46 protein-coding genes and 2 tRNA genes are annotated in these 54,332 nt (G+C 37.8%); 43 read left to right on the forward strand and 5 right to left on the reverse strand.

Translation table 11 applies throughout. The features are described 5' to 3' along the window. The 7 genes from NZ923_05825 to purL all read left to right on the forward strand — a co-directional run. Positions 1-684, forward strand: a 684-nt coding sequence (locus tag NZ923_05825) for a T9SS type A sorting domain-containing protein (protein MCS7229539.1), incomplete at its 5' end; no start/stop codon positions are given. 150 nt (positions 685-834) lie between these two features. Continuing rightward, the gene (locus tag NZ923_05830; protein ID MCS7229540.1) at positions 835-1,026 is read left to right on the forward strand and encodes a hypothetical protein; all 192 of its coding nucleotides are present in this window, start codon (positions 835-837) and stop codon (positions 1,024-1,026) included. 214 nt (positions 1,027-1,240) lie between these two features. Continuing rightward, positions 1,241-2,239: a lamin tail domain-containing protein gene (locus NZ923_05835; GenBank protein ID MCS7229541.1), complete on the forward strand. Its 999-nt coding sequence runs from the start codon at positions 1,241-1,243 to the stop codon at positions 2,237-2,239. 104 nt (positions 2,240-2,343) lie between these two features. Beyond that, a tRNA-Asn gene (locus NZ923_05840) sits at positions 2,344-2,416 on the forward strand. 394 nt (positions 2,417-2,810) lie between these two features. Beyond that, positions 2,811-3,812, forward strand: coding sequence for a galactose-1-phosphate uridylyltransferase (gene galT, locus NZ923_05845; protein ID MCS7229542.1), 1,002 nt, complete (start codon positions 2,811-2,813; stop codon positions 3,810-3,812). Next, positions 3,813-4,136, forward strand: coding sequence for a hypothetical protein (locus tag NZ923_05850; protein MCS7229543.1), 324 nt, complete (start codon positions 3,813-3,815; stop codon positions 4,134-4,136). 2 nt (positions 4,137-4,138) lie between these two features. Then, positions 4,139-6,355: a phosphoribosylformylglycinamidine synthase subunit PurL gene (purL, locus tag NZ923_05855; GenBank protein ID MCS7229544.1), complete on the forward strand. Its 2,217-nt coding sequence runs from the start codon at positions 4,139-4,141 to the stop codon at positions 6,353-6,355. An 11-nt stretch (positions 6,356-6,366) separates the two neighbouring features. On the opposite strand, the gene NZ923_05860 is transcribed toward purL, so the two are convergent. Further along, positions 6,367-6,440 (reverse strand) — tRNA-Ile (locus NZ923_05860). An 87-nt stretch (positions 6,441-6,527) separates the two neighbouring features. Here NZ923_05860 and mtnA point away from each other — a divergent pair. The 21 genes from mtnA to atpG all read left to right on the forward strand — a co-directional run bounded on the left by mtnA (position 6,528) and on the right by atpG (position 24,064). Continuing rightward, complete coding sequence (gene mtnA, locus NZ923_05865) at positions 6,528-7,589, forward strand: S-methyl-5-thioribose-1-phosphate isomerase (GenBank protein ID MCS7229545.1); 1,062 nt, start codon at positions 6,528-6,530, stop codon at positions 7,587-7,589. Continuing rightward, on the forward strand, positions 7,590-8,357 hold the full coding sequence (recO, locus tag NZ923_05870; protein MCS7229546.1) for a DNA repair protein RecO: 768 nt from the start codon (positions 7,590-7,592) through the stop codon (positions 8,355-8,357). It begins immediately after the preceding gene. A gap of 81 nt (positions 8,358-8,438) precedes the next feature. After that, positions 8,439-9,944: a DegQ family serine endoprotease gene (locus NZ923_05875; protein MCS7229547.1), complete on the forward strand. Its 1,506-nt coding sequence runs from the start codon at positions 8,439-8,441 to the stop codon at positions 9,942-9,944. Between the two features lie 110 nt (positions 9,945-10,054). Next, positions 10,055-10,813, forward strand: a complete 759-nt coding sequence (locus NZ923_05880; protein ID MCS7229548.1) for a YjbH domain-containing protein — start codon at positions 10,055-10,057, stop codon at positions 10,811-10,813. 74 nt (positions 10,814-10,887) lie between these two features. Further along, positions 10,888-11,862: a hypothetical protein gene (locus NZ923_05885; GenBank protein MCS7229549.1), complete on the forward strand. Its 975-nt coding sequence runs from the start codon at positions 10,888-10,890 to the stop codon at positions 11,860-11,862. After that, entirely contained in the window at positions 11,859-12,410 is a 552-nt protein-coding gene (locus NZ923_05890; GenBank protein ID MCS7229550.1) for a hypothetical protein, read from the forward strand. Before NZ923_05885 ends, NZ923_05890 begins: the two co-directional genes overlap by 4 nt. Next, a complete protein-coding gene (locus NZ923_05895) occupies positions 12,407-13,807 on the forward strand; it encodes an outer membrane protein transport protein (protein MCS7229551.1) in 1,401 nt (466 codons plus the stop codon). The genes NZ923_05890 and NZ923_05895 overlap by 4 nt, the downstream gene beginning before the upstream one ends. A 21-nt stretch (positions 13,808-13,828) precedes the next feature. Next, entirely contained in the window at positions 13,829-14,644 is an 816-nt protein-coding gene (locus NZ923_05900) for a hypothetical protein (GenBank protein MCS7229552.1), read from the forward strand. 1 nt (position 14,645) lies between these two features. Beyond that, positions 14,646-15,542: a hypothetical protein gene (locus tag NZ923_05905; GenBank protein ID MCS7229553.1), complete on the forward strand. Its 897-nt coding sequence runs from the start codon at positions 14,646-14,648 to the stop codon at positions 15,540-15,542. Beyond that, positions 15,499-16,647 carry a threonine synthase gene (locus NZ923_05910; protein MCS7229554.1) on the forward strand — a complete coding sequence of 383 codons (1,149 nt, stop codon included), beginning with the start codon at positions 15,499-15,501 and terminating at the stop codon, positions 16,645-16,647. The genes NZ923_05905 and NZ923_05910 overlap by 44 nt, the downstream gene beginning before the upstream one ends. A gap of 21 nt (positions 16,648-16,668) precedes the next feature. After that, a complete protein-coding gene (locus tag NZ923_05915) occupies positions 16,669-17,373 on the forward strand; it encodes an SDR family oxidoreductase (GenBank protein MCS7229555.1) in 705 nt (234 codons plus the stop codon). A 59-nt stretch (positions 17,374-17,432) separates the two neighbouring features. Beyond that, on the forward strand, positions 17,433-18,260 hold the full coding sequence (locus NZ923_05920) for a M23 family metallopeptidase (GenBank protein ID MCS7229556.1): 828 nt from the start codon (positions 17,433-17,435) through the stop codon (positions 18,258-18,260). A gap of 15 nt (positions 18,261-18,275) precedes the next feature. Next, positions 18,276-18,656, forward strand: a complete 381-nt coding sequence (locus tag NZ923_05925; GenBank protein MCS7229557.1) for a polymer-forming cytoskeletal protein — start codon at positions 18,276-18,278, stop codon at positions 18,654-18,656. 1 nt (position 18,657) lies between these two features. Continuing rightward, positions 18,658-18,924 carry an AtpZ/AtpI family protein gene (locus NZ923_05930; protein ID MCS7229558.1) on the forward strand — a complete coding sequence of 89 codons (267 nt, stop codon included), beginning with the start codon at positions 18,658-18,660 and terminating at the stop codon, positions 18,922-18,924. Beyond that, positions 18,914-19,303 (forward strand): ATP synthase subunit I, encoded by a 390-nt coding sequence (locus NZ923_05935; protein MCS7229559.1) that lies wholly within the window; start codon positions 18,914-18,916, stop codon positions 19,301-19,303. The genes NZ923_05930 and NZ923_05935 overlap by 11 nt, the downstream gene beginning before the upstream one ends. Positions 19,304-19,308: 5 nt before the next feature. Next, positions 19,309-20,166 (forward strand): F0F1 ATP synthase subunit A, encoded by an 858-nt coding sequence (gene atpB / locus NZ923_05940; GenBank protein ID MCS7229560.1) that lies wholly within the window; start codon positions 19,309-19,311, stop codon positions 20,164-20,166. Between the two features lie 31 nt (positions 20,167-20,197). Next, positions 20,198-20,419, forward strand: a complete 222-nt coding sequence (atpE, locus tag NZ923_05945; protein ID MCS7229561.1) for an ATP synthase F0 subunit C — start codon at positions 20,198-20,200, stop codon at positions 20,417-20,419. A 14-nt stretch (positions 20,420-20,433) separates the two neighbouring features. Next, complete coding sequence (gene atpF, locus NZ923_05950; protein MCS7229562.1) at positions 20,434-20,928, forward strand: F0F1 ATP synthase subunit B; 495 nt, start codon at positions 20,434-20,436, stop codon at positions 20,926-20,928. An 8-nt stretch (positions 20,929-20,936) separates the two neighbouring features. After that, complete coding sequence (locus NZ923_05955) at positions 20,937-21,485, forward strand: F0F1 ATP synthase subunit delta (protein MCS7229563.1); 549 nt, start codon at positions 20,937-20,939, stop codon at positions 21,483-21,485. 33 nt (positions 21,486-21,518) lie between these two features. Then, complete coding sequence (atpA, locus tag NZ923_05960; protein ID MCS7229564.1) at positions 21,519-23,069, forward strand: F0F1 ATP synthase subunit alpha; 1,551 nt, start codon at positions 21,519-21,521, stop codon at positions 23,067-23,069. Between the two features lie 77 nt (positions 23,070-23,146). Then, positions 23,147-24,064, forward strand: a complete 918-nt coding sequence (gene atpG, locus NZ923_05965) for an ATP synthase F1 subunit gamma (GenBank protein MCS7229565.1) — start codon at positions 23,147-23,149, stop codon at positions 24,062-24,064. Between the two features lies 1 nt (position 24,065). Here the strand turns inward: atpG and NZ923_05970 are convergent, their stop codons facing one another. The 3 genes from NZ923_05970 to NZ923_05980 are packed head-to-tail and all read right to left on the reverse strand — an operon-like array spanning position 24,066 to position 26,154. Beyond that, positions 24,066-24,467 (reverse strand): hypothetical protein, encoded by a 402-nt coding sequence (locus tag NZ923_05970; protein MCS7229566.1) that lies wholly within the window; start codon positions 24,465-24,467, stop codon positions 24,066-24,068. Next, positions 24,460-25,527 carry a hypothetical protein gene (locus NZ923_05975; protein ID MCS7229567.1) on the reverse strand — a complete coding sequence of 356 codons (1,068 nt, stop codon included), beginning with the start codon at positions 25,525-25,527 and terminating at the stop codon, positions 24,460-24,462. The genes NZ923_05970 and NZ923_05975 overlap by 8 nt, the downstream gene beginning before the upstream one ends. Positions 25,528-25,548: 21 nt before the next feature. Beyond that, on the reverse strand, positions 25,549-26,154 hold the full coding sequence (locus NZ923_05980) for a LemA family protein (GenBank protein ID MCS7229568.1): 606 nt from the start codon (positions 26,152-26,154) through the stop codon (positions 25,549-25,551). A gap of 234 nt (positions 26,155-26,388) precedes the next feature. Here NZ923_05980 and NZ923_05985 point away from each other — a divergent pair, with 234 nt between their 5' ends. The 12 genes from NZ923_05985 (at position 26,389) to NZ923_06040 (ending at position 49,917) form a co-directional block, all read left to right on the forward strand. Further along, positions 26,389-27,375, forward strand: a complete 987-nt coding sequence (locus tag NZ923_05985) for a LacI family transcriptional regulator (GenBank protein ID MCS7229569.1) — start codon at positions 26,389-26,391, stop codon at positions 27,373-27,375. 17 nt (positions 27,376-27,392) lie between these two features. Continuing rightward, a complete protein-coding gene (locus tag NZ923_05990) occupies positions 27,393-30,179 on the forward strand; it encodes a TonB-dependent receptor (protein ID MCS7229570.1) in 2,787 nt (928 codons plus the stop codon). Between the two features lie 37 nt (positions 30,180-30,216). Beyond that, the gene (locus NZ923_05995) at positions 30,217-33,765 is read left to right on the forward strand and encodes a hypothetical protein (protein ID MCS7229571.1); all 3,549 of its coding nucleotides are present in this window, start codon (positions 30,217-30,219) and stop codon (positions 33,763-33,765) included. Between the two features lie 19 nt (positions 33,766-33,784). Further along, complete coding sequence (locus tag NZ923_06000) at positions 33,785-34,843, forward strand: PorV/PorQ family protein (GenBank protein MCS7229572.1); 1,059 nt, start codon at positions 33,785-33,787, stop codon at positions 34,841-34,843. A gap of 172 nt (positions 34,844-35,015) precedes the next feature. Further along, complete coding sequence (locus tag NZ923_06005) at positions 35,016-37,772, forward strand: DUF4623 domain-containing protein (protein MCS7229573.1); 2,757 nt, start codon at positions 35,016-35,018, stop codon at positions 37,770-37,772. Positions 37,773-37,935: 163 nt separating this feature from the next. Continuing rightward, the gene (locus NZ923_06010; GenBank protein ID MCS7229574.1) at positions 37,936-39,318 is read left to right on the forward strand and encodes a T9SS type A sorting domain-containing protein; all 1,383 of its coding nucleotides are present in this window, start codon (positions 37,936-37,938) and stop codon (positions 39,316-39,318) included. Positions 39,319-39,462: 144 nt separating this feature from the next. After that, a complete protein-coding gene (locus NZ923_06015) occupies positions 39,463-43,710 on the forward strand; it encodes an alpha-amylase family glycosyl hydrolase (protein MCS7229575.1) in 4,248 nt (1,415 codons plus the stop codon). Between the two features lie 206 nt (positions 43,711-43,916). Beyond that, positions 43,917-46,124, forward strand: a complete 2,208-nt coding sequence (locus NZ923_06020) for a hypothetical protein (protein ID MCS7229576.1) — start codon at positions 43,917-43,919, stop codon at positions 46,122-46,124. Beyond that, positions 46,121-47,350: an extracellular solute-binding protein gene (locus NZ923_06025; protein ID MCS7229577.1), complete on the forward strand. Its 1,230-nt coding sequence runs from the start codon at positions 46,121-46,123 to the stop codon at positions 47,348-47,350. The genes NZ923_06020 and NZ923_06025 overlap by 4 nt, the downstream gene beginning before the upstream one ends. Next, a complete protein-coding gene (locus NZ923_06030; GenBank protein MCS7229578.1) occupies positions 47,343-48,224 on the forward strand; it encodes a sugar ABC transporter permease in 882 nt (293 codons plus the stop codon). Before NZ923_06025 ends, NZ923_06030 begins: the two co-directional genes overlap by 8 nt. A gap of 23 nt (positions 48,225-48,247) precedes the next feature. Further along, a complete protein-coding gene (locus NZ923_06035; GenBank protein ID MCS7229579.1) occupies positions 48,248-49,090 on the forward strand; it encodes a sugar ABC transporter permease in 843 nt (280 codons plus the stop codon). A gap of 23 nt (positions 49,091-49,113) precedes the next feature. Continuing rightward, positions 49,114-49,917, forward strand: coding sequence for an alpha/beta hydrolase (locus NZ923_06040; GenBank protein ID MCS7229580.1), 804 nt, complete (start codon positions 49,114-49,116; stop codon positions 49,915-49,917). Positions 49,918-49,962: 45 nt separating this feature from the next. Here the strand turns inward: NZ923_06040 and metE are convergent, their stop codons facing one another. Further along, positions 49,963-52,257, reverse strand: a complete 2,295-nt coding sequence (metE, locus tag NZ923_06045; protein ID MCS7229581.1) for a 5-methyltetrahydropteroyltriglutamate--homocysteine S-methyltransferase — start codon at positions 52,255-52,257, stop codon at positions 49,963-49,965. A gap of 130 nt (positions 52,258-52,387) precedes the next feature. Here metE and NZ923_06050 point away from each other — a divergent pair, with 130 nt between their 5' ends. The 3 genes from NZ923_06050 to ribE form a co-directional block, all read left to right on the forward strand. Next, positions 52,388-53,071, forward strand: coding sequence for a Crp/Fnr family transcriptional regulator (locus NZ923_06050; GenBank protein ID MCS7229582.1), 684 nt, complete (start codon positions 52,388-52,390; stop codon positions 53,069-53,071). After that, the gene (locus tag NZ923_06055; GenBank protein ID MCS7229583.1) at positions 53,068-53,889 is read left to right on the forward strand and encodes a PHP domain-containing protein; all 822 of its coding nucleotides are present in this window, start codon (positions 53,068-53,070) and stop codon (positions 53,887-53,889) included. The genes NZ923_06050 and NZ923_06055 overlap by 4 nt, the downstream gene beginning before the upstream one ends. A 15-nt stretch (positions 53,890-53,904) precedes the next feature. Further along, a partial coding sequence (gene ribE / locus NZ923_06060) for a 6,7-dimethyl-8-ribityllumazine synthase (GenBank protein ID MCS7229584.1) occupies positions 53,905-54,332 on the forward strand: 428 nt, incomplete at its 3' end.

The raw sequence follows: 54,332 nt of genomic DNA on the forward strand, positions 1-54,332 counted from the left end.
CATTGGGTAGCTTTACAAGTTGAATCTCCAGCGGATGTAAATATCACTTCCGTTGCGGATAAATCAAGTGTTAATTATCCTCTCCAAAACGCTCAAGACATACCTCTTCCAGTTCAAGTTACAAATATAACTGCAAAGGTCGTCGGAAGTGTGGTCAAGATAAAGATAAGAACACAAACTGAGCGAGATGATTTCCTTGGTTTCAATATATACCGAAGCAAGGAAAATACAAGTTATGTTCTTGTTGGTTCTTACTTGAATCATTCAGCGTTGAAAGCTAAAGGGCTTGGTCCTTATGGTGGTGAATATGAGTTTGTGGATAAGGTGGTTGAATCTGGCAAGTATTTCTACAAGATTGAGGCGGTTGGAAGGAATGGGAGTAAAGAGTTGGATGTTGTGCAAGTTTTGATTGATATACCGAAGAAGTATGTTTTGCATCAGAATTATCCGAATCCATTTAATCCGACGACGACGATAGAGTTTGAATTGCCTGTATCTGCAAATGTTGTTTTAGAACTTTATAACATTTCAGGTCAGAAGGTGAAAGAGTTGTTCAGTGGTAAATTGCCAGCTGGATATCACAAGGTGGTGGTTGATGGGCGAGATTTAGCAAGCGGAGTTTATTTCTATGTTTTGAGGGCTAATGATTTCGTTGGTGTTAAGAAGATGGTCTTGGTGAAGTAAGGATTAATCATCCTTGTTTTTGTAGCCCCTCTTTACCTTCGGGTAAAGAGGGGTTTTTTGTTTTTGAATGAGTTGAAGAATTTTTGATAATTTCTGGCGCGTTTTTATATTTGATTTTGAAAAAATAAAACTAACTTAAATTTTACGAACTTGGGAAAGTCAACTTCCAAGATAACTTCCGCGATAAAGAAAGAAATTGCTGAGTTAGTAGATAGTTGGATAAAAAAGTATTTTTCTACTGATGATTTTGCCGAAATAAAGGAGATATTGGCAAAGATTGTAAGTGAGCAAATTGCTCTTGCTGAAGCACGGAGAAAGACGGAAGAGAATTTGAAATTGTAAGTGCGAATTATTCAAAAATCGTTTGCGTTTTAGTTGCACATTTTGTTTCAAATAACTTGCTGAAAATAAGGAAATTATAGTCAAACAAACTATGAATGGTAAATTAAAATGTCAGTTTGTGAATTTAGGGGGAGAGAGCAATTATTTTTTGAAAATTTTGATCTAAATCCGAGAGGAGTCGTTTTAAAAATTAAAAAAAATTTATGGAACGGAAATGAAAAAAATTGTCCTGTTATTCCTCGTATTTTTAGCATTGCCTTACAAATCAAGTTCGCAGGGCTATTTAAGAAATGATAGCGTTGCTACGCATACCTCTGGTATAACGATTAACGAGGTATCAGCAAGATCAGCGATAGTTGATTTTAATGCGGATGGTTCTACTTCTACGACTACAGATAGAGATGAATATATAGAAATCGTTAATAGTTCAAGTGAGCCGATTGATATAAGTGGTTGGATTTTGGGAGATAACAATTACAATTACACGATACCTTCTGGAACAGTTTTAGGTCCAGGAAATGCTCTCGTTGTTTTTACAAATAATGCTGATGTTTCAAATTTTGATCCAGGTCCAGGAAATATAGTTTTATCAGTTCCGACTACTTCTTTTGCGTTAGCTAACACAAACGATGCTGTTGGTTTGAAGAACTCGTATGGTTTATATATAGAAGTTTATTGGGGGACTGGCACATTAAATAGTACATTTACTTCTGGTGCAACACTTGTTGGAAGTAGAGTCAGATTAGAATCTTGGAATGAGGGTCAATCGCAGACGCGAAATCCTGATTATACAGGTAGTTGGATACAGCATCCGACTATATCAGGTGTTGTGAATTGGTCAAGGAACAATCCAACAAGAACTTTAACTAATCCGAAGGGATCACCTGGTAGGTATAACTATGCTGACATTCCATTGCTTGTTGATTTTAAATTTTTAAACGAAGTTCCAAATTCATTTGCTTTATATCAAAATTATCCGAATCCATTTAATCCGATTACGACGATTGAGTTTGATATAGCGAAGGAGGCAGATGTTAAATTTGAGATTTTCAATCTTAGTGGGGAAAAAGTTGTTGAGTTAATAAACAAAAGATTAAGCGCTGGTCGTTATAGCGTGGTAGTTAATCTTGGTGATATGCCAAGTGGAGTTTATTTCTACAGGTTGAAAGCTGGTGAATTTATCGGGGTTAAAAAGATGATTCTTGTTAAGTGATTGATAATTTGGGGCTTGGTGCGGAAGGGTTTTGTGAATCTTGTTATTGAGATAAAAAAAATCTTGACTTTTTCTTTTTTTGATATTATATTTATAGTGGTTTTTCCGCGGTAGCTCAATTGGCAGAGCAGCTGGCTGTTAACCAGCGGGTTGCAGGTTCGAGTCCTGCCCGCGGAGCTATTGCGTTTGTTAGTTTTAAGATAACTTCCTTCTATCAAAGGGGTAAGTTTAATTGTGTTTTGAGACGAATTTATTTGCTTTTTCTTTTTTCAATGATTTTTGAAAGTCGTTGCTTAAACAAATCTTTCAAGGCTTTTTCAGGTATTGGATTGGGTTTTTAGCATTTGTTTTAATTTTTTCTCGCCATGTTCTTTAAGAAGCATTCCGAAAGTGGAAGGTTTTTTGTTTGATTTTTTTCTGATTCGTTGAGATAGTGTTCTATTCAGTATAATTTCGCTGTCATTTTTGTAAATTAATTAATGTTGTCTGCTGCCTGATCTTTTAGCTTAAAAAACTTTGCAGTGTAGGAAATTTATTTTTAAATTAAGGCAAATAAAATTATGCGAAGTAAATGCCTGAATTTAGACAAAACAGGGCAACAAAGAATTGGGTGATCGTCGCAACAGAGCGAGCTAAAAGACCGCATGATTTCCTTGTCAAGGAAGAATTGAAGCAATTACCTGAATTTGATCCGAATTGTCCGTTTTGTCCTGGCAATGAGCAAATGACTCCACCTGAAGTTTTAAGGGTTGATAAAAACAATCAATGGCAAATAAGGGTTGTCCCAAATAAGTATTCGGCGCTTGTATCAGATATTGAATTGAAAAGAGAAATGAAATTTCAATTCTTCAGGAAGATAACTGGCTATGGGTTTCATTATGTTATAATTGAAACGCCGAAGCATAATTTAACCATTGCAACGATGACACCAGAAGAGGTTTGCGAAATTTTTAAAACTTATTTGAAACTTTACAAAAAGTTCATGTCTGAATCAAATATCAACACCGTTATAATTTTCAGAAATAACGGAAAACGAGCAGGGACCTCACTTGAACATCCACATTCGCAGTTAATAGCAAGCCCAATTGTCCCAACTCACATTAGACATTTACTTGAAGAGGCAACAAGATATTATGATGATCATGGCAGTTGTGTCTTTTGTGATATGATAAAAATTGAAATATATTCCAATGAGAGAGTCGTATATGAAGATGAAAACTTTGTTGTAATTGAGCCGTTTGCTTCTATTTCTCCGTTTGAAACTTGGATTATGCCGAAAAAACATAATGCTTGTTTCGGAAACATCACGGAGGCTGAAGCTTGTGAAATTGCCTTTGTTGTTTATTTGGTCTTGAGGCAACTTTATGAAAAACTTAACAATCCTGATTATAATTATGTGATCCATTCATCTCCATTTAAAGACGCCAACGAAGAATTTTATCATTGGTATATTCAGATTTTACCTCGGCTTACTATTCCAGCTGGTTTTGAGCTCGGGTCGGGAATTTATATCACCACTGCTTTACCTGAGGAAACAGCAAAGTTTTTAAAAATAAATAAAGGTGCAAATTAAATGCGTCTTGAGGCTTGTCCACACTGTGGCAAATTCGGAACATTGCATAGGTCAAGGTCAAGAAATATGTATGAAAAATTGGTTAAATTTTTTCTGCCATACAAAATTTACAAATGCAGTGAATGTGGATGGCGTGGATTTAGATATATTGGATGGACGACGAAGATCTTTGGAAGTGGTGTCAAAGGGAGAAGAAGAATCGCTAGATGGAAATTATATCTGTTCATTTTCATAATCTTTGCTTTGGTGTTTTTTGCTTATAGAAATTTTGAAAAGATAGGCACAACGCTTGCACCAATTGTTAAAGAAATTTTGCAAAGGTGAAAATGAACAAGAGAGAACTTGCAATTGAACTTGGTTTGACTTCTGAGGAATACGACAGGATAATTCAACTTATAGGGCGTGAACCTACTGTTGAAGAGCTTGGGATGTTTAGTGTGATGTGGAGCGAACATTGTAGCTATAAAAATTCCATCGCTGTGCTTAAAACTTTGCCAAGAAGCGGGGGAAGATTGCTCGTTTCAGCGGGAGAAGAAAACGCTGGGCTTGTAGATATAGGTGATGGACTTGCGATCGCTTTTAAAATTGAATCTCATAACCATCCGTCGGCAATTGAACCATATCAAGGTGCAGCAACTGGAGTCGGTGGGATATTGAGAGATATTTTTACAATGGGAGCGAGACCGATTGCGATTGTGGATTCACTTAGATTTGGAGATTTGTCAAATCCCCGTGTTAAGTATCTCTTTAATGGCGTCGTAAAAGGTATAGCTGATTACGGAAATAGTTTCGGATGTCCAACTGTGGCAGGTGAAGTTTACTTTGATAAAAGTTATACTCAAAATCCACTTGTAAATGCGATGGCTGTTGGGATCGTGGAGCATGACAGAATTGTTCGCGCTGTTGCGAAAGGTGAAGGTAATCCTGTTTTAATAGTCGGATCAAGCACAGGACGAGATGGGATCCACGGAGCAACCTTCGCATCTGAAGAAATAAGCGAAAAATCAGAATCAAAGAGACCATCTGTTCAAGTTGGGGATCCGTTTGCGGAAAAACTTTTACTTGAGGCAACACTTGAAGCGATAGAAACTGGCTATGTCGTCGGAATTCAAGATATGGGCGCAGCAGGGATAACTTGTTCAACTAGTGAAATGAGCGCAAGAGGAAAAAGTGGTATGGAGATAGACCTTGACCTTGTTCCAGTTCGTGAGAAAGGGATGACAGCTTATGAAATTTTGCTTTCGGAATCACAAGAGAGAATGTTAATGGTGGTGCAAAAGGGATTTGAAGATAAAATAATTGAGATTTTCAAAAAATGGGATTTAAATGCTTCCATCATCGGTCATGTGACAAGCGATGGTATGTTGAAGATAAAAAAAGATGGAAAAATCGTTGTTAACATTCCTGCGGATTCCCTTGTCGTCGGAGGTGGTGCACCTGTTTATTATAGAGATTCAAAAGAGCCAGAATATCTTAAAAAAGTTAGAGATTTTAATCCATACGAGATTCCTCAACCAAGCGATTTGAACGAAGTATTTTTAAAATTGATCTCTTCTCCGAATATAGCAAGCAAGGAATGGGTTTATCAGCAATATGACACGATGGTGAGAACAAATACTGTTGTTTTGCCAGGCGGGGATGCATCTGTTATAAGAATTAAGGAAACGAATAAAGCAATTTCAATTAAAGCAGATTGCAACGCAAGATATGTTTATCTTAATCCATATCGTGGTGCGATGATAGCGGTTGCGGAATCAGCAAGAAATGTCGTTTGCACAGGAGCAGAACCAGTTGCAATTACAAATTGTCTGAACTTTGGAAATCCGTATAAGCCAGAGATATTTTGGCAATTTAAAGAAGCAGTCCGTGGAATGGGCGATGCTTGTAGATTTTTTAACACTCCAGTAACTGGTGGTAATGTAAGCTTTTACAATGAAAGTCCCGATGGAGCTGTTTATCCAACGCCAGTTATTGGGATGCTTGGAATTATTGATGATTTAAAGTTTGTGACAACTGCAAATTTCAAAGAACCAGGAGATATCATCGTTCTTCTTGGAAAAAATACTGACGAGATTGGTGGGAGCGAGTATCTTGCTTGGATTTATGATAAAGTTTTAGGTGATGCACCAGAAATTGATCTTGAACTTGAAAAAAAAGTTCAAAAGGCATGTCTTGAAGGTATACGGCTTGGGCTTGTGAAGTCCGCGCATGATGTTTCAGATGGTGGTATTGCTGTTGCACTTGCTGAATGTTGTATAATTGATAAGGAAAATATTTTAGGTTGTGAGGTTAAACTTAAAGATGAAATTCGCCCGGACTTCTTATTGTTTGGTGAGGGTCAGTCAAGAATAATAGTTACCGTCGTTCCCGAAAATTTGAGAAAGTTTGAAGATATATGTCTTGCCAATGAAGTTCCATATTCTGTAATTGGGGTAGTAACGGAAACGAAGAAGATAAAGATAAACGATTGGATTGAACTTGATATTGAGCAAGTTGCTGATTTATACTATAACTCAATCCGAAGGATTATGGAGGTTGTTTGAAAAAAAATTTGTGGGCCCTGGAGGACTCGAACCTCCGACCCGCTGATTATGAGTCAGCTGCTCTGACCAACTGAGCTAAGGGCCCGTTGAATGTTCGGTATTAATTTAAAAAATTTGAACGAAAAAGTCAAGATTTTGCTTTTTTTGGTTAAACAAAATTACACAAAAACGCATGGTTTCAAGATTACGCTCAATAGATTGGTTTGATGGAAAAGTGAGATTTATTGACCAAACAAAATTGCCAACGGAACTTGTCATAGTTGAAACGGATGATCATAAGGTTTTGATTGAGGCGATAAAGAAGCTCAAGATCCGTGGGGCTCCAGCTATTGGGATCGCTGCAGGATTTGGGATTTACCTTGGAATAAAGAACTTTAATGAAGATGACAAAGAAAAGTTGAAAATTTCTTTTGAAAATGTATGTGATGAATTTGCAAAGACGAGACCAACGGCGGTAAATTTGTTTTGGGCTATTGAAAGGATGAAAAATGTATTTCATAAAAATTTTGCTCTTGATGTGGACGAAATAAAAAATAAACTTCTTGATGAGGCGCTTTCAATACAAAAGGATGATATCCAAATGTGTAAACAGATCGGATTGAACGGTGCAATGTTGATCCCGGATAAGGCAAATATCTTAACACATTGCAATACTGGTTGGCTTGCAACTGGGGACTATGGGACTGCGCTTGGTGTAATTTACACTGCTTTTGAACAGGGGAAAAAGATCAAAGTTTATGTTGATGAGACAAGACCGCTTCTGCAAGGAGCTCGGCTTACGACATGGGAGCTGATGCAGAGGGGAATTGAAACGATTTTGATCACAGATAACATGGCTTCTTATCTTATGAAACTTGGAAAAGTTGACTGTGTGATCGTTGGTGCTGATAGAGTTGCTTTAAACGGCGATACTGCAAATAAAATTGGTACATATGGGCTTGCGATATCAGCAAAGTATCACGGCATACCTTTCTATGTCGCTTGTCCAACTTCTTCAATTGATTTCAATATAAAAACTGGGGATGAGATACCAATTGAGGAGCGAGGTTCGGAGGAAATCGTAGAATTCATGGGCAAGAGAATTGCGCCAGAAGGCGTTAAGACATTTTCACCGGCTTTTGATGTCACTCCGAACGATTTGATAAGCGCAATTATAACAGAGCATGGGGTTATATATCCACCTTTTGAAGAAAACATTCGGAAATTGAAGGAAAAAATTTCTTTTCGTGATTAGATGCTCAGCAAAACGGAAGCAGTTGTGTTAAAAGCGATGAAGTATAGGGAAACGAGCAAGATTGTAACTTTGTACACTAAAAAATTTGGCAAGATGAATGTAATTGCCAAGGGGGCGATGCTTACAACGAGCAAATTCGGAGCATCGCTTGAACCTATGTCTTACATCCTTGCTGTGTTATACAAAAAGGAAACAAGAGAACTTCAATTTCTTTCGCAAGCGGATATAGTTAAACCTTTTTTGAATCTTTATTCTAACTATGTTAAGATGACGCTTGGGCTTTCAATTTGTGAGATCGTTTATAAGTTGATCAAGTTTGAAGAAGAAAATGTAAAGATTTTTAAATTACTTGTTGACACGCTTGATAAACTTGACTTGGCCGAGAAAAACGAGATAAACTTGCTGTGGTTCTTTCTTGTTCATTTGCTTGAGGAAAGCGGTTTCAAAATTAATTTCAATTACTGCATCGCTTGTGGTCAAAAATTTAAAGATGAAAACTTAACTCAGAAGGTAGTTTTTCTACCTGATAAAGGTGGGTTTTTGTGCTCAAAATGTGCCTCTGGATTGGAGGTGGGCGTTTTTTATTCCGTTGCCACATATAAAAGTTTAAGTTGGATTGAAAGAGCAAAAGTTGAAAATGTAACAAATTTGAAACTTGCAAGTAATATAAATAATGAGATACAAAACTTGTTGACCAGCTATATGCGTGAGCACTTTGACGAGCCAGTGAATTTGAAATCGCTTGAAATTTATTATAAATTAAAGTGAAACAAAGTAGGTTTATAGTCCGTTATTATTTATGATGAAATTTAATTAAAAACAAAAACCTTGGTTGGAGGCAAAGAAACCATGACGAAAAAGCAAGTAATCGGAGCAATTGCACTTGTACTTGCGGGAATGTTATTCGGAGTTATTCTTGTATCGGGATTTAACGCTGTCAAGCCGATTGTAGCTTTTGATACTCCTGTTATTGGAGCACAAGATAAGCCAACGAACACAAAATTTGATATATTATCAACACAAAACGCTTTTGTTCAGGTAGCAAAGGAAGTTGTTCCAACTGTCGTTTCAATCAAAGTCGTTAGCAGAAGCGAAGGTCAAAGTCGTCCATTTGATTTCTTCCATTTCTTTGGACCTGATTTTGAATTTAGAATGCCGGATCCGAGACCGCAAGAAGGTATGGGTTCAGGGGTAATAATAACAAAAGATGGATATATTCTTACAAACAATCATGTCGTTGAAGGTGGAGAAAAAGGAAGTATAACGGTAACTCTTTGGGATGGCAGGGAATTTAAAGGCAAGCTAATAGGAAGGGATAAGTTAACGGATCTTGCTGTGATAAAAATTGAAGCGAAAGATCTACCTGTTGCAAGATTCGGAAATTCTGATGAGTTGCAAGTGGGGCAATGGGTCCTTGCGGTTGGAAATCCTCTTGGACTAAACCTTACGGTTACAGCTGGAATAGTAAGTGCGATGAGTAGAAATATAGGGATAATAAGGGATTCATACGGTGTTGAAAACTTTATACAAACTGATGCAGCAATTAATCCTGGCAATAGTGGTGGTCCGCTCGTTAATTTAAATGGTGAGGTCGTTGGGATAAATACCGCAATTGCTTCAAGGACTGGTTATTATCAAGGATATGGTTTCGCCATTCCTATAAATCTTGCTCGTAAAGTTGCGGAAGATATAATAAAATACGGAAAGGTAAGACGAGGAGTTCTTGGAGTGCAAATTTCTCAACTTGATGAATCAACCGCGAAAGGATTTGGGCTTGATAAACCGCGTGGGATTTTGGTTCAAGATGTTATATCTGGTAGCGCAGCTGAAGAAGCAGGGATTAAAAACGGAGATATAATTCTTGAATGCGATGGTAAAGAAGTTAATAAGCCAGGTGAACTTCAAGAGATAATTGCAAGAAAGCGACCTGGCGATAAGGTTAAATTAAAAATTTATCGTGATGGAAAGACATTTGAAGTCACCGCGACGTTGAAACCAAGAAAAGAGGATGAAGAGGTTGCGCAGGCAGAGGAAAGTAGACCACCAGCAAGGGAAATTGAGCCTGGAGTTGTTAACTTTGAAAAACTTGGTTTAACAGTTGCAAATCTTGATGAGGAAGCAAAAAACAAGCATAAAGTCAAAAACGGCGTCATAATCACAAAAGTTGAACCTTTTTCCGAAGCTTTTGACAAGGGAATTAGAGAAAATGACATAATCATTGAAGCAGACAGAAAACCAGTTCGCAATGTTGATGAGTTGAAAAAAATAATACAAAGTCATAAATCAGGTGAAGTTGTGCTTTTAAGAATTAAAACTTCTGCTGGAAATAGGTTTGTTGGGTTAACGATACCTTAAGGTAAAAAGAGGCGTGGCAAGTTTGCCACGCCTTTTTTGTTTTTAAAAAATTGACAAGATGTAAATTTTTTGTTATTTTTAGGTAGAATCAAAACTCATAGAGAAAGCAAATGAAAAAAGCTTTCGTCGTTATCTTTTTACTTTTGTTAACTAATTCTCTCTTATCTCAGGGTTCAGCAGGTGCAGGGGCTACTTTTCAGCAAAGATTCATAGTAGATATGCCAACCGCTGGACTTTTGAGGTCAAATAGCGTTTCGCTTGATGCCGATTTTTTTGCAGATGGAGGATTGATGCTTCGTCTTAATGCCTCTGCTTTTAACCGATTAAATTTCGGAATCTCGTATGGTGGTAGTAAAATAATTGGAAATGGAAATGTAAATTGGTATAAACTTCCTGGTGTAAATCTAAAAATTAGAATAATTGATGAAACGAAAAATTTCCCAGCGATCGCGATTGGATTTGATTCGCAAGGAAGAGAGAAATATGTTGATAGTTTGAAAAGATATGAGTTCAAATCTCCAGGATTTTTCATCGTAGGTAGTAAATCGTTTATCTTTCTTGGTTATGCTTCAGTTCACGGCGGTATAAATTATTCTCTTGAAAAAGACGACGGTGATAAATCAGTAAATTATTACATTGGCTTTGACAAAACCATCGGAAACGATCTCACATTTTCAATGGAGTATAATTTTGCTATAAATGATAATTCTGCGAACGCTCTCGGGAGTGGTAAAGGTTATTTGAATGCTGGTATAAGGTGGTCGCTCGGTAGCGGATTTACAATTGAATTCAATTGGAAAGATATCTTGCGCAATAAAGAGCCTGGAAATTCAAGAGTTGTGAAACTTGAGTATATTCAGTCGTTTTAAACGAATTTTTTATCAAATTTAAGTTGTTAAATTTATTGAGGTAAAAATTTAAAGGCAGCGAGGAGGTGGCAAAAATGAAAAAATTAATTTTAATTTTGTTTGCTGGGTTTTTGTTTTGGGGGTGTTATACGCAGATCGGAACGGTGAGAGAAGATGAAGGTTATTCAACTGCTGAAACGAGAAAAGAAAGCCGCATTTATAACGAAAGCTATAACCACGGTAGTTGGTTTTATCACAAATATGTTTATCGCTATTACCTACCTTATCCAAGGTATTATCTATTTTTTAAATACTACACACCAGGGTTTGGCATCGGCTGGAGTGAGTGGTGGTACTATGATCCGTATTGGTTTGATTATTATTGTTGGGATTGGGACTGGTATTGGTGGAACAGATATTGTAGCTTTTATTGGTATCTGCCAGCGTGGTATTATTATCCATGGTGGTATAGGGCACCTATCATTGTGATAATTAACAATTATCCACCTTATTCTGACAGATCTGATAGATCGGTTGTTTATAGACCGAGAAATTTTGGTTCAACTCGTGAAGGGGCGCGTGATGAAAGGGTAAGAAGCGAGTCAGGTTCGCAAACTGTGTCTCCACCATCAAGAAGTATTCCAAGAAGTTCTAGTGAAGGTATAAGAACTTCGTCTGACGATGGAAGTATGAGAAAACCATCTGGATCAGGTAGGGAAGTACCAAGAGTTGAAGAAAGAGGAGGTCGTGAAAGACCTCGTGAAATAGGCGCAACAAGAACTCCACAAAATCCAAGAGTTGTTCCAAGGTCAAATAGTAATGGTGATGAAAGCGTAGCACCGAGTCAGGATTCGGCGCCACCGCAAAGAACAAATCCACCGAGAAGATCTGGATCAACTAGAAATTTGATTCAAATTGATAGAGACAATTCCGGAAGGAGCACTTTGATTGAGGTACCAAGACAAAGTAGAGTTAACAATCCATCTTCAGTTTTGCAAGGTGGTTTCGTTGGAAGTTCATCAGATGACCGAAGAGGAGAACAAAAAAGACAAATTGGAAATAGAAGATGAGAAAATTATTTGGTTTCGGTTTATTGTTTTTAATTGGCTGCTATACAGTTTTAAAGCATCCTGAAATTAGTTACACTGATTCTGCTGGTGAAACCTACGTTTCTTATGTGTCATATAGAAGTGATTGTTTTAAATGCCATTCAAATGCTGAAATAGCGTATTATAATTTAATTCCAGCGCATAGCTCTTCACCTTGGGCTTACTACAATACTCCGTGGTGGTTATGGTGGTCGGAGAATTATAATGATACTGTCAAATCTCAAACCACAAATTCAATTAACGAAAATACAAGGGAATTTGGATCACGCAGATCTACATCAAGTAATAATAATTTCTTTACACCGCCGCCACCTACGAGAACTCCAACAAGATCTGAAACAGGGATGAGTTCGGATAGCTCGTCATCAATCGGAAAAGAAAGAGATTCAAAAACAGGTGAAGGACGAGATTCATCTGGCATTCGTTCTGAAGAAAACTCAAGAAACCAAGGTAGAGAATCTGAACAAAACAAGGAAGGTAAAAGAAACATAGGTTCAAAAAGAAGATGAGGAAAGGAGTTTTGCTTTTAATTCTTTTAGTTGATTTTATGTTAGCGCAATTTCCTGAGGATGCTTTGAGGTATTCAATTTTAAATTCAGGTGTCGGGGCGAGAGCAATCGGGCTTGGATTTGCATATATCGGTGTTTCTGATGATTATTCTGCGTTTTTTTGGAATCCCGCAGGGCTTGCACAAATAAGAAGATTTGAATTTGCAGGCGGTTTAAATTATTTATCGCTTACTAATTCAGCAAAGGTTTTTAACTATTCCAATTCTTTCAAAAATACAGCAACAAATTTGAACACTGTTGCTCTTGTTTTACCTGTCCCAACAATTCGTGGAAGTTTAGTTTTCGCTGGTGGTTATGCGCGTGTTTCTGATTTCACTGGGACTTTGTCAATCTCACTTTTTAACACTCAAAGCTCCATAGTTCCATCGCTTTATGATCCTGACCCTAATTATGATCTTGCGTGGAAGCTTGGGCTTGAAGATTCAACAGGCGCAACGCAGATCTTGAACAATGTCCATCAAAAGATTACTTTATACGAGAGCGGTGGGTTAAATCACTGGTTTGCTTCCGGCGCAATTGATATAGCAGAAAATTTATCTGTGGGACTTACTATTTCAATCGTCACTGGTAATTACAAATACGACAGAAAGTTTGATGAAACTGATACGCGAAACTTTTACAGAAATTATCCTTGGGATTTTAATCAACTGACGGTATCGGACATAGTTGATGCTACTGTAAATGGCTTTTCGGCAATTGCAGGTTTAATGTATAGAAGTAACTTTTTCAGAGTTGGATTGATCGCGAGATTACCATCATCTCTAAATGTCAGAGAAGATTATTCAAGGAGCGGAAAAAGTTCTTTTGACAAGGGCGATTCTTATTCCTATTCCTATTCTGGCATTTCAAAGTATAAAGTTCTTTCACCTTTTTATTTCGGAGGAGGGTTATCGTTCAATGTAAAAGATATAGTTATCGTTGCAGGTGATATCGTTTATGTTGATTGGCGACAAATGGAGTTTAAAAATAATCCTGATTTAGTTCAACTCAACAGAGATATAAAAGAAACATTTAGAGAGACAGTAAGTTTAAGTGGTGGGGTTGAGGTTTTGATGCCGTTCCTGCAACAGGTGAAGATAAGAGCAGGGTATAGCTATAGACCTTCACAATATGTAGAGGACGCTGGGATTTCAAGCAGAGCAACGAGATTGTTAACTCTTGGTTTTAGCGTTCTTTTACAAAAAACACTTTTAATAGATTTCGCATACACTGCAGGTAAATGGAGCACAATTCGGACGCAATATAGTTATACACTTGGTAATAACTATTACAGTTTAATCACGGATGAAGAAAACACAGCAAGAAATTTTGTCGTGACATTTCGCTATAGATTTTGAAAAATAAATTTGCGATTTTGGATGGGAAAATTTCAACTACTTTTTCTATCGGTTTTAATCATTGTTTTTCTTGGCTGTGGTAGTTCAAGGCAAACTTTAAATGAAGATGCAAAATCCTCAACCGTTAAGCTATCAAACGCTGATGCAAATTTCCCATTTGGTAAAAAGTATAAGTATGTTTACAAGCTCGTTAAACCTGTGGAAAGAGAACAACTTTTCTTCTCTGATCCAAACATATCAGCTCAATTTGTGATTGATGAATTATTTATTCACTTGAGATTGAAAAACAAGAAAGGTGAAAAAATAGTGGTTTCGCTTGATGATGCTCAAATTTTCGTTGATGCTCGGAGTTCAAAGGTTGTTAATTTTAATTACATAAACGATTTTTCTTATTCTCCCGTTAATTTTTCTACCGATCTTGATGTTTTTCCGAATTCTTTTGTTGAGCTCCATCTTTCCCCTGCGGATCGGGTATTTATGAACTCTGGTGATTACGAGGTTATGGGTTTTTATCCCTATGTTGATTTCAATGATAAGGAAAAAATTAAAGAAATTTATGCCAACATCGGAAAGAAAGTGGGGCTTTATCTTCCCATTGAAACTGAAACTGAGATCTATGATTATTATTTTGAATTTCAAATTGTTGATGTAAAAGAAGATGGGCCATATTATCCCAAAAGAAGACAAACTGTTGCACAAACGCAATTGCCCTCTGAAATTGTAGTAAGAGGTGAAGCATTGAGTCCTTCTGAAAGTTTTATAGCTTCAACTTTAATTTCTTTCTTCGTTTTGATCTCTGCTTATTTCATATTTGCGAGGGAAAAGGGAAAGATCTGATATGGTAGAGAAAACAATTGATGTAAGTTTGAGGGAAATATATGAAGATAAGGTTTCGGGGGCTTCGCTTCTTGCGAATAAATTGTTTCAAGTTATAAAGAGAAAAGCGGGGGAAGTTAAAAGTAGAAGTGAGTTTCTACGCTTCATTAAAGCTTTAAATCGTGATTTGAAAAAGCATCATCCTTTTTTATTTCAACTTCAAAATTTGACTGAGTTTATTCGCTTAAATTTGTTGCAAGGAAGCGAGAGGGATTTCGTTGAAGTTGTTAAGAGAGTTGAGTCAAAATTCAAGAACGCTAACGATAAAATAGCGTTCAACTTTTTGATGTGGTTAAAAGAAAATAACTTTGATAAAGTTTCGCTGGCGACCTTAAGCTATAGTGCTACGGTTTTTAATTCCATTTATGAAGCAAGAGATAGGATTTCAGAGGTTTATGTCTTCCGCTCTTGTCCGAAGTGTGAAGGAGATGTTATGGCTATGAAATTGGGTGAAAAAGATTTAAAAGTTTTCTTGGTGAACGATTTTGGGGTTGATTATATAATTGATAAAGTTGACTTTGTCATATCTGGTTGTGATGCTGTTTTTAAAAACGGAAATGTCCTTAACAAGGCGGGGACATCAGCAATTTTTAAACTTGCGAGAATTCAAGGGAAAGAGACTATAGTTCTTGCGGATTCCTTAAAGTTTGTAAATAAAGAGATGTTGGATAAAAATTTGATCAAACGAATGATTGAACCTGGTAAAAAAGACAAATGCGAAACGATTGATGTGATTTTTGAGACCATTGCTTCTGAATATATAACTCACTATATAACTGAAGTTGGCATTTTTAGAAACAAGGGAAAAGGAGGAGATGAAATCGTTTATAATTTATCTAAAATGTTCAATTTGTGGTGAGGTTTTTGATCATAAGCAAATGCAAAGATTTTGTCAAAATTGTAATGAACCTTTGATAGCGATTTATGATTATGATGAGATTAGAAAGAATGTCAGCAAAGATAGCTTCAAGAGCAGGGTTTCAAGTATGTGGAGGTATTTTGAGTTTTTACCTGTCCTTGATGAAAGAAAAATTATAACGCTTGGCGAGGGATGGACTCCGCTTTTGAGGTTGGGAAATTTTGGGGACATGCTTGGATTAAAAAATTTATATGTAAAAGATGAATCTTTTAATCCAACTCTTTCATTTAAGGCGCGTGGATTATCTTGCGCTGTTTCAAAAGCAGTGGAACTTGGGATTGATAAGCTTGCATTGCCAACAGCTGGAAATGCGGGAAGTGCATTGAGCGCATACTGTGCGAAGGCGGGAATAAAGTGTTTCGTCAGCGCTCCAAGGGATACACCATCTTTAATTTTAAAAGAGTGTGAATTTTATGGTGCAGAAATTAATCTAATTGATGGGTTGATTTCAGATGCGCTTAAGGTAGTCCAGAAGCGAACGGAGTTTTTTGATATATCAACAATGAGAGAACCTTATCGGTTGCAAGGCAAAAAAACACTCGGATTTGAAATTATTGAACAGCTTGGATGGGAGGTGCCAGATTGGATAATCTATCCAACTGGCGGTGGAACAGGATTAATAGGGATATGGATCGCTGTTAAAGAACTAATTGAAGTTGGTTTGATTGAGAAAAAATTTCCAAAGATGGTTGCCGTTCAATCAGCTGGGTGTGCTCCAATAGTTAAGGCTTATAATGAGGGGAAGAGTAGAGCTGAATTTTGGGAAAATGCGCAAACGATCGCTTATGGACTTCGTGTGCCGAAGCCATTTGCAGATAGGTTAATTCTTGAAGTTATCCGTGAAAGCAAAGGGCTTGCAATTCAAGTTGAAGATGATGAAATAATTAAAATGATGGAAAAACTGTCAAAAGTTGAAGGAATAATCTTTTGTCCTGAAGGTTCAGCAACCGCAGTTGCGCTTGAAAAGCTCGTATCGGACGAAGTCATAGGCAAAGATGAAGTTGTTGTTATTGTAAATACTGCATCTGGGTTAAAGTACATTTAAAAACAAAATCGGGAAATTAATATGTTTGCAAATAAAAATGTCGTTGTAACTGGTTCAACGGGTGGGCTTGGCTCGGTTGTCGCAAGATATTTCCTTGAAAATGGCGCGAAAGTTTTCGCAGTTTATAGAAAGGAGAAAAAATTCAAACGATTTTTCAAAGATATTTTAACAAATAAAAATCTTTATGCTGTTAAAGCGGATTTGACAAATGAATCGCAAGTCCAAAAGGTCTTTAAATTTGTCAGAAAATATGGTGGTGTTGATTTTTTGATAAACTGTGTCGGAGGGTATTCTGAAGGAAGTATGGTATTTGAAACTGAGGAGAATGAGTTTGATGAGATGATAGACTTGAATCTTAGAACTGCTTTTCTTTGTTCAAAATGGGCTTTGCGAGATATGATTCCGAAAAGAAGCGGTAGGATTATAAATATATCGTCAATGCTTGCTTTAAAGCCTTCACCGGGGAAGGGAGCTTATGTTGTTTCAAAGGCTGGGTTAATTGCTTTAACGGAAGTGGTTGCGGAAGAGGTTAAAGATTTTAATATAACTTGCAATGTCATTCTACCAAGTATAATTGCGACGGATGAAAATAGAAAGAGTATGCCTGGGGCTGACTATTCAAGATGGGTTCAACCGCAAGAGATAGCGAAGTTAATCGGCCATCTTTGTTCTGATGAGGCAGGAGGGATAAATGGAGCAATCATAAGGTTTCCGGGGAAGATTTAGTTTGTTTTTTTGGCTTTGTTTGCTTATATTTAAAACCTGAAAATTAAATTTTCTACCGAATGAAATTTCCAAGTTCAGGCTCAAGGCGAAAAAGGCAAAGGCTATATACTATTTTATTTTTTTCTGATGAGGATGAAAAGCCGAAAGGTATAAAGTTAAGCAAGCAAGCGTTGATTTTATATATTTCGCTAGTTGTTATCTTTATTTCCACTATCGTTTTGGTTTTAGTGATCCACACTCCTGTTAAATATATTGTTTTTCCTGAAACATTTGCAGAAAGCAAGGAAAGAGCAAAAAAAATGCAGGAGTTGTATCAACGGCTTGAAAATTTTGCTTATGAGCTTGAGAAGGTTAAGCTTTACAACAACCTTCTAAGGCAGGCGCTTGGAGAGAAAGTTAGTGATAGCATTGCGGTAAGTATGAGCCGACTTGAAAATATGGCTCAAAGAAGACAAGAAATGAGATCTACCGATGAGGATTTTGATATTTTGCAAGTGATAGATGTTGAAGGTGTTAAACCGAAATTTATTTTTCCTGTTTTCAATGGCTTTGTAACTCGCGGTTTTATGCCAGAAATTCAACATTTTGGTATAGATATCGCTGGTAAAGAAGGAGATATCATAAGAGCAGTTGATGATGGATATGTGATTTTTTCGGATTGGACTTACAGGGATGGTTATGTGATCATAATTTTACATAGTGATGGTTATATGAGTGTTTATAAGCATGCGCAAATGAATTTGAAAGCGAGAAATGCTTTCGTGAAGCAAGGAGAGCCGATAGCATTGGTAGGGAAAACAGGTAAAACGGGCAACGAACCTCATCTTCATTTTGAACTATGGAAAAATGGAAAGCCTTTAAATCCAAAACTTTATATACCAAATTAATCAGGTGAAAGATCAATGGCTTTGATCGGCGGAAATAAGGAAGGAAAGAGTTCAAATGTTGAAATTAACATTATCGCAAATGGGACTGTGATTGAAGGTAAAGTTGTAAGCCAAGGAAGTATGAGGATTGATGGACGGGTGATTGGAAACATTCATGTCAATGGTAATTTGACAATTGGAACGACGGGAGAGGTGCATGGGGATATTGAGGCTAAAAATGTCATCATTGGCGGGAAAGTTAATGGGACAATTGTTGTTGCTGAAAAACTTGTGTTTGAGAGCAAAGCGGTTATCAAAGGCGATGTAAAGGCATCAAAACTTGTGGTTGACGAAGGAGCGATTTTTGATGGTAAATGTGTGATGACGAGCGCTTCAACAGTTAACAAGACCTCTTAAAATGTCTGATGAAGAGAAGAAAGAAAAGATATTTCAAAGCGTTGGTAGAGCTATAAAAGAAGTAGCGCCTTATAGTGGGCTTGGTTTGCAACTTGCGGTTACAGTTGTGATATTTTGGTTTATCGGGAGGTTGATAGATGAGCATTATGGAACCTCACCGCTGTGGATGGTAATAGGCGCGATGTTTGGCATCATCGTTGGTATGTATAATTTTATAAAAGCAGTAATTGAACTTGGAAAAAAACGGAAAAGCAAGAATGAAAGTTGATGTTGGAAAATTCGTCAAATATATCTTGATTTCGCTTGTTATCGTTTGGGCATTGTTAATTTATCCTTTGGCGAGATTTGCATCTGATGAATTTATAAAATCATTTTTCATAGGTTCTTTGATAAGTGTTGTAAATTCAATCATTGGAATTTTGATCTTAAAGCGTGGGCTAAATAGACCGGACAAGGAATTTCTGAAGCTTACATTGGGCAGTATGGGTGTGAGATTGTTTGCGATCGCTGGTTTGATTTTGTTCATGCTTGAGGTTTTAAATTTTGAACTTTATGGGCTTGTAATATCTTTGCTTTTGTTTTATTTCGTTTTTCTTGGTGTTGAGGTTTTCTTTTTAAGTAAATTGACAACAAAAAAGGAGTTTTAAATCAGGTGTTTTTGAATAATTTGATCGCTTTGGCTGATACGGTGAAGCATCATGAAACCGCTCACGGCGGTGAAGAAAGTTGGATGCTTCATCATATTTCTGACTCAAGGACAATTGATCTTGAACCATTTGGACATATAACACTTCCGCAATTTCCACCAATCAACATTGCTGGGGTAGAGATAGACCTATCAATTACGAAGCATGTTTTCTTCATGTGGCTTGTTTCAATAATTTTGATAGTGACTCTTTCGCTTGTTGCAAGGAGTTACAAAAAGAGCATGGTTCCACATGGTATTGCGAATTTAGTTGAGGTTTTTGTTGTTTTTATTCGCGATGAGATTGTTTTATCTGTGATTGGTAAAGAGGGGTTGAAGTATTTGCATTATTTTTTAACTCTTTTCTTTTTCATTCTTTTGTGTAATCTGATTGGTTTGGTTCCGTACGGTGCAACTGCAACTGGAAATCTTGCGGTAACAGGTGGGCTTGCGTTTTTGTCCTTTATTTTAATTCAAGTTGCTGGGATAAAGAAGCATGGCTTCATCGGGTATTACAAAGGTCTTGTCCCGCATGGTGTTCCTGGTTTCGTTGCGCCAGTGATGTTCATAGTTGAGTTCCTCGGGCTTTTTGCGAAAGCATTTGCTCTTACCGTCCGTTTGTTTGCAAACATGACCGCTGGGCATATTGTTATTTTATCTTTGATAGGATTGATATTTGTTTTCAAAAGCATCTTGGTTGCTCCGATTTCAATTGCCTTTGCGATTTTTATAAACATTCTTGAAATACTTGTCGCTTTTATACAAGCTTACATATTCACTATGCTCACGGCGCTATTTGTAGGTCTTTCAATACATCAACATTAAAAACAAAAATAAAAAACAAAAGGAGGAAAATATGCCAGAATTAGCACACCTTGCTGGTGGATTCGGCGCAGCTTTGTCAGTAATTGGTGCAGCATATGGAATAAGCAAACTTGCTGCAGCAACTATGGAAGCGAGCGGTCGCCAGCCAGAAGTAGCTGGTGAAGTTAGAACATCAATGATCATTGCTGCTGCCTTGATAGAAGGCGTTACGCTTTTTGCTGAAGTTATTTGCATTATTCTTGCGTTAAAATAAAAACTTTTTAAACGATGCTTGAGGTAAATCCTGGTGTTGCAATATGGACGATAATTACATTCTTGCTTTTGGTCGTGATTCTAAAAAAGGTTGCGTGGAAGCCAATAGTTGAAGCGTTGACGAAGCGTGAGGAGGAAATAAGAAGATCTCTTGAAGATGCTAAACGAGCCCGTGAAGAAGCCGAAAGATTGATGGAGGAAAATAAACGCAACCTTGCTCGCGCTGAAGAAGAGGTGCAAAAGATAATTCGTGAAGGCAGAGAAACAGCTGAAAAAATAAGAGCCGAAATACTTGAAAAAGCAAGAAAAGAAGCGGATGCCTTGATTGAAAGAGCAAAGGAAGAAATTGAATTGCAGCGTGAGCAAGCAATGCTTCAGTTAAGAGCTCAAATAACTGATCTTGCGATTCAAATCGCTTCTAAATTGATCGGAGAGACATTAAACGAGCAAAAACATAAAAAGCTTGTTGATAAATATCTTCAAGAAATTTCATCCGAAAAAAGAGCGTGAGTTAAGAAATGCCTAATTTGAGAGTAGCAAAAAGGTATGCTAAAGCTTTGATAGAAATCGCAGAGGAGCTCAAAAAACTTGATAGAATAACGCAAGATGTTCAACTAATAGATTCGGTGATCAAAAATTCAAGGGAGCTTCAACTTTTCTTGAAAAGCCCAATTATTAAAGAAGATAAAAAGAAGCAGGTAATTCAAGAGATTTTTACGGATAGTCGCGTTGATCCCGTGACGCTGAAATTTATTCTCCTCTTGATTGAAAAAAAGCGTGAGGATTTGCTTCAGGATATTGTTAAAATGTATCAGGATCTTTACGATGAAAAGATGGGCGTTGTGACCGCTGAAGTTATAACTGCTGTTGAGGTTGATGAAAGTGAGCGGAAAAAGATAGAGAAGAAAATTCTTGAAATGACACAAGCGAAGAAAGTTAAAGCAATTTATAAAATTGATCCGTCAATAATTGGTGGAATTGTGATAAAAATTGGAGACACTGTTTACGACGCCAGCATAAGAAGGAAAATTCAGCTCTTGCGTGAACAACTGATCTACGGAAGTTAAAAGAAAAATAAAAGGTAAAAAGTCATGGCGACGATTGAAATTAGACCGGATGAAATATCTGAAATTTTAAGAAAACAATTAACCGGATTTGATAAAGAGGTTGATATTTATGATGTTGGGACTGTGCTACAAGTTGGTGATGGAATTGCTCGTGTGTATGGGCTTTCAAAAGTAATGATGAGCGAGCTTCTTGAATTTCCAAATGGAGTTATGGGGGTGGCGATGAACCTTGAAGAGGATAATGTGGGATGTATTTTGTTCGGAGAGGATACGCTTATTAAAGAAGGTGATATTGTTCGCAGGACGGGTAGAGTCCTTTCTGTCCCTGTTGGTGAAAAACTTCTTGGAAGGGTGGTAAATCCGCTTGGACAACCTTTGGATAACAAGGGGCCTATTGAATTTGAAAAGTATATGCCAATAGAGAGAAAAGCTTTAGGAGTTATTTATCGTCAACCAGTGAAAGAACCGTTGCAGACAGGTATAAAAGCTATTGATGCGATGATCCCAATTGGGCGTGGACAAAGAGAATTGATAATTGGAGATAGACAAACAGGAAAAACTGCTATAGCAGTTGATACGATAATAAATCAAAGATTTACTCATACTGAAAGAGCAAAAGAACTTGGAATAAAGCCGGTTTATTGTATTTATGTCGCTATTGGTCAAAAGATGTCAACTGTTGCTCAAGTTGTTGCTAAGCTTGAGGAAGAGGGAGCGATGGATTATACTATTGTAGTTGTTGCGTCTGCAAGTGATCCAGCACCGCTTCAGTATATAGCTCCTTACGCTGGATGCACTATGGGTGAGTACTTTAGAGATTCTGGAAGACATGCTCTTGTTGTCTATGATGATTTGAGCAAACATGCTTGGGCTTATAGACAGGTTTCACTTCTTTTGAGACGTCCACCAGGAAGAGAAGCTTATCCCGGAGATATTTTCTATCTTCATTCCCGACTTCTTGAAAGAGCTTCCAAGTTGAGCGATGAACTCGGTGGTGGAAGTTTAACTGCTTTGCCGATAATTGAAACTCAAGCAGGTGATGTCGCTGCGTATATTCCGACAAATGTTATTTCAATTACGGATGGACAGATTTATCTTGAACCTGGACTTTTCAATGCAGGCGTAAGACCGGCTATAAATGTTGGTATTTCAGTTTCACGAGTTGGTGGAAATGCACAAATAAAAGCGATGAAAAAAGTTGCTGGCAGATTGCGTCTTGAACTTGCACAATATAGAGAGCTTGAAGCATTCGCTAAGTTCGCTTCGGATCTTGATAAAGCAACACAGGCTCAGTTGAGAAGAGGACAACGCCTTGTTGAATTGTTGAAACAGGATCAATATCAACCGATGCCTGTTGAAGAGCAAGTTGTTTTGATTTTCGCTGGAACTCAGGGTTATCTTGATGAATTACCTGTTGAAGCGGTGAGGAGATTTGAGAGCGAATTCCTTGCGTATATGAGGGCAAGGCATAAAGATATCCTAAATAGGATCGCTGAAACTAAAGACCTTGACGACGAGACGATACAAAATCTTCATAAAATCTTAAAAGATTTCGTGACATCGTTTAAAGCAACTTTACAGTAGTTAGTTAAGCAAAGCTCCTTCCCAAATTAAATTGGGAAGGGGCTGGTTTAAACTAAAAATAAACTCAAGAAAACTGAATGCCTGCCTTAAGAGATATTAGAAGACGAATAAACGCGGTAAGGAGCATACAGAAGATCACCAAGGCAATGAAGATGGTTGCAGCTGCTCGGTTGAGACGAGCGCAAGATAAAATTATTTCAGCGCGACCTTACGCAAGAAAGATAGAGGATTTAATCCAGCGTTTTGTTTCAACTTTCAGTGGTGGGTTTGATAATCCGCTTTTGAAGGAAAGAGATGTTAAAAATGTTGCAATCGTCGTCGTGACCGCTGATAGAGGACTATGCGGATCATTTAATACTAACATCATAAGAAAAACCTTGTCATTGATTGATGAAAAGCGAAGGGAGCTTCCGCCGAATGGGAAAGTGAAATTGATTTGTGTGGGTAAGAAGGGATTTGATTATTTCAGCAGGCATAAGAAAAATTTTGAGTTGGTTGCAAGTTTTACAGGACTTTTCAAAAGGACGATTGAATATTCTTGGGTTGAAGAAATAACGCAGAGGATCGTTGATGGGTTTTTGAAAGAAGAGTTTGATCTTGTTGAGATAGTTTATAACGAATTTAAATCAATAGTTCAGCAAAAAATTGTAATTGAGCAATTTCTTCCAATAGTTTCAAAAGTTGATGTTATAAAACCATCAAAAGGGGTTAAAGTTCCAATCATTGAATATATATACGAGCCAGATCCAAAAAGTATTTTACAAGAGTTGTTGCCTAAATATCTAAAGACACATATTTTGCGTGTCCTTCTTGAGTCAAATGCAGCTGAGCAAGCGGCGCGTATGACAGCGATGGATAATGCTACTGAAAATGCAAATGAACTTCTCAAAGATTTGCAGCTCTTGTTCAATAAAACGCGTCAGGCGATGATAACTAAGGAAATGCTTGAGATCGCAAGCGGAGCAGAGGCGTTGAGAAAAGCTGGGATGGTATAAATTACCATGCCATTGTTGAAAGGTCAATTTCAATTTTTTTGTTTTCATTTACATAAACAAATTCGTCTTTCTCTTCGGTTATTTGAATTTTCCAATCCCCTCTTTGGTCTTTGATGGCTGAGCCGAAAAGTTTACGCTTTTTTGTTTGAGTGAAAATTTCCCAGAAAACCCATCCGAAAATTGCTTCATAATCTTTGATATAAAAAGCCGGGACGCGGAATCCCGGCTCAACTTCCACATCTTTAACTTTTTTGGGGACAAAGTTTAAACTTTCAAGTTTTCTGATGAAAATATCCGTTAAGTCATAGGTATCATATAGCAGTTCAACTTTTGATATATTGAATTTTCCAGTTATGATCTCTTCAAAAGCTTCTTCTATTTCCTTGAATTTTTTCTCAGTCAACCCAGTCGGCGATGAATATATTTGTTTCTCCTCGCTTTTTGCTGTTTCTATTTGAAGCCCAAACGAGCTTTTTGCCATCGCGTGTAAACATTGGAAAACCGTCAAAATCAGGAGAATAGGTTACTCTTTCTATTTGTCCAGTTTCAATGTTCACTATGTAAAGTTCAAAATCTCTGCCTTTAGGATCGTGCAGGTTTGATGAAAAGATTATTCTCTTTCCGTCGGGATGGAAAAATGGGGCGAAATTTGCAGCGTTGTTATTTGTTATCTGTTTTTTATTTTTGCCATCAGCATCCATAACGAAAATTTGAAGCTTCATCGGTCTTAAATATCCTTCCTTAAGCATCTTCTCATATTCTGCGATTTCAGATGAATCTTTTGGATGATAAGCACGGTAGCAAATTTTTTTGCCATCCCATGAGAAGAATGCTCCTCCATCATAACCTTTTTCATATGTTAGTCGCTTAACATTTTTTCCGTTCAGATCCATCGTGTATATTTCAAGATCGCCATCTCTTACAGAAGTAAAGACAATTTTATCGCCCTTTGGCGAAACGGTTGCCTCTGCGTCGTAGCCTGGTGTATTTGTCAATTGACGAAGGTTTGAGCCATCAGCTTTTGCTTTAAAAATGTCGTAGTTATCAAGACCCCAAACATAACCCTTTGTGTAATCAGGTTTCGGCGGGCATTTTTCGCTTATATGATGAGTTGATGAATAAATTATTTCTGTATCGCCCGGCAGGAAGTAAGAACAAGTTGTCTTACCTTTACCCGTGCTGACAAGTCGTAAATTGCTACCATCAATGTTCATTATAAAAATTTGATCACATTGGAAAGTATCTCTTGTCGCTTGGAAAATTAGCTTGGTTTCGTCAAATGAAAAGTAAGCTTCGGCATTTTCTCCACCAAAAGTAAGTTGTCTGATGTTTCTTAAGTGTTTTTCTCTTGGATCTCTTAAAGGATCTTCATTGGGGTTTTGAGCGATAAAAGAGGTGAAAAGTAGGGAAATGGCAACAGCAAATGTGAAAGTTAAAAGTTTGACAAAGTTAAGTTTTATCATTTTAACTAAAAAGTTTTGTTTTTAAAACTGGATTCTCGGAGCCTGTTGGGCTTGTTCAGTCGCTTTAAAATAGGGTCTTTCTCTAAAACCAAACATCCCAGCTATTATATTTGTAGGGAATCTACGTATGTAGGTGTTATATTGTTGAACTGCTTCATTATATCTTCTTCGTTCAACTGAAATTCTATTTTCAGTCCCCTCAAGTTGTGCTTGGAGTTGAAGAAAATTTTCGTTCGCTTTGAGTTGAGGGTAGTTTTCGGCAACTGCTATCAATCTTGAAAGAGCTGAGCCAAGGGCATCTTGTGCTTGTTGAAACCTTGCAAATGCTTGTGGGTCCTTTAAAACTTCTGGTGTTATAGATAATTGTCCAACTTTTGCTCTTGCTTCTGTAACTTGTGCAAAGACTTCTCTTTCATGTTTTGCGTAACCTTTAACAGTTTCAACAAGGTTTGGTATCAAATCGTATCTTCGTTGGTATTGGTTTTCCACCTGTGCCCAGGCTTGATTTAACATTTCATCAAGTTGAACAAGCTTGTTATATGTTGATGTGACCCATCCGATAGTTATCAGTGCTATCAAAAGTAAGAAACCTATAACGCCGAGAACTGCAATTAAAGTTTTTGACATGGTTTTCGTTTGATTTTTATTTTGATTTTCAAAAATATAACAAGTTCGGATTTTATTTTCAAAAATTTAGCGTTAGCGTTTTCAAAAGTCATGCGGTTTTGAGGTGGCGGGAAAAAATAAAGTAGGGAGGGTAAATCTTTATAGCGAAAACTTGACAACGAAAAATTTTTTTATTATCTTATGGAAGCACTTCCAAAAATAACTTGATTTTCCTATGGGATAACGATTTACGACATAGCTCGGGAAGCGAAGGTTGGGATCGGGACTGTCTCAAGGGTTTTGAATGGGAGTCCGCATGTATCGGAAAAGACACGAAAAAAAGTCCTTGAAGTTGCGAAGCGGTTGAATTACCAGCCTCATACCTATGCGCAAAGATTAGCAAAGCAAAAGGCTTATGCAATTTCTGCTGTCATTCCATTTTTTACAAGCTACTTCTTCATGGAAGTCCTTCGTGGGGTTCAAAGTAAAATCTCTGAGATTGGTTTTGATCTTGTTCTCTATGGCGTGAATGATCCGGCAAGTCAAATTGAATATTACATTCAAAAGAGCACACATCGTGGAAAAGTTGATGGGGTTCTTTTCTTCTCAATGAAATTTCCAGAGTCCTATGTTAGATACTTTATCCAACATTCAATACCAATAGTTCTCGTTGATACATTCCATCCAAAGTTTGATTCAATCACCGTTGATAATTATAAAGGTGCCTATCTTGCGACTGAGCATTTGATAAAAGTTGGGCATGAAAAGATCGGGATGATAAGCGCACGGCTTGAAAGCGTCCCAGCGAAGCAGAGATTTGATGGATTCAAGCAAGCAATATCTGATTATGGAAAAACTTTTTATGATAAGTTTTTTGTTGAAACGAAAGACACGCGACTTGATGGTTTTAATCGTGAGTCTGGATACTATGCTTGTAAGGAGTTATTAAGTCGTGGGAAGGAGATCCCGTCTGCTATTTTTGTATCAAGCGATATTCAAGCAATTGGGGTGATCCAAGCTTTGAATGAGAAAGGAATAAAAGTCCCTGATGATGTTTGCGTAATTGGCTTTGATGATATTGAACTTGCTAAAGATTTCGGACTTACGACAGTTAGACAGCCGATGTATGAAATGGGAGTTATAGCGGTGGAGAAGCTTTTTGAGCGGATAAACGATGAGAAGTTAAAAGTTGAACATGTGAAGTTTACACCAGAATTAGTAATAAGAAAAACTTGCCCGTAAGAAAAAATGAGGTTGCTATGAGTTTAAGAAATCTGTTTCTCGTTTTTCTGTTCCCTGCGATTTTATTAGCAGGAAATACTGGGAAAATAGCAGGGCGCGTAACGGACGCACAAACTGGCGAGCCAATAATTGGTGCAAATGTGATAATTGAAGGAACCTACCTTGGGGCTGCATCGGATTTAAACGGAAACTATGTCATAATAAATGTCCCGCCAGGGGTTTATAGAGTTAAAGCATCCGCAGTTGGATATAAGACAGTCATAAAGGAAAATGTAAGGGTTTCAATTGACTTAACGACACGACTTGATTTCCAGCTTGAGCCAACCGTGATTGAGCTCGGTCAAGAAGTCGTTGTAGTTGCGGAAAGACCTTTGGTTCAAAAGGATTTAACAGCTTCAACTGCTATTATTGGAAGTGAGTTAATACAAGCATTGCCGATCACGGAATTTCAAGAGGTAATTCAACTTCAAGCTGGTGTTGTTGCGGGACACATTAGAGGTGGAAGAAGCGGAGAGGTTGCATATTGGATAGATGGTGTTCCTGTGACGGATGTTTATGATAGAAGCGCTGTTATCTCAGTTGATAGGAAGTCAATTCAAGAACTTCAATTGATAAGTGGTGCGTTCAATGCTGAATATGGGCAAGCTATGTCTGGAATTATAAACATCGCAACAAAAGACGGAAGCAATAAATTTAATGGTAGTTTTACGACATATTTAGGTGGATATGCGACTGCGCATACAAACATATTTACTGGTTTGAATAAATTTGATCCTCTCTCAATCAGAAATTTTGAGGGCAATATAAGTGGTCCTATCATAAGAGATAAAATTTTCTTCTATTTGAACGGTAGATGGATCTACTTTGGCGGATGGCTTTATGGTATAAGGAAATTTAGACCTGAAAATATCGTTGATAATCGCGACCCGGATCCGAACAAATGGATAATTAGCATAAATCCACAACAGGGACTTGGTGACAGTGCCTTGGTCCCGATGAATTGGAACAGAAAAACATTCCTGCAAAGTAAGTTCACATTTCAAATTTCCCCGACTCTAAAGATTTCATACAACTATATGTATGAGTATATGAAGTATCGGAATTTTGACTTTGTGTTCAAGTATAACCCTGATGGTGATTTAAATCGTTTTCACAAGGGGATAACAAACATCTTGTCAATAAACCACACATTGAGCAAATCAACTTTCTATCAGGCAAGTTTTTCATACTTTTTCAAAGATTACAGACATTATGTGTTCAAGGATCCTCACGATCCGCGCTATGTTCATCCGAAACTTTTACTTCAGCCTGGTCCTTATAGCTTCATTGCTGGTGGTATGAAGATGGATCATTTCTACAGGAACACTGGGACATATGTTGCAAAATTGGATTTGACATCACAGATAACGAAGGTTCATCAGATTAAAACTGGTATTGAGTTTAGGTATCACACAATTTATTTTGAAGGCTTTTACCTTGATCTTTCCGATGCTGATAGAGCAAGAGATCCAATTTTTGACAAAAATCCATATGTTAGAACGAGAATACCTGATGTAAGTGAGCCAGGAAGGACATTGTTTAGGAATAATCCCAAGGAATTTTCATATTACATTCAAGACAAGATGGAGTTTAACGAGATTATTTTGAATGTCGGAGTAAGGTTTGATTATTTCCATCCAGATTGGCATGTCCTTGCTGATCCATCTGATCCGAACATATACCAACCTTTGAAGCCACAGAATAGATATTTTGACACAAACAATAATGGAATTTATGGCGATCCTGGGGATATTCCGAAGACAGTTGAGGATAGAAGAGCATACTGGTATGTTCGTGCTAAGCCGAAGTGGCAATGGAGCCCGCGAATTGGGGTTGCTTTCCCGATAACGGATAGGGGAGTTATTCATTTCTCATACGGACACTTCTTCCAGATCCCACCTTTTGAGTATCTTTATACTAATCCAGAATTTAAACTTGGTTCTGGGACCGGGAACATAGGTCTTGTCGGGAACGCTGACTTAAAGCCGGAGCAAACCGTAAGTGGAGAAATTGGTGTACAACAAGCGATAACGAATGACATAGCAATTGAATTGACTGGATATTTCAGAGACATAAGGAACTTGACAGGAACGAGAGCGGATGAGATTTTCATATTTGGTGGTTCAGCTTGGTATAATAGGTATGAGAACACAGATTTTGGGTTTGTAAGAGGGATAGTTTTCTCGCTTGATAAAAGATTTTCAAATAATTGGGCTTTGACGATTGATTATACATTCCAAGTTGCAAAGGGCAATGCTTCCGACCCAGCTCAAACAAGAAATCTTCGTCTTGGTGGGCAATGGCCAGAGGTTAAAATCATTCCGCTTGATTGGGATCAAAGACATACTTTAAATGTAACAGCTTCTTATTCTGCACCTGGAAATTGGGGATTGAGCGTGGTTGCTCAATATGGAAGTGGAACTCCATATACACCAAGGCAATCAAAGAACATCGGTACGCTATTGATAAACTCTGAAAAGAAGCCGTCAACATTTAATGTTGATTTGAGAATTTACAAGGACATCAAATTTAACTTCTTAACATTTTCGTTCTTCGCTCGTATATACAACTTGTTTGATATAAAGAATGCTTACGGCGTCTACAACGATACTGGAAGACCTGATTTCACGCTTGATTATTTGAGCGCGTTGAAACAGCAGCCTGTTCAACTTGTAAATCCGCTTGGAGAGTGGTTTACAAATCCGACATTTTATTCAGAGCCAAGGAGAATTGAAATTGGATTAACGATTTTCTTCGGACAATGAAAAATGTAGTAAGTTTAAACAAAATCAAGAAAAAGTCATGCGTAAATTTCTGAACCTAATTTTATGCCTGCTTCTGTTTCAAATTGTCGTTTCCGATTTGGCATTTGCTCAAAAGTTAAGAGGAGATAGAACATTTAGGAAAGTTGGAATTCACAATGGAAATCTTGTTAAGACGGTTTTTGGAAATTGGGGTGTGATTGCACAGCCGCCAACGCAAGGTCCACCGCTTGCGTGGAAATATGACGATAATGGATATGCTGGAGATGTAAGCATCTTGGTTGGTCTTGAGCTGTATTTCCCAAGGTATGATTCAGTTCTTAGAAGAACGGTTATTGACACGGTTCATTCAGTTGTCATTTGTCCTGTTGATAGACCTGGAGGAGCTTCTGGTGGTGAAACTGGAAGTGGAGGCAAGTTTTGGGGCTTTGAGCCAGTGCCAGGTTATGCCAATCCAACGCTTCAAGAAGTTGGAAAAGGTGTTGCAATGAGCCACCTTCCAGAAACATGGCCTCCATTTTGGCCAGATCATCCCGACTGGATTGATACCGCAACAGGTAAACCTTATTGGAACGGATATTTTGGAAAAGGCATTACAAATGCAGACCAAGAAAGTTATTTCGTAATGGATGATCACAACGATGAAAAATATAACAGAAGATATGGCTTTAGACCAGATTCAACAGATCCCACAAGGATGGGACATGGTTTGGTGGTAAAGGTTCGTGGGATGCAATGGTCAAATGTCCTTGCAGAAGATGGGATCTTTTGGGTTTATGATATCACAAATGAAGGGACGACGGATTATAGAAGAACAGTATTTGGATTTTTAGTTGGAACTTGGGTTGGAGCTGGTGGAGGTTCAAGTGGAAATACCGAGTGGAGAGATGACTTATCGTTTTTTGATGCTGCTGAGGACTTAACATATTCGTGGGATGCTGATAGATACATTGATAGAAGCTCAAATCCAAAATGGATCGGAAGCGTTGGATACCTTGGCTATGGATTCCTTGAGACGCCAGGAAATCCATTTGATGGAATTGATAACGATGGGGATTCAAAAAGTCCTACAAGCCCGAAATTCAAAGCTCAAGATTTCCCGCCATCATCGTTAAACCCAGAAGGAACAAACAGAATTTTATCTCGCTTTGATCCCGGACCAAATCCTGATTTCCCAAACAATAAAATTGTTTTAATTGAAGCAAAGAAAGTTTACTCGCCAATATATAAAGTTTTTCAAACGGTTTATGAAAGGAGAGTTGTCGGGCTTGATACACTTTTCAAATCAGACAGAGATACCGTAACTGTTTATTCTCTTGATTTGCCGTTTAAAATCTGGGTCGGGAAAGAACTTGTTGAGGTCGCAAATAACGGAATTGACGATGATCTTGATGGATTAATTGATGAAAATTTTGATCTTCACTATAGGCAGATCAGGAAAACTGCCGATGGTAGAGTTATTTTTGACAAGTTGAATCCGCTCGCTTATAAAAATTATTTCACGGGCCGCGGGCTAAATGATCCTATGATTGATGAAAGAAGGGATGATGGAATTGATAACGATGGGGATTGGGATGTAAACTGGGATGATGTCGGTGCAGATGGAGTGCCCGAAACAGGTGATTTTGGAGAAGGAGATAAAATTCCTACACCGGGAGAACCACACTTTGATGCTGTTGATGTTAATGAATCTGACCAGATAGGTTTGACAAGCTTTGATTTCTTTGTTCCAGCTGGCGCGATAAATATGGCAAATGACGAAGAGATGTGGAGACGACTTGCCCCTGGAAATTGGCAAGTTCCAGAACAATATATCACGGGTTATGTTGAGGGCCCGGATTTTGACGCTGGCTCTGGATATTTCCCATTGACATCAAAGCAAACGGAAAGATTTTCTCTGATACTCTTCATGGGTGAAGATTTGAAAGATCTGTTCTTCAATAAGCGTGTTATGCAGGGAATTTATGACGCAAACTATAATTTCCCAAGACCACCTGAAAAACCAACTTTGAAAGCAATTCCAGGTGATAGAAAAGTTGTGCTTTACTGGGATAACATTGCAGAAAGATCATTTGATCGTGCCTTGGCTGAAGTTTATAAGAATAAAGGCGACAACATAAACAAGGCATATGACTTTGAGGGATATAAGATTTACAAAGCAACTGATCCAAACTTCAATGACGCAAGAGTTATAACTGATGGATTTGGAAATCCAGTGTTTTATAAACCTATTGCACAGTTTGACCTAAAGGATAGCGTTTTCGGATGGTTTCCACTTGACTTCAATGGCGTTAAATTCTGGCTCGGTAGCGAAACTGGAATACAACATCAATACATTGATACCGATGTCAAAAACGGTGTGACATATTACTATGCTGTCGTTGCTTATGACAAAGGTGATGCAGAGCTGAGAGTTTATCCTTCTGAGAATTCAAAGTTTATTCAGGTGACATCCACAGGGCGACTTATATTTGACAAAAACACTGTAAGCGTAACTCCAAATGCACCTTCCGCTGGATTTATACCAGCTGGAACAGATACGATAATTCACAAAGAAGGACCTGCAACTGGAAACATTTATCTATATGTGCTTGATCCTTTCAAAGTTAAGGACAACCATACTTACAGAGTTGTTTTCAGAGATTCAAGCTTTAGCAGGATAACAACTGCATATTCAGTTATAGATATAACTAATCCAGCAAGTCCAGATACGGTTGTCAAGTGGAGTCGTGTTTTTGAGGGTGAAACTGAGTTATTTGATGGCATGAGGTTGATTTTTGATAATCATTGGAATATAAGATACATTGATAGCTTGTCGGGTTGGAACAGACCAAACATGCCCAAGTTTACATTTACTTTGTTTAGCGCCGGTGCAGTCAGAGGGAGATTGTATCCTTCGGATTATCAAGTTGAATTTTATGATGAAATTGTTGACACATCAATTGCTTACCCACCGTTGAGGATCCCTGCTCAGCCAGTAAAATTTAAGGTGAAGAACTTAACTGATGGAAAATACATTGATTTCATATATGTAAATGTCTATAATGCTTTCACAAGGATAAGACAAATCAGCATAGGGTTCTATGAGCAGTATCAGGGGATAAATTCGTTTACATGGGCATTGATATTCCAAGGTGACTCAGCGTTTACACTACCTGGAGCGGGCAATGTTTTAACATTGAGGACGACGAAGCCATTTAGAGCCGGCGATGTATACGAGTTCAAAACTCGTGCAAATCGTGTTGATCCTGAACTTGCAAAGGCACAGCTTAACAAGATCAAGGTTGTTCCGAACCCATATGTCGTTGCAGAAAAGTGGGAACCACCGCTTCCTCCAGGAATCTCAAGTGGCAGAGGCCCTCAAAAAATTGATTTTACAAATGTACCTGCTGGAGCAACGATTTATATCTTTACAGCTCGTGGAGAGCTTGTTGCAACATTGAAGCATGACAAAGATATTTCAGATGGCACCGTTTCTTGGAACTTGAAGACGAAGGAAAATCTTGATGTTGCCTATGGAGTTTATTTCTATGTCGTTGATGCGCCTGGGATTGGTCAAAAGACAGGAAAAATTGCGATAATAAAATAACATTTTGATATCATCTCGTATGGAAAAGGAGAGAAAAAACAAAAAATTTAACGAGAGTTTAAAAGTCATGGCGAGGAAAATTTTAATCTTGGCAATGTTAAGCGTTATCGGTTTTGCATATCTTCAATCTCAATCAAAAGTTGGGACAACTGCTGCGCCGTTTTTGGGTATTGCCGTAGGACCAAGGGCAATTGGGATGGGTGGCGCTTTTACTGCCTTCGCAAATGATGTGACTGCGCTGTATTGGAATCCAGCTGGTGTCTCGCGGCTTGCAAATAATGAAATTATGGTTTCACATACTGAATGGATATTTGGAACAAGCTTTGACTGGATCGGCGTTGCAGTCGGCATAGACCGAAATAATTATGTAGGTGTTAGCATCACACGACTTGACTACGGAGAAGATGAAGTTACAACGATTGATTATCCTGAGGGAACAGGTGAGAAATGGGATGCAAGCGATATCGCAATAGGTCTTTCATATGCCAGAAACTTAACAGATAGGTTCTCGGTTGGTGGAACTGTGAAATTTATTCAACAAAAATTATGGAACGAAAGAGCGATTGGCTTTGCAATTGATGTCGGAGTTTTATTTATAACTGAATTCAAAGGACTCAAACTCGGAGCAAGCATTTCAAATTTTGGAACGGAGATGCGATTGGATGGTAAAGATTTGTTTGTTATTTATGATCCAGATCCCGAACACCAGGGTAATAATTCAGCGATAAGTGCGAAACTTAAAACAGACGACTGGCCATTGCCACTTCACTTTAGAGTTGGTGCTTCAATTGATGTTTTTAAAACCGGAAGCAATTACTTAACATTTGCAGTTGACGCAATTCATCCAAACGATAATACCGAAAGTATTAACTTAGGTTTTGAGTATAGCTTTAGGAATTTCCTCTTCCTCAGAGCTGGCTATAAGTCGTTGTTCCAAAAGGATTCACAGGAAAGATTTACTGCTGGAGTTGGGATAAGTTATAAACTTGGTGGAATTGGCTTTAAGTTTGATTATTCATATCAAGATTTTGGAATTTTGAAAAATGTCCAAACTTTTGGGTTGTCAATTCTATTTTAAAACAAAGTTAGGAGGTGAAGGGCGAAAAATTTGAATCGCTAAAAATTTACTCTCCGTATATCGTTTCCACAATCGGAGAGAAAAATGCGAGATCCCAAAAATTTTCTTGACTTTAAAAAGAATTTTTCAGAATTTTTACTGCAAACAAAAAAACAAAAAGAGGTAGCATCTCATGTGGCGCAAAGTTAAAAACTTGGGGCTTCTTTTAACGTTGATCGTCGTAATTTCATCAATTGCATTTGCTCAATTGACACTTCGTCCTGTGTGGGTGAAAAAAGCTGGGGAAGTTAGCTGGCTTAGAACGGATAATAACACACGAGGCATGGCTTATAATCCTGCAAACGATCGCATTTATGTTGTGTCAAGATCTGTTGGATTAAATGTAATAATTCTTAGCGGAGCAAATGGTGATTCGGTTGGAAGATTAGATGTTACTGGTATAACGGGCGGAACATTTCCTTTAAATATGATTGATGTTTCCGATGATGGTGTTATTTATGCTTGTAATTTAAGCACTAATAGCGGTGGAGATACCGTGTTTAAAGTTTATCGTTGGGCTAGTGAGACTTCAACTCCAACTGTTGCGGTTACTTGGAGGGTGACCGCAAGAGTTGGTGATGCATTTGCTGTGGTTGGTTCTGGAACAAACACGAAAATCTACGCAAGTGGCACTGGAAATGCTAATGTTATTGTATTTGGAACAACTGATGGAGTAAACTTCACATATGAAAGGGCAATAAATGTTGGCGCAGGTAGAGCACGACTTGGTATTGATGTTGATGAAGCTGGAAATGTATGGGGTAATGGTGCTGGAACACTTGCCGGCGTTTGGGATCAAAACGGGACTTTGTTGGGTGAAATTCCCGGAACATCCGGTATGGCTACAGCTGACTTGGCAAAAACTGCTTCTGGGAGAAGACTTTTCTTCACACTTGGTATGGGTGCAGGAGTATCAGGCCCTTATTTCAAATTTTATGTCTATGATGTCACAGACGGACCAGCAAGAGCTAGATTAATTGGTGTAAGCGATAGTATAACTGGAAACTCCAATGCTAATGCAACAGGTAGAGCAGTTTACGATCCAGCCCGTCATAGAATGATTGCACTTGCAACGAATAATTATCTTGCTTCATTCCAGTTACCTTCTCAGATTGTATTTAATGTTAACACTGCAACATCGCCGAAGTTTTTAGTTGATACATCGCTTGTTGAAGTTCGCGGTAGCCATCCATTGCTTGGCCCATGGGGCAGTGCACCAACAAACAGGATGAGAAACCTCGGTGGGGATTATTGGCAACTTGCGGTTGATTTCCCAGATACAATGATTGGAAGAACACTTGAATATAAGTTTTATGCAGAGGACTGGGAAGATGGCCCGAACTATTCTTTAACTATACCACCAAAAGATACCGTATTGCCGTTGGTTTTCTTCCGCAAGCAAGGATTTGGACCACAACCGCCATATACTCCAACTGATTCAATTGATGTCTGGTTCAGAGTTTATGTTTATGGCATTCCTGAATTTGATCCAGCAAGACATGTCGTAGGAGTTCGTGGAGCAAGATTGCCAGGACATACTGATTTCGGAGATATAAGCTGGGGTAGAACATTTGTCTTAAGAGCTGAACCGGCGAATGATAGAGTTTGGTCAGGAAGATTGAGATTCCCATCGCCATCCGCAATAGCATATAAATTCGTAATCGCTTATAAAGATAGTCCAAATGTTGTCGTTAGATGGGAAAGCGATCCAAATAGAGAAGTTACTATAAACAGAGACACGACACTTAGATGGACAACTTTTGACAGGAGAGTGATTGCTCCAGCAAAACCAGTTGCGTTGTATTTCAGCGTTGATATGAGCGTAATGCAAGGTGCAAGGATTTTCTTCCCAGATAGTGGTGATGTTGTCCTTGTTCGTGGTACCTTCAATGGATGGGGTGAAAGAGATTCATTAGCTCCATCAATACTTGAACCTGGAATCTGGGAGAAATTCGTTACAATTACAGCTGCCCCTGGTGATTTCATTGAATTTAAATACTACATCAAAACCGGAACAAACAACCAAGCGAGAGTGCCAAACGCTGGCTGGGAAACTGGAGCAAATAGAAGATATGTATTTACAGATGCTGATACGCAAGAAGTTCCGAGAGATTATTTCAACAAGCTTGGACCAGAAGGATATGTGCAGAAAGAACAAGGTGTTGAAGTTTGGTTCTATTGTGATATGAGAGGAGCAACAGATAAAAACGGTGATCGTATCACAAGAATTGATTCACTCTTCATCGCTGGAAGCACACCTCCATTGTTCTGGATTTGGGATCAGCCGACAAGAGATCGTTCGCATTTGAGAATGTATGATGACGGAAGGTATCCTGATAAAATCGCTGGCGATTCAATTTACTCAGTTGCGTTGACATTCCCGAAGTGGAGTATAAAAGGACCGATACAATTTAAGTTTGCGGTTAATGGACCTGTTGATAACGAAGCTGGATTCCAAGAAGACCACTTGTTATTCTTGGATGACATGCCAAATCAACCAGGAAAGAAAGCGATAAACGAACTTGAAGTTGTAAAATTCGGAAGACAGCGTGGATTGGGCGCGTTCAAAGATACGGTTAGAATAGTCAATAAGTTTACCGGTGTAAAACAAACCGACGAAGTCCCGCTTACATATGCATTGTATCAGAACTATCCGAACCCATTCAACCCGATAACGACGATCAAATATAGCATACCGAGAACGGAAAAAGTCACATTGAAGATTTACAACATACTCGGTCAAGAGGTAGCGACACTTATTGATGAAGAACAGAAGGCTGGTGTTTATGAATTTAAGTTTGATGCATCAAATCTTGCAAGCGGTGTTTACTTCTATAGATTAACTGCCGGAAGCTTCGTTGATGTTAAGAAGATGATGCTTGTGAAATAAGAATTCATTTTTAAACGCCCTCTCCCTGTCATAGGGAGAGGGCATATTTTTAAAAACAAAATCAACGGAGGTGCAACAAACGGCGTAAGCGAGGGAAGCAAATCTTTATCTTGCGCTTTAAATTTTTGAAGGTCAGTTAAAAAACCAAAAGGAGGGTAATTCTATGAGGAAAGCAATTTCAATTTTGGGGATGATATTTTTTGTGGTTAACTTCTCGCTTGCTCAAATTACAATTGATGGAATCATTCAGGAAAGTCAATATGCTTTAGTAGCGCAGAAATTGAATAACAATTCGGGATTTGGTCCAAATATTGATGTTCAAAAAATTTTCTACTATCCCGATGTCGTAAATTCTAAATTGTATTTAGGCATTATTGGGAAATTAAATACGGCAAGTAATGATGGTATAGGTGTATGGATAAATGTAAAGGGACCTGGTTCGCCTACGGGTAGACCTGCGGGACAACCATTAGGAGGAGGTGGGGGACATCATTACATTGGGGACAATAGTAATCCTAATTATAGGGCTGACTTTGAGGTTGATTTTATGTTTGCTTTTAATCCTGGCAACAGTAATACAACCGTTTATTTTGATGCTGCGAAATTTGTCGGCGGTTCCAAATTTCTTAAATATCAAGGTTCTTGCAATCAAGCTGGAACTCCCGCATCAAATTCAAATGAAGATGGAACAGTTTTTGCACAGAATAGTATAATTTTTGCTTTTAACAATAGTGGTGGTCCAAATACAGGACTTGAAATGGAAATTCCATTTTCACAGCTCGGTCCGAGTGTTACAGCTTCAAATACGATAGAAATTTTCGCATTTGTAGTAAGTAATACGGCTTTTTTTTCTGATGTGACTGTTCCTGGAAATGTCAGTGGTGGTAATCTTGGATTTAATCCTAATTTTGGAACTATTCCAGGTGGACCTTATCATACAACAGATCAACCTCTTTCAGTTCAAACGGTTTCTCTTTCAGCCATAGCTGGTGATTCAAAAGTTACGCTCGTGTGGGAGACGAGAAACGAGGTTGACAATGCTGGATTTGAAATTTTAAGAAAAGCGGAAAACGAGAGCAATTATACATTGATAGCAAGCTATTTGACAAACGATGAGTTAAAAGGACTCGGGACAAATGCATATGGAAAGAGATATACATATGTTGATCGCAATGTGAAGAATGGCCTTGGATATGAGTATAAGATAGTTGCAGTAAGTTTCAGTGGACAGAGGCAAGAAATTGGAATTATATATGCAAAGCCCGGTTCTGAAATACCAAGCAAGTTCGTTTTATATCAAAACTATCCAAATCCGTTCAATCCTGGGACGGAGATAAAATTTGATCTGCCTGAATCAGGACATGTTAAACTTGAAGTTTTCAATTTAGCTGGAGAAAGAGTAGCAGTTTTATACGATGGATATATGGAAGCAGGTTATGGCAAGACGATAAGATGGAATGCTAATGGATTCTCAAGCGGTGTTTATTTGTATAAGTTGAGCGCTGGAAAATATGTTGATGTGAAAAAGATGGTCTTGATGAAGTAATTTTCTCAACCCCCTCTCCAACCACTTGGAGAGGGGGCAATGCTAAAAAACAGTTTTTGTACCCTTTGATTCTGGTTTAAATGTATGGAATCGGAGGGCGAAAGTATAGACAATAGACAAAAAAATTAAAGGCTTCTGAAAACTATGAAAAAATTTTTAATCCTATTCTTCGCACTTGTGTATTTTGCTTTTTCACAAACTGTTCCTGTGACATTTTACTATAAACCGCAAACGCCGGTTAATGCCGTTTTTCTTGCCGGTTCATTCAACAATTGGGGAAATAATGTCAATGGAATTGTTTCTGATACGAGATTTAGAATGAATTATGATCCAGCAAGTGGTGTCTGGTATAAGGTTGAAAATCTCGGTATAGGGACGCATGAATATAAATTTGTTGAAGATAGAAACAACGATGGCAGAGGCGAAACTTGGATAACCGATCCGAATAATCCGAGGATAAATTACGCAAATTATAACAATTCAATAATCATCGTCACTGACCCGATGGTTTTTCATCTTCTGCCAAAGCATGGAACCATAACGAACCGCGATCAACCTGAAATATCTGCTTATATTTTTTATTCATCTGGCACTGTTATTTCTGAAATAAATCTTTACATAGATGGAAACCTTGTCCCAAACGGGATTGCATATTTCAATCCGGGGAATCAAAGGTTTTCGTATGTTCCAGCTCAACCGCTTTCCAATGGACCGCATTTCATACGACTTGAAGTTAGGACGACCACAGGTAGAGTTGGATCAGATACTTCTCGCTTCACGGTTGATGTGACTTACAGAGTTTATCAAGCGGAATATGAGTTTATATTTGATCCGAGAAGTTCAAGAAATAGTTATAGAAATATCACATCTGTGACCTTGCGCGGGGAATTCAACGCTTGGGGCGAAGATCCGATGCAGTATGATTCTTTGCGCGGTGTTTGGACGAAAACTTTGAGATTGGTTGAGGGGGAGTATGAGTATAAGTTTTATTTGAATAATTCAATCTGGACAGCTGACCCTGATAATCCAGTGACGAGAGGAACTTACGGGAATTCAGTTGCGAATGTGAGAAGAATTTTGAAGCCGTATTTTATCGTTTCAAATCCGCCAAACGGCAGGATTTATCCTGATACAACCAGAACCATAAATATAACTGCTAAAGTTTTTGACAGCTCAAGGGAAAAGGGGATAAATCCAAGCAGTGTGAAGGTTTATCTTAATGGAAATTTAATTCCATCAAACTACGATGCGACGAACAAAATAGTCACAGCGCAAGTTCAAAATTTAACTGTTGGAAGACATGAATTAAAATTTGAAGCATCAGATAACGAAGGCAATCTTGGTGTTACTTACTCATCTTTTGGAATTTATCCATCTGGTTCAGGTTTTAGATATGTTGATAACACTGGTGATGATGTTGGAGATGGTGATTATATTTATCCAAATGGTTTCAGCCCGAGCTCGTGTGATATAAAAGAATTCAGAGCATATGCAAATCCAACGAGAGATACGATCTTCTTTGAAATAGGTATAAAAGACATAACGAGAAACACCGCGGTTGTTCTATTGATAAATAGCTCAATAGACAATTTCATTCCAGATCCATTTTCAGCAGAAGTTAGGATTCCCGATTTTAGCGATCGCGGAATTTATGTTATCCTTGCTCCCGGCGTCAATAGACCACAACTTAATGCGATTTATACAAAAGCATCGCCTTTGACAAAGGTTAGAAATATAACTTACAACCCGAACGCTTTAGCTTCCGATACGATCAAGTTTTTCTTTACCCTTAATGAACTCGTAAATTATCTTGGCTCATTCAGTTCAAAATTTTATTACAGCATTTACTCTTTCTTGGTTGATACACTTGGAAATCCTGTTAAGATCACATCCGCAAACGGTGGGAATGATCAGCCAGGGAATCCGAAAGTTTTTGATCTTGCTTTCGTAGATGACGCTGTACAGCGAAAAATTTTAAGTTATTATGTCGTTGGTTCATCTCCAATCCTTGCAACAATAGATAACGAAGGGCGTGGCTTTGCCGGGATAACACCAGCTCAGATTGGAATTGATATGGCTGGAGTTCCAATTGTCACTATCACAACTCAACCAAGGAGGACAAGAAAATCAGCAATTACGATCCGCGGCGAAATCAAACATCAAGATGGAAGACCAGCAACAGAAGTCAGCTATGTTGAAATAATAGTAAATGGAGTAGCGGGCGTTTACGGAGCTTCTAATGGAAGATTTTCAGCTAATGTTAATCTTGCAAATGGAGATAACATAATTCAAGCGAAGGCGACTATTCCAAATACTGGAAAGGTTGGATACTCAAATAGGGTTAACATTCATAAAATCGTTGATGTTAAACCAGTTGCAAAAATTAAATTTGTGTTAAGTGGTTCTAATATAATCCTTGATGCTTCAGAGAGCACCGATCCTAATTCTGATCCATTGACATTTGTATGGTTTGCTGATTCAACTAATCCAGAACTAATTTCCGGCATTAATGGTTCTACTTCTTCAACCATTACGATACAAAAACCGTCAAGATCGGGTGAGTATTATTTTACATTAATTGCTCGTGATCCATCTGGAAATGCTGATACAGCGAGGAATTACTTTGAAATAAAACCCGATGGAACAGTTTATTTCCCCGGATATGCGGATAATCCATCTTGGGTTAAAAATGCGAGGATTTATCTTATCTTTCTTCACTCGTTCACACCTGAAGGAACTATAAAGGCAGCAACTCGTCGGCTTGATTATGTGAAGTCAATGGGTTACAATGTCATTTGGCTTATGCCGATTATGTTGAATCAATATACAATTGACGCAGTTGGCGCTGGATACGGAATCGTTGATTTCTATCAGATAGCCCCAGAATATGGAACAATGGATGATTTCAAAGAATTTTTAAACAAAGCTCATTCGCTTGGGATAAAAGTTATACTTGATATAACACCAAACCATGTCGCTGATGGACATCCTTGGATTCAAAGCATAAGAAGATACAAAGAAGATTCACCATACTGGGATTTTGTTCAGCACACAATTTTTGCCCACGGCGAGGAATTACCTCAATCTTATGCGCCTGATTCAGCTTATGTTCGCTATGCTGATTGGTCTCTTGCGAATTTGAATTGGGCAGATATTGATTTGAGAAGTTATATGATTGATATGCTAAAATGGTGGGTCAAAGATGTTGGCGTTGATGGATTTAGATTTGATGTCTATTGGGGTCCTCAAAGAAGATATGGCGAAGCAAACTTTGGAATACCAATTAGAAATACTTTAAAGCGTGTTAAACCCGATATTTTGCTCCTTGCGGAGGCAGCTGGAACTGGTATGGGAACCGAGATAATATACGCAGATAGAGGCGGTGGAGTTGACGCTGCCTACGATAGAAATATGTGGAATGTCTTCAGAAACATTTATTCCTTGAGCTTGGATGAAATAAACAACCGAGTCACAAATTATGGCTATTACCCAGGACCGAACGCTCAATTCTTGCGTTATATGGAAAATCAAGATGAAACAAGAATTGCGTTAGTTTATCAAACTGATTTAAGAAGGACGAAACCATTAGCGACAATTCTTTTTACAGCCCCAGGAATACCACTTGTCTATGCTGGTCAAGAAGTTGGCTTTGGAAATGGGATGGGTGAATTTGAAGGCAGAAGATTTAAAATCAACTGGAACGATCCAGATAGGGAACTTTTACAAACACATTATCAGCGACTTGCTTTAATAAGAGACAGATTTCCAGCTTTCAGAAGCAGAGAACATCAAATGATCAATAGCGGTGACTCGCGAGTCTATGCATATGTCAAGAGATACGAAAACCAAAACGGATTGGTCGTAGTAAATCTCTCTGGTGAAACTAAAAATGTTACTTTGAATGTAAGAGATTTTGTAGCATTTACTGGTGGAGTGAATCCTAATCAAAATTACTACCTCAATGACTTATTCACGAATAGTTATACATTGGTTAGTGGAAACAACTTGCAGAATATAAATGTATCGCTTGAGCCGTATGGTTCAGCTGTCTTCACAATATCCACGAGTCGGGATACCATTTCTTTGCCACCGATCGTTTCTGTTAAAAATGGATTCGGGGAAGTTCCTTCATACTTTAGGCTTTATCAAAACTATCCAAATCCATTTAATCCAACGACATTTATTGAATTTGACCTACCGAGGAAAGCAAATGTCAAACTTGTTGTATACGATGCCTTGGGTCGTGAGATAAAAGTTTTAGTTGATGGAGAACTTGAAGCGGGAAGACATAGAATTAGATTTGATTCCAATGGTTTGCCATCAGGTGTTTACTTCTATCGTCTGCTTTACGATGGAGTTAGCGAAACGAGAAAAATGGTCTTGTTGAAGTAAGTATTTTATCCCCGATAAAAATTGACAGTTCTAAATGAATGGGAAGCCCTTTGTGGGTTTCCCTGCTTTTCAAATGTAAAGATCAAGAAGTTTGCTCCAAAGATTTAAATCCCCGAATAATTGTTATTGCAAATTGAAAAAACAAAAACCACCAATTGCACTTTAACAAGCGACACAAATCTGAAAAATAAAAAACATTTCGCCGTATGCTCTATTTCCTTTTACTTATTTTCTCAACGCTTTCATTGTTTTCCCAGCCGAAATTTGAAAATGGTTTTGTCGTATTTAACCTTTATGCGCCAGATGCTAAATCTGTTGCTGTTGCAGGAGATTTCAATGGATGGAAAAGAGATGATTTCTTAACAAAAGATGAAAATGGTTTTTGGAAAGGGAGATTTAAAATTAAGCCTGGTCTCTATCAGTATAAGTTCATAGTTGATGGCAAATGGATTTTGGATCCAAACAATCCTGTGAAAGTTGAAAATTTTAACAGGACTGACTTCAACTCTGTTTTTGTGTTGTCTTACGATTGGAAAATTTTGTTTCAAACTGAACCTGACGCAAGACCGAACCCACAAGATGTTTATCCTAAAACGAATAAAATCTATTTGAACATAATTTGGCATCAACACCAACCATCATATCTTGACCCCGAGAAAGATGAACTTCAAGGTCCCTGGGTTAGAACACACGGGACGAAAGATTACTACGATATGGCAAGTTTACTTGAAGAATATCCGGATGTCCATGTAACGATAAACTTAACATCGTCGTTGCTGTATCAATTGAACGAATACTATGTTAAGAGACTAAAACCATACTTTGACCCGAGGAGAAATAGAATTGATGCTGTGCGGTATTTTAAAGATGGGGTAAAAACTGATCCTTGGATTGATTTGATGTTAAAAGATACGAAAAATTTTACAGAGAATGATCTTGGCTATGTTTACAAAAACTCGTGGAGCTGTTTCAGCGTAAGCGAAGTCGTAATGAGTAGATTTCCCGAATACGAGCAATTGAAAAATAAAGATCCGAAAACTTACACAGTTGACGATATCAGGAAGATCAAATTTTTCTTCTATCTTTCAAATTTTGATCCTGATTTTTTAAATAGAAAGGTGAAACTTGCAAACGGATACGAAGTTGACTTGACAGATCTCGTGGAGAAAAGGGAAGGGAAATACTATCTCAAAAAAGAGATAACTGAGGACGACTGCAACAGAATAGTAGCTGAGACATACAAAATCTTATCAGCAGTGATACCAGTCCATAAAAAATTGATGTATGATCCAGTCAAACGAACTGGACAGATTGAGGTCATAACGACACCTTTTTATCATCCGATCTTGCCGTTGATTTACAATTCCGATATCGCGAAAGTTTGTCAGCCAAATGATAAACTTCCGGAGAGATTTAGCTATCCAGAAGACGCAGATGCTCAAGTCAAAAAATCAATTTCGTATTATGAAAAAATCTTCGGTAGGAAACCTTTCGGTATGTGGCCAGCTGAAGGTTCAGTTTCCGAGCAAGTTGTATCTGTCTTTGTAAGAAATGGAATAAAATGGATCGCAACTGATGAGAAGGTTCTTCAGAAGTCAAAACCTAACGATCAACCACCATATTATCCATATTTTGTTGATGAGGACAGCGCTATTGGGAAGAAAGATGAATCTAAATCGTTATTAATCGTTTTCAGAGACACCCGCTTATCAGATGCGGTTGGATTTACTTACCAAAACTATGACCCTGAAGTAGCAGCGGACGATTTTATAAGATATGTTTTAAGCTTTGCACCAAGTGATCCAAACGAGGAAAGATTGATTTCAGTTATCCTTGACGGAGAAAATGCCTGGGAATGGTATAGAAAAGATGAGGATGGGAAGGAGTTTTTAAGAGCACTTTACAGGAAATTAAGTAAATTATACAAAGAAGGACAAATTATCACTGTCACGATGAGCGAATGGATATTTGGAAACCCAAATCGTGGAATAAAACCACATAAAATTACTTCGCATCAAGAGCTTGAGCCACTTTGGCCTGGTAGCTGGATCAATGCAAATTTTGACACTTGGATCGGAGAGGAAGAAGAAAATTTTGCGTGGGAATATCTTTTGAAAGTGAGAAGAGATATTCAAAGATTGAAAATTCCGCAACCGAATCCATTTGCAAGTGTACCACAATTCGGAACTAAAAAGTATTACGAATATAGAGCTTGGGAATCGCTTTACTCCGCAGAAGGTAGTGATTGGTTTTGGTGGTATGGAGGAGATCAAACTGCTTTAGGTGGCGATGATCCATTTGATGTCGGATTTAGAACACATCTTATCAATGTGTATAAATTTTTGAAAAAAGCAGGCTATAAAGTTGAAATTCCCGATTTTCTATCAAAGCCAATTTTGAAGGACAAAAGATGAGATGGAACTTCTTATTAATTTTCGTTGCGATTTTCATACTTGTATCATGCTCAAATGAGGACGCTGGGAAAATTAGAATAGTTATTTGGCATCAGAAGCCTCCGGGCGAAAGAGATATACTTGAGCAAGCAATAAAGCGCTATATGGAAACTCATCCGAATGTAAAGATTATAGCTCTTTACAAGGAAACGGAAGAATTACGATCTGCTTACATTATCTCTGCAATTGCTGGCAAAGGACCTGATTTGGTCTATGGACCAAGCGATCAAGTTGGACCTTTTGAACTTCTTAAAATTATAAGACCACTTGAGGAAATTTTTGACACAAGTTTTCTAAATCAGTTTGATCCAAGGGGCTTGTTGTGGTATAAGGGACATTTATATCAAATCGGGGATCAAATTGGAAATCATCTTTTTCTTTTGTACAACAAGGATCTCGTTAAAAAACCACCTCAAACAATGAATGAATTAATCCAAATTGGAAAGGAGCTGACGAAAGATTTTGATGGTGATGGCAAGATTGATCAATATGGTCTTGTGTGGAATTATACTGAGCCGTTCTTTTTTATTCCGTTTTTAACTGGCTTTGGTGGTTGGATCATGGACTCCTTAGGAAACCCGACATTGGACACTGAAGCAACGGTAAAAGCTCTTAAGCTCGTGCGCGATTTAAGGGATGTGCACAAAATTATACCTCGTGAGTGTGATTACAACACTGCCGATGCTTTGTTCAAGGAAGGTAGAGCTGGAATGCTTATAAACGGACCATGGTCAATCGGTGGATATAAAAAAGCTGGTGTTAACTTTGGGATAACACGAATACCCAAGGTTGATGAAACAGGACTTTGGCCTGCTCCGATGATTTCAATAAAAGGATATTCTATAAATGTAAATGTTGATGAAAAGAAACTACCATATGTCGTTGACCTGTTTAAATATCTCGTCAGCGAGGAAGTCCAACTTGAGCTTACGAAAGCTCTTGGGACAATTCCGACGAATAAAAAAGCTCTTGAAAATGAAGATGTAAAGAAAAATACACTTGTTCAATCTTCGTTATGGCAAGCTGAAGTTGGGAGGCCGATGCCTGTTGTTCCAGAGCTTCGTGCAATTTGGGATTCAATGCGCCCATATTATCAAGCTGTACTTGGTGGCACAATGACGCCAGAAGAAGCAAGCATAGGAATGCAACAACTTGCGATAAAAAAAATTGAAGAGATGAATGAGTAGAAGAACATTATTCATACTTGCCTTTCTTCTTCCAGCGTTGATTATAATGTTCGGAGTTATAGTGTATCCTTTCTTTTATAACATCGTTCTCTCGTTTTCAAATATGAGCCTGCGCCATTTTAGGGATTGGAAGATAATTGGATTCAAGCAATATGTCAAGGTCTTTAGCGAAAATACTTTCTATGTTGTTTTTTTGAAAACATTGATCTGGACATTTGTAAATGTCACTTTCCATGTTATCATCGGTGTTTTTCTTGCTTTAATCTTGAACAGAAAATCAATAAAATTCAAGCCAATTTTTAGGACACTTTTAATTTTACCTTGGGCGATTCCGCAGGTTATAACTGCTTTGACTTGGCGAAGCATGTTTAATTATGAATATGGTGCGATAAATATCTTTATCGCAAAGTATCTTAACATGTCACCAGTTGAATGGCTATTGAGACCTTTTGAAGCGTTCACTGCGTGTATTATAACGAATGTCTGGCTTGGTTTTCCTTTTATGATGGTCGTTGCACTCGGTGGATTACAAAGCATTCCACAAGAACTATACGAAGCAGCGGATATTGATGGAGCATCGGCTTGGCAGAAGTTCAAAAACATAACATTACCATTCTTGAGGCCTGTGATGGCTCCAGCAATCACGCTTGGGATCATTTGGACTTTCAATAATCTCAATATCGTTTGGCTTGTTTCAAATGGAGGTGAACCAAGCGATCAAACACATATACTTGTTTCGTATGTTTATAAAGCAGCATTCAACCTTTATAGATATGGCTACGCAGCTGCTTTGTCAGTTGTGATATTCTTGATCTTGCTTGTCATCGGCATTTACTTCTTGAAGAAAACAAGAGCGGTTGAATCCGTATATTAAAAAGTAAAAATTTGCCTGCGATGATGAATCGGCATAAAATAAAACAAATCCTGCTTGACAGTGCGACATATCTTTTTCTCATAATCTTTACACTTGTGGTTATTTATCCGATTTTAAATGTCATCAGTATTTCACTTAGACCTGCTGATAAACTTTTGTCAACATCTTTGAGAATTATACCTGAAAATGCGACCCTGAACTCATATGTTCAACTTTTCACTTCCACACCATTTTTGAGATGGTTATTTAACTCAACTTTTGTTTCTGCTGTCGTGATGTTAACTGGCGTGACACTTGCATCAACCGCGGGATACGCACTTTCAAGATTTAATTTCTGGGGGAAAAAAGCTGTGATGATCGGGATACTTATCACTCAAATGTTTCCTGCAACGATGTTGTTGCTTCCGCTTTACATCATGCTTATTAAGCTTCATCTTCTCAATAGTTATCTTGGTCTTATGATAGTTTATACATCAACTGCGCTTCCTTTTTGTGTTTGGCAAATGAAGGGATATTATGATACGATCCCTGTAAGTTTGGAGGAAGCTGCACGAATTGATGGATGCAATCAGTTTCAAGCTTTTTACAAGGTCGTTTTCCCACTTGCTCTTCCGGCTTTGGTGATAACTGCTTTGTTTTCTTTCATGTCTGCCTGGGCTGAATATGTTGTAGCTGCTCAAATTTTGCAAGAACCAGAACTTTACACTCTTGCGATCGGGCTAAAGCAATTTGAGTCAAGCATGGCAACTGAATGGGGATTATACGCAGCTGGATCTTTAATTGTAAGCATTCCTGCCGTCTTGCTGTTTCTTATTTTGAGCAGATACCTAATATCTGGTCTAACGCTCGGAAGCGTTAAAGGTTAAAAACAAAATTTTTCAAGCAAGGTATGAAGATAAAAATCAACGGGATAAACATTGACTATAATTTCTACAAAGTTGAAGATTCACCAACCATCGTGTTCGTTCATGGTTTTCCGTTCAATCAAAAAATGTGGAATCCGCAAGTTGAATTTTTAAAAGGAAAGTGTTCAATTTTAACCTATGACGGTCGCGGACTTGGCGAAAGCGAATCAGGTGATGGACAGTTTATGTTTGAAAATTTAGTTGATGATTTTATTGAGTTGTTAAGAAATTTGAAAATTGAGAAAGTAGTTGCTTGTGGTTTGTCAATGGGGGGATATGTCATTTTAAGAGCTTATGAAAAACAACCATCAATGTTTCATGCTTTGATTTTGTGCGACACAAGAGCTGAAGCCGATGGAAATGAGGCAAAATTACGAAGGGCACAAATGCTTCATATTCTCAAATTCCACGGCAAGGAAAAATTCGCCGATGAATTTATAAAAACGGTCCTATCTCCAAAAACTTTTGATGAAAAGAAAGAAATTGTCGCATTTGTTTACGATATGATAACTCAAAACGATGAAATTGGCATCGCAGGAAATCTAATTGCGCTTGCAACAAGAACTGATACAGCACATATACTTGAAAAAATAGATGTCCCAGTTTTAATAGTTGTCGGTGAAGACGACGCCTTGACTCCACCGTCGCTTGCTCAATCACTTCACAGTAAGATAAAGAACAGTCAACTTGTCGTAATTCCATCAGCTGGACATTTAAGCAATGTTGAAAACAGCGAAAAATTTAATGAAGCAATTACGAACTTTTTAAATCGTATTTGTCCAATTTAACATTGTAAAAATTTCGCATTTTGATAACACACAGTGAAGTCAAATTCAATCACCATATTTTTCTCGCATTATCCTTGCGGTTTGAACGATATTTTGAAGCGACGGGATAACTTCTTCCCAATTTCTGGTTTTTAAGCCACAATCAGGATTTATCCATATTAAATTTTTGTCAATAACTTTCACAGATCTTTCTGCTATTTCAAGCATCTCTTCCACCGATGGAACTCTGGGCGAGTGGATGTCGTATACTCCTGGGCCGATCCCATGATCATAGTTAAAGTTTTCAAATGCATTAAGGATCTCTCCTTTGCTTCTTGATGCTTCAATCAAAATAACATCCGAATCCATTGCGTAGATGTATTCAATGATGTCATTGAATTCAGAGTAACACATATGAGTTTGGATTTGTGTCTCAGGCTTTACAGCTTCATTTGTCAATTTGAATGCTTTAACAGCCCAATCAAGATATTCTTTTTGTTTTGCTTTTTTAAGTGGTAGTCCTTCCCTAAAAGCTGGTTCATCAATTTGGATTACTTTTATTCCCGCCTTTTCAAGATCAAGGACTTCGTCTCTTAAAGCAAGAGCAATCTGATATGCGATTTCTTTCTTTGGAATGTCTTTTCTATAAAACGACCAATTTAGAATTGTAACGGGACCTGTTAGCATCCCTTTAACTGGTTTTGATGTCAAAGATTGCGCGTATGATATTTCTTTCACTGTCATTGGTTCAGGTCTTGACACATCACCATATATTATTGGTGGACGAACATACCTTGTGCCGTACGATTGAACCCATCCATTTTTGGTGAAGGCGAAACCTTTCATCTTTTGACCGAAGAATTCAACCATGTCAGACCTCTCAAATTCGCCATGGACTAAGACATCTAATCCAATTTTTTCTTGAATTTCAATTGCATTTTTAATTTGCTCTTTGATGAAATTTTCGTATTCCTCTTTTGAAATTTTGCCAGTGTTGAAATCTGCTCTCGCTTTTCTTACTTCTTTTGTCTGCGGGAAGCTTCCTATAGTCGTGGTTGGAAACTTTGGAAGCCCAAGAAGTGAAACTTGTTTTTTGTATCTTTCGGTGAATGGAGTTTTTCTTCCGATTTCCTCTTCATTTATTTGAGATACCTTTCTTCTAACTTCCTCATCTCTAAATTCATCTATCAACATTTGAAGGTTTTGTTGCGGGATGGGATAATTTTCATTGAAAATTTTTTTTAGAATCTTAAGCTCGTCAAGTCGTTCGTTTGCAAACGAAAGCAATTGAATTAACCTGTCATCAAGATGTCCCTTTTCAGGTTCAAGCGAGATAGGAAGATGAAAAAGCGGTGATGAATTTGAGAGAATTAATCTATCCTCACTTACAAACTTAGTTAATTCGTTTATGAAGTTAACAGTTTTTTGAAAATCAATTTTCCAAGGATCACGCCCCGAGATGACCCCAGCTATAAGTTTCTTATCTGTGGGGAAACCGTGCTTTTTTATATTCTCAAAGTTTTCATCGTTTACAGTGAAATCAAACCCAATTCCGTGGACTGGAAGCTCAAAAGCAACTTTTTCGTAGTTAGACAAGCTTTCATAATAAGTATGCACAAAAATTTCAATCTGCTTAAGTCCGTCTGTCAAAATTTTATATGACTCAATTAGAATCTCAATATCATTGTCGCTTAAGTCAAGCACAAGAGCTGGCTCATCAAGTTGGATTGTTTTGACACCGTTTGTTTCAAGCTCTTTTAAAATTTGGTTATAAATTTTTGATGCAGAGAAAACAAGATCTTTGAATTTATCGCTCTCGTATGCTCTTATCATTTGAGTTAAAAGCGTTCCTTCTTGCTTTTGTGGTATTTTGCCAAGCCAGATATATGTAAATGGGCCGATTAAAACTGGCTTCGTTTCAATGCCAAGTTTCTCTTTCGCAAACCTGTATGATTCAAGTGGGCGATTTTTTAAAAGTTTAAACTCTGCTTCAAATTCTGGAACGATGTAGTGATAGTTTGTATCAAACCACTTCGTCATCTCACAGGCAATTGCGGTTTTACTGCCACGAGCCATAGCAAAGTATGTGTCAAGATCTAAAGTTTCACCGAACCTCTTCGGAACGACGCCAAGCATGGTTGATATGTCAAGTATGAAATCATAAAGTGAAAAGTCATTTGATGGAATGTAATCAAGTTCTGCATCCTTCAATATGGACAGACGCTGTAGTTGAATTTTTTCAGCTTCTGTGTAAAGTTGTTCTCTTGTGATTTCTCCAGCCCAGTAGCTTTCCACAATTTTTTTAAGTTCTCTGTTCGGTCCTATTTTGGGATATCCGAAAGCGGTCGTCTTTATTGCCATAGTTTTTTAGCTTTGTTTTTGAAGCTTGCTGAAATTATACAAAAAAGAAACTGCTTTTGCAAAAGTTTTGTCTTCTTGCTTTTAATCCTTTCAAAAGTTATATTACTAAAAAACCAATTTTTACTTGCCTATGATTGAGGATATAAGCTTTCTCAGAAATGTTTCAATCTTTGAAGAACTTCCCGAGAGAGATCTTGAGAAGATAGCAAATCTCGGGACAAGAAAGACATTTTCAAAGGGAAATGTGATTTTGATGGAAGACGAGATCGGAAGCGCGCTTTTCATAATAATTAACGGCAAGGTGAAGGTCTCAAGATTGGATGAAACAGGCAGAGAAGTTATACTTTCAATTCTTGGTCCGGGCGAGGTTTTTGGTGAAATGTCCCTTCTTGATGGAATGAAACGCTCAGCAACTGTTTCAGCTCTTACTGATACCGAGGTTTTGATAATCTATAGAGATGATTTTTTAAATTTGTTGAGTAAATATCCGCAAATTGCAATTTCGCTGTTGAGGGAACTTGCACAAAGATTAAGGAAAGCTGATATGCAAATAAAGAGTTTATCCCTGAAGGACGCCGAGGGGAGAATAGGTTGTGTTTTAATTATGCTTGCTGATGATCTTGGAAAAATGTACAAGGGGAAAGTGATCGTTGAAGAAATCCCAACCCAACAAGATCTCGCAAATATGGCGGGGACATCAAGAGAAACTGTGTCAAGAATTTTATCAAAATTTGAAAAACAAGGGCTCATCAAAGTTGAGGGTAGAACTCTTATGATCCTTGAATATGAAAAAATGAAGAAAATGTTTAAGTGAGAGTTGACCTGCATTTACATACATATTACTCCGACGGTGTTTATTCGCCATCAGAAGTCGTAATGAAGGCAAAAGAGAACGGTCTTGATGTAATCAGCATAGTTGATCACGATACAACCGACGGTCTTGAAGAAGCAATTGAAACAGGAAAAGAAATTGGGGTTGAAGTAATACCTGGAATTGAATTAAGCTCAAGCATAAACGGGACAGATATACATATACTCGGATATTTTATAAATTGGCGTGATGAGAATTTTCAAGTTTACCTAAAAGTATTTCGTGAGTTGAGGTCTCTAAGAGCCAAAAGAATTATAGAAAAACTTAACGCTCTTGGTATATCTCTGAAATTTGAAAATGTTGCTGAAATTGCTAAATACTCGCCCATAAGTAGAGTTCACATAGCAAGTGCTCTCGTTAGATATGGGTTTGTTAATGATTTCCATGAAGCGTTTAGTAAATACCTGAATCCCGGATGCCCTGCTTATGAAAAAAATATAGATCTTTCACCGAGGAAAGCAATCAAGTTAATCGCTGATGTTGGGGGATTGTCTTTTATTGCACATCCTGCAAAGTTTATTAGTGAAAATGATCTTGCAAGTTTGATTGAACTTGGAATTGATGGAATTGAAGTCATCCACCCATCACATAATGAGGAACTTGTTAGATATTATCGTTCCATTGCTAATGAATACTTTTTACTTGAAAGCGGGGGTTCCGATTTCCACGGCGGATTAAGGCAAGATGAACGCTGTATTGGAGCCTACACAGTGCCGTATAAATTCGTTGAAACAATGAAACAAAGGTTAAATTTAAAATAAAACGAAGATTTGTAAATGAAAATTTTTGAAGGAAAACTTATAGCGCAAGGATTGAAATTTGGCATCGTTGTTAGCAGATTTAATGAACTCATAACTTCAAAACTGCTTGATGGCGCTCTTGATTGTCTTAGACGCCATGGAGCAAATGACGAAGATATAGAAGTTTTTTATTGTCCTGGTTCATTTGAGATCCCACTTGTTGCTAAGAAAATCGCTCAAACCGGAAAATATAATGCTATAATCTGTCTCGGCGCTGTAATTCGTGGAGAAACCCCACATTTTGATTATATCGCTTCAGAAGTTTCAAAAGGTGTAGCTCAAGTCCAACTTGAAACAGGTATACCTCTTGCATTTGGAGTTATCACAACCGATGATGTTGAACAAGCACTTAACAGAGCAGGAGTGAAAGTCGGAAACAAAGGATGGGACGCAGCTCTAAGCGC

Origin of the sequence: Candidatus Kryptonium sp., assembly GCA_025060635.1 — a bacterium.
Classification (GTDB): domain Bacteria; phylum Bacteroidota; class Ignavibacteria; order Kryptoniales; family Kryptoniaceae; genus Kryptonium.

What these genes read in the sequence shown, in the direction of transcription:
- mtnA (MCS7229545.1), top strand. Translation starts at nt 6,528, where the DNA reads ATGGTTTCAAGATTACGCTCAATAGATTGGTTTGATGGAAAAGTGAGA.
- NZ923_05990 (MCS7229570.1), top strand. Translation starts at nt 27,393, where the DNA reads ATGAGTTTAAGAAATCTGTTTCTCGTTTTTCTGTTCCCTGCGATTTTA.
- NZ923_05925 (MCS7229557.1), top strand. Translation starts at nt 18,276, where the DNA reads ATGGCTTTGATCGGCGGAAATAAGGAAGGAAAGAGTTCAAATGTTGAA.
- atpG (MCS7229565.1), top strand. Translation starts at nt 23,147, where the DNA reads ATGCCTGCCTTAAGAGATATTAGAAGACGAATAAACGCGGTAAGGAGC.
- NZ923_05955 (MCS7229563.1), top strand. Translation starts at nt 20,937, where the DNA reads ATGCCTAATTTGAGAGTAGCAAAAAGGTATGCTAAAGCTTTGATAGAA.
- NZ923_05995 (MCS7229571.1), top strand. Translation starts at nt 30,217, where the DNA reads ATGCGTAAATTTCTGAACCTAATTTTATGCCTGCTTCTGTTTCAAATT.
- NZ923_05900 (MCS7229552.1), top strand. Translation starts at nt 13,829, where the DNA reads ATGGGAAAATTTCAACTACTTTTTCTATCGGTTTTAATCATTGTTTTT.
- NZ923_05935 (MCS7229559.1), top strand. Translation starts at nt 18,914, where the DNA reads ATGAAAGTTGATGTTGGAAAATTCGTCAAATATATCTTGATTTCGCTT.
- atpF (MCS7229562.1), top strand. Translation starts at nt 20,434, where the DNA reads ATGCTTGAGGTAAATCCTGGTGTTGCAATATGGACGATAATTACATTC.
- NZ923_05905 (MCS7229553.1), top strand. Translation starts at nt 14,646, where the DNA reads ATGGTAGAGAAAACAATTGATGTAAGTTTGAGGGAAATATATGAAGAT.
- NZ923_06025 (MCS7229577.1), top strand. Translation starts at nt 46,121, where the DNA reads ATGAGATGGAACTTCTTATTAATTTTCGTTGCGATTTTCATACTTGTA.
- purL (MCS7229544.1), top strand. Translation starts at nt 4,139, where the DNA reads ATGAACAAGAGAGAACTTGCAATTGAACTTGGTTTGACTTCTGAGGAA.
- NZ923_06015 (MCS7229575.1), top strand. Translation starts at nt 39,463, where the DNA reads ATGAAAAAATTTTTAATCCTATTCTTCGCACTTGTGTATTTTGCTTTT.
- NZ923_05885 (MCS7229549.1), top strand. Translation starts at nt 10,888, where the DNA reads ATGAAAAAATTAATTTTAATTTTGTTTGCTGGGTTTTTGTTTTGGGGG.
- NZ923_06005 (MCS7229573.1), top strand. Translation starts at nt 35,016, where the DNA reads ATGTGGCGCAAAGTTAAAAACTTGGGGCTTCTTTTAACGTTGATCGTC.
- NZ923_05930 (MCS7229558.1), top strand. Translation starts at nt 18,658, where the DNA reads ATGTCTGATGAAGAGAAGAAAGAAAAGATATTTCAAAGCGTTGGTAGA.
- NZ923_05875 (MCS7229547.1), top strand. Translation starts at nt 8,439, where the DNA reads ATGACGAAAAAGCAAGTAATCGGAGCAATTGCACTTGTACTTGCGGGA.
- NZ923_05880 (MCS7229548.1), top strand. Translation starts at nt 10,055, where the DNA reads ATGAAAAAAGCTTTCGTCGTTATCTTTTTACTTTTGTTAACTAATTCT.
- NZ923_05850 (MCS7229543.1), top strand. Translation starts at nt 3,813, where the DNA reads ATGCGTCTTGAGGCTTGTCCACACTGTGGCAAATTCGGAACATTGCAT.
- NZ923_06050 (MCS7229582.1), top strand. Translation starts at nt 52,388, where the DNA reads ATGATTGAGGATATAAGCTTTCTCAGAAATGTTTCAATCTTTGAAGAA.
- NZ923_05975 (MCS7229567.1), bottom strand. Translation starts at nt 25,527, where the DNA reads ATGATAAAACTTAACTTTGTCAAACTTTTAACTTTCACATTTGCTGTT.
- NZ923_05920 (MCS7229556.1), top strand. Translation starts at nt 17,433, where the DNA reads ATGAAATTTCCAAGTTCAGGCTCAAGGCGAAAAAGGCAAAGGCTATAT.
- galT (MCS7229542.1), top strand. Translation starts at nt 2,811, where the DNA reads ATGCCTGAATTTAGACAAAACAGGGCAACAAAGAATTGGGTGATCGTC.
- atpE (MCS7229561.1), top strand. Translation starts at nt 20,198, where the DNA reads ATGCCAGAATTAGCACACCTTGCTGGTGGATTCGGCGCAGCTTTGTCA.
- NZ923_05890 (MCS7229550.1), top strand. Translation starts at nt 11,859, where the DNA reads ATGAGAAAATTATTTGGTTTCGGTTTATTGTTTTTAATTGGCTGCTAT.
- NZ923_05895 (MCS7229551.1), top strand. Translation starts at nt 12,407, where the DNA reads ATGAGGAAAGGAGTTTTGCTTTTAATTCTTTTAGTTGATTTTATGTTA.
- NZ923_06035 (MCS7229579.1), top strand. Translation starts at nt 48,248, where the DNA reads ATGAATCGGCATAAAATAAAACAAATCCTGCTTGACAGTGCGACATAT.
- NZ923_05835 (MCS7229541.1), top strand. Translation starts at nt 1,241, where the DNA reads ATGAAAAAAATTGTCCTGTTATTCCTCGTATTTTTAGCATTGCCTTAC.
- NZ923_06040 (MCS7229580.1), top strand. Translation starts at nt 49,114, where the DNA reads ATGAAGATAAAAATCAACGGGATAAACATTGACTATAATTTCTACAAA.
- NZ923_06020 (MCS7229576.1), top strand. Translation starts at nt 43,917, where the DNA reads ATGCTCTATTTCCTTTTACTTATTTTCTCAACGCTTTCATTGTTTTCC.
- metE (MCS7229581.1), bottom strand. Translation starts at nt 52,257, where the DNA reads ATGGCAATAAAGACGACCGCTTTCGGATATCCCAAAATAGGACCGAAC.
- NZ923_06030 (MCS7229578.1), top strand. Translation starts at nt 47,343, where the DNA reads ATGAGTAGAAGAACATTATTCATACTTGCCTTTCTTCTTCCAGCGTTG.
- NZ923_05910 (MCS7229554.1), top strand. Translation starts at nt 15,499, where the DNA reads ATGAAATCGTTTATAATTTATCTAAAATGTTCAATTTGTGGTGAGGTT.
- NZ923_06000 (MCS7229572.1), top strand. Translation starts at nt 33,785, where the DNA reads ATGGAAAAGGAGAGAAAAAACAAAAAATTTAACGAGAGTTTAAAAGTC.
- NZ923_06010 (MCS7229574.1), top strand. Translation starts at nt 37,936, where the DNA reads ATGAGGAAAGCAATTTCAATTTTGGGGATGATATTTTTTGTGGTTAAC.
- NZ923_05915 (MCS7229555.1), top strand. Translation starts at nt 16,669, where the DNA reads ATGTTTGCAAATAAAAATGTCGTTGTAACTGGTTCAACGGGTGGGCTT.
- recO (MCS7229546.1), top strand. Translation starts at nt 7,590, where the DNA reads ATGCTCAGCAAAACGGAAGCAGTTGTGTTAAAAGCGATGAAGTATAGG.
- NZ923_05980 (MCS7229568.1), bottom strand. Translation starts at nt 26,154, where the DNA reads ATGTCAAAAACTTTAATTGCAGTTCTCGGCGTTATAGGTTTCTTACTT.